3 protein-coding genes and 1 pseudogene are annotated in these 47,935 nt (G+C 72.6%); all 4 read left to right on the forward strand.

What is annotated here, in order from left to right:
* Window positions 1-155 precede the first annotated feature (155 nt).
* Window positions 156-9,821 (forward strand): annotated as a pseudogene (locus IE255_RS37945) (type I polyketide synthase); the annotation flags it as partial.
* Window positions 9,822-10,281: 460 nt separating this feature from the next.
* Complete coding sequence (locus IE255_RS37950) at window positions 10,282-20,577, forward strand: type I polyketide synthase (RefSeq protein ID WP_190054994.1); 10,296 nt, start codon at window positions 10,282-10,284, stop codon at window positions 20,575-20,577.
* 103 nt (window positions 20,578-20,680) lie between these two features.
* Window positions 20,681-30,175 carry a type I polyketide synthase gene (locus tag IE255_RS37955; protein ID WP_190054995.1) on the forward strand — a complete coding sequence of 3,165 codons (9,495 nt, stop codon included), beginning with the start codon at window positions 20,681-20,683 and terminating at the stop codon, window positions 30,173-30,175.
* Between the two features lie 45 nt (window positions 30,176-30,220).
* Window positions 30,221-47,935 (forward strand): type I polyketide synthase (locus tag IE255_RS37960; protein WP_373309679.1); only part of this gene is annotated, 17,715 nt, incomplete at its 3' end.

A 47,935-nucleotide genomic window follows, 5' to 3' on the forward strand; every position in this document is an offset into this window, starting at 1 on the left:
TGGGGGCGTTGCGGGCGCGTCCGGAGTTGACGCCGTTGTTGTTGCGTGGGTTGGTGCGGATGCCGAGTCGGCGGGTGGCGGAGTCGGGTGCGGACCAGTCCGAGTCCTTCGCGCGTACGCTCCTCGCACTCCCCGAAACCGAACAACGTGACCTCGTGCTGGATCTCGTTCGTGCGGAGGCTGCCGCGGTGCTCGGCCATGCCTCGGGCGACGCCGTGCAGCCCCAGCGGGTTTTCACCGAGCTGGGTTTCGACTCGCTCACGGCCATCGAACTCCGCAACCGGATGAGCGCGGCCTCCGGGCTGCGCCTGCCGGCCACCCTCGTGTTCGACTATCCGACACCGGTCGCGATGGCTGATCACATCCGCACCGAGATCGTCGGCGACCAGGCGGCGACAGTCGTGCCGTCGGCCCCCGCGGCCGTCGACACGGCGGACGACCCGGTCGTCATCGTCGGTATGAGCTGCCGGTTCCCCGGCGGCGCCGAATCGCCGGACAAGCTCTGGGACCTGGTGGCCACCGGTGGCGAGGGAATCACCGAGCTGCCCACGGACCGCAACTGGGACGTGGAGGCGCTCTACGACCCCGACCCGGACCGTCCGGGCACGTCGTTCACCCGCGAGGGCGGATTCCTGCACGATGCCGCCGAGTTCGACCCCGGCTTCTTCGGGATCTCGCCGCGTGAGGCGCTGGCGATGGACCCGCAGCAGCGGCTTCTGCTCGAAGGGTCCTGGGAGGCGATCGAGTCCGCGGGTATCGACCCGGCCTCGCTGCGCGGCAGCAGCACCGGCGTCTTCGCCGGCCTGATGTACCACGACTACGTGGCGCAACTGGCCACCGTCCCCGAAGGAGTCGAGGGATACCTCGCGACAGGCACCTCGGGCAGTGTCGTCTCCGGCCGCGTCTCCTACACGCTGGGCCTTGAGGGTCCCGCGGTGACGGTGGACACGGCCTGCTCGTCGTCCCTGGTCGCCCTGCACCTCGCGGCGCAGGCGCTGCGGTCGGGCGAGTGCTCGATGGCGCTGGCCGGCGGCGCGAGCGTCATGGCCACGCCCGGCAGCTTCATCGAGTTCTCGCGTCAGCGTGGTCTCGCCGCTGACGGACGCTGCAAGTCGTTCGCGGCCGGGGCCGACGGCACCGGCTGGGGCGAGGGCGTCGGCATGCTGCTCCTGGAGCGGCTCTCCGACGCGCGGCGCAACGGCCACCGCGTCCTCGCTGTCGTACGCGGCTCCGCGGTGAACCAGGACGGCGCGTCGAATGGTCTGACGGCGCCGAACGGTCCGTCCCAGCAGCGTGTGATCCGGGCGGCGTTGGCGAGTGCGGGGCTGTCGGCGTCGCAGGTGGACGCGGTGGAGGCGCACGGTACGGGTACGACGCTGGGCGACCCCATCGAGGCGCAGGCGCTGCTGGCGACCTACGGCCAGGAGCGTGCGGAGGACCGGCCGCTGCTGCTGGGCTCGGTCAAGTCGAACATCGGTCACACGCAGGCGGCTGCCGGCGTGGCGGGTGTGATCAAGATGGTGCAGGCGATGCGGCACGGGCTGGTGCCCGAGACCCTGCATGTGGACGAGCCGACGCCGCAGGTGGACTGGTCGGCGGGATCGGTGGAGCTGGTCACCGAGCAGCGTGCCTGGCCGGAGACGGGTCAGCCGCGCCGCGCGGGTGTCTCGTCCTTTGGTATCAGCGGCACGAACGCGCATGTGATCGTGGAGCAGGCTCCGGAGGTCGAGGAGCCGGAAGCGGTTGTGCCTCCGGTGACGTTGCCGGTGGTGCCCTGGGTGGTGTCGGCGAAGTCTGAGGCGGGGCTGTCGGGGCAGGTGGAGCGGCTGCGGTCGTTTGTCGCCGAGCGCCCTGAGCTGTCGCCGGTGGATGTGGGTTTCTCACTGGTGACGTCGCGTGCGGTGCTGGAGCACCGGGCGGTGCTGATCGGTGAGCGGGTCGTTGAGGGTTCGGTGTCGCCCGGCAGGACGGGCGTGCTGTTCTCGGGCCAGGGCTCGCAGCGGGCCGGTATGGGGCGTGAACTGCACGCGGCTTTCCCGGTGTTCGCGGAGGCGTTCGACCAGGTGTGCGCGGAGCTGGACCGTCATCTGGACCAGCCTCTTCGCGAGGTCGTCTTCGAGGGTGGTGAGCTGCTGGACCAGACGCAGTTCACGCAGGCCGGGCTGTTCGCGCTGGAAGTGGCGCTGTTTGAGCTGGTGACGTCGTGGGGTGTGAAGCCGGACTATCTGCTGGGTCACTCGATCGGTGAGCTGTCGGCCGCGTACGTCGCCGGCGTGCTGTCGCTCGAAGACGCTGCCGCGCTGGTGGCCGCGCGGGGTCGTCTGATGCAGGCGCTCCCGACGGACGGTGCGATGGTGTCGCTGCAGGCGGCGGAGGACGAGGTGCTGCCGCTGCTGGTCGAGGGCGTGTCCATCGCCGCGCTCAACGGCCCGCGCTCCACGGTGATTTCCGGCGACGAGGACGCGGTTCTTGAGATTGCCGCGCACTTCGAGGGCGAGGGGCGCAAGACCAAGCGGCTGCGGGTCAGTCACGCCTTCCACTCGCCGCGTATGGACGCGATGCTCGACGACTTCCGCGAGGTCGCGCAGGGGCTGACCTTCAACGCCCCGCAGCTGGCCATCGTCTCGGTCGTGACGGGCGAGGTCCTGTCGGCCGAGGAGGCGCAGGACCCGGAGTACTGGGTCCGCCACGTCCGCGAAGCGGTCCGTTTCCTGGACGGCATCCGCACCCTTGAGGCGGAAGGCGTGACCGCGTTCCTGGAGCTGGGCCCGGACGGCGTGCTCTCCGCCATGGCCCAGGACTGCATCACCGGCGAGAGCACCTTCGTACCCGCCCTCCGCAAGAGCCGCGACGAGCCCGACGCACTCCTCACCGCCCTCGCCGAACTCCACGTACGCGGCAAGGCGGTCGACTGGTCGGCGTACTTCGCCGGCACCGGCGCCAGTCGCGTGGAACTGCCCACCTACGCCTTCCAGCGCGAGCGCTTCTGGCCGAATGGCGGCACGTTGCTGATGGGCGGTGCCAGGGCGGCTGCGGCTTCCCCGTCGTCGGACCTGGACGGTGCGTTCTGGGCCGCGGTGGAGCAGGAGGACGTGGATGCCTTTGCCGCGGCTCTGGGCTCGGACGAGCTGGAGTCGTTGGGCGCGGCGCTGCCCGTGCTCTCTTCCTGGCGGCGCAGGTCGAGCGACTTGTCGACCGTGGACTCGTGGCGTTACGAGGTGACGTGGCAGCCGGTCTCCGGTGCCGACCGTGCCGGGTTGGAAGGGGCCTGGCTGGTGGTGTCGCCGTCGGCGTGTGTGGATCACCCGGTGGTTGCGGGGATGCGTGCGCGTGGTGCGGAGGTCGTGGAGTGGCTGGTCGAGGGCGGTGAGGTGAGCCGTGAGGCGCTGGCCGCACGAATCGCCGAGCAGGGTGCCGACTTCGTCGGCGTCGTGTCGCTGCTGGCCCTGGGTCAGGATGACCCGACGTCGGGCACCTTGGCTCTGGTGCAGGCGCTGGGTGATGCGGAGTTGTCCGTGCCGTTGTGGTGCGTGACGCGGGGTGCGGTCTCGGTGGGCCGCTCTGATGGTGTGGTGGATGCGGTGCAGGCCCAGGTGTGGGGTCTGGGTCGGGTTGCCGCTCTGGAGCACCCGGGCCGTTGGGGTGGGTTGATCGATCTGCCCGAGACGTTGGACGAGCGGGCGGTGAGCCGTGTCTGCGCCGCCCTGGCGGGCATGGGCACAGGCACCGGTTCTGCTGGTGAGGATCAGCTCGCCGTACGTGCCTCGGGTGTGTACGGGCGTCGCTTGGTGCACGCGCCGGGCAGCAGTCGTACGGGCACGGGTGGTTGGTCGCCGCGGGGCACGGTGCTGGTGACGGGCGGGACGGGTGCGCTGGGTGCGCATGTGGCCCGTTGGGCGGCCGGTCATGGTGCGGAGCGGTTGGTGTTGACGAGCCGTCGTGGGCTGGAGTCTCCGGGTGCGGTCGAGTTGGTGGCCGAGCTGGAGGCGTTGGGTGCGACGGTGGAGGTCGCTGCGTGTGACGTGAGCGACCGGGAAGCGCTGGCCGGGCTGGTGGAAGGACTCCGCCAGGCCGGTACGCCGGTCCGCTCCGTCGTCCACACCGCCGGTGTGGCCGCTTCGCACCCGCTGGACACACTGGACGACGACGCCTTGGCGGCCGTCCTGTCCGCCAAGGTGACCGGCGCGACGAATCTCGACGCCATCTTCACAGCGGACACCTCGACCACCTCCGACACCTCCGAACCGCACGACAAGCTCGACGCATTCGTCCTGTTCTCCTCGATCGCCGGCGTATGGGGCAGCGGAGGCCAGGCTGCCTACGCTGCGGCCAACGCCCACCTCGACGCCCTCGCCCAGGACCGGCGGGCCCGCGGCCTGACCGCGACGTCCATCAGCTGGGGCCCGTGGGCCGACGGCGGCATGGCGGCGGGCGAGGCCGAGGCGGAGCTGTTGCGCCGGGGGCTGCCCGCCATGGTTCCGGAGCGGGGCGTCGCGGCCCTGCAGCAGGCGCTCGCCGAGGGCGACACGCACGTCACCGTGGCCGATGTCGACTGGACGCGGTTCGCGCCCGCGTTCACCGCGCTGCGCCCGAGCCCGCTGCTCACGGGCCTGCCCGAGGTGCGGGACCTCCAGGAGGAGGAGACCGCGGCGGCGGACGACGGGGCCTCGGCCCTGCGGGACCGGCTGGCCGCGGCCACCGCAGCGGAGCGGACCCGGGCACTGCTCGAACTGGTGCGGAACCAGGCGGCGGTCGTCCTCGCGCACGGCAGTGCGAGCTCGGTCACCGCGGCGAGCACCTTCCGGGAGCTCGGTTTCGACTCACTGACCGCGGTGGAGCTCCGTAACCGCCTGGCCAAAGAGACCGGACTCAAGCTCCCCGCGACCATGGTGTTCGACCACCCGACTCCGATGGTCCTGGCCGAGTACCTGCGGGCCGAGCTGTTCGGCGGGGAGGCCGAGCACGCCGGCGCCCTCGAGGCGATGACGGCGGCGACGGCGACGGTGGTGACCGACCCCGACGACCCGATCGCGATCGTGGGCATGAGCTGCCGATTCCCGGGCGGTGTCCGCACGCCGGAAGAGCTGTGGGAACTGCTGGCGGCCGGCACGGACGGGGTGACCGGATTCCCGGTGGACCGGGGCTGGGACCTCGATTCGCTGTACGACCCGGACCCCGACCACGCGGGCACCTCGTATGTGACCGAGGGCGGATTCCTGCGCGACGTGGGGGACTTCGACCCCGTCTTCTTCGGGATCTCGCCGCGAGAGGCCACCGGCATGGACCCGCAGCAGCGGCTGCTCCTCGAGACCTCCTGGGAGGCGTTCGAGCGGGCGGGCATCGATCCGGAATCACTGCGCGGCAGCCGGACCGGAGTCTTCACCGGCACCAACGGCCAGGACTACTCGGCCCTGCTGTTCATGTCCGCCGACAGTGCCGAGGGCCACATGGGCACCGGCAACGGAGCAAGCGCCGTGTCGGGCAGGGTCTCGTACACGTTCGGCCTCGAAGGACCCGCGATCACTGTGGACACGGCGTGCTCGTCGTCCCTGGTGGCGCTGCACCTGGCGATCCAGGCGCTACGGTCGGGCGAGTGCTCGCTGGCCCTGGCCGGAGGTGCCACCGTGATGTCGACGCCCGGCGCGTTCATCGAGTTCTCGCGCCAGCGCGGTCTGGCGCAGGACGGGCGCGTCAAGGCGTTCGCCGACGCGGCGGACGGCACGGCCTGGGGCGAGGGGGTCGGCATGCTGCTGGTGGAGCGTCTGTCGGACGCCCGCCGCAACGGTCACGAGGTCCTCGCCGTCGTGCGCGGCAGCGCGGTGAACCAGGACGGCGCGTCCAACGGTCTGACCGCCCCCAACGGGCCCGCGCAACAGCGCGTCATCCGCCAGGCCCTCGCCTCGGCCGGTCTGTCGGCGTCGCAGGTCGACGTGGTGGAGGCGCACGGTACGGGCACCAGGCTCGGCGACCCCATCGAGGCCCAGGCGCTGATCGCGACGTACGGCCGGGATCGGACGCGGGAACAGCCGTTGCTGCTCGGCTCGGTGAAGTCCAACATCGGTCACACGCAGGCCGCGGCCGGTGTCGCCGGTGTCATCAAGATGGTCATGGCGATGCGCCACGGCGTGCTGCCGCAGACCTTGCACGTCGACGAGCCGTCCACGCAGGTGGACTGGTCGGCGGGGGCCGTCGAGCTCCTGAGGGAGCGGGTGGCGTGGCCGGAGACGGGCGGACCGCGGCGCGCGGCGGTGTCGTCGTTCGGCATCAGCGGCACCAACGCCCACACGATCATCGAGCAGGCTCCCGCGCCCGAGGTCGACGCGGAGCCGCGGCCGGTCCCCCCGACCGCCTCGTCGTCCCCGGTCCTGCCGTGGATGCTGTCCGCGAAGTCGGCACGCGCCCTCGCGGCGCAGGCCGGCCTCCTGCGGTCGCACCTGCTGCGCCGGCCCGGACTCGACGTGTCGGACGTGGCGTTCTCGCTCGCCACGAGCCGTGCCGCGCTGGCCCACCGGGCCGTCGTCGTCGGGAAGGACAGGGACGCACTGCTGCGCGGCGTCGAGGCACTGGCCGAGGACGGCACGGACCCGAACGTGATCGTGGACTCGGTCACGTCCGGACAGCTCGCGGTGCTGTTCTCGGGCCAGGGGTCGCAACGGGCCGGTATGGGCCGGGAGTTGTACGAGATCTATCCCGTCTTCGCGGATGCGTTCGACGCGGTCTGCGCGGAGCTGGACCGGCACTTGGACCGGCCGCTGCGCGAGGTCGTCTTCGAGGGTGGCGAGCTGCTGGATCAGACACGGTTCACGCAGGCGGGTCTGTTCGCGCTCGAAGTCGCGCTCTTCCGTCTCGTGGAGGCATGGGGCGTGCGGCCCGACTACCTGCTCGGGCATTCCATCGGTGAGCTGTCGGCCGCGTACGTCGCCGGGGTGCTGTCCCTCGAAGACGCTGCCGCTCTCGTGGCCGCCCGAGGTCGTCTGATGCAGGCACTCCCGACGGACGGGGCGATGGTGTCCCTCCAGGCCGCGGAGAGCGAGGTCCTGCCGCTGCTGACGGACGACGTGTCCATCGCCGCGCTCAACGGCCCGCAGTCCACGGTGGTTTCGGGTGATGAGGCGGAGGTCTTGCGGATCGCCGCGCACTTCGAGGGTGAGGGCCGTAAGACCAAGCGACTGCGGGTGAGCCATGCATTCCACTCCCCGCGCATGGACGCGATGCTCGACGACTTCCGCAAGGTCGCGGAGGGGCTGACCTTCAACGCCCCCCAGTTGGCCATCGTCTCGGACGTGACGGGCGAGGTCCTGTCGGCGGAGGAGATCCAGGACCCGGAGTACTGGGTCCGCCACGTCCGCGAAGCGGTCCGTTTCCTGGACGGCATCCGCACCCTGGAGACGGAAGGTGTGACGACGTTCCTGGAGCTGGGCCCGGACGGTGTGCTGTCCGCGATGGCGCAGGACTGCGTCGCCTCCGACTCCGGCGAGATCACCTTCGTACCCGTCCTCCGCAAGAACCGCGACGAGCCGGACGCGCTCCTCACCGCCCTCTCAGAGCTCCACGTACGCGGCACGGCAGTCGACTGGACGGCGTACCACGCCGGCACCGGCGCCCGCCGGGTCGACCTGCCCACCTACGCCTTCCAGCGGCAGCGCTACTGGCCGAAGCCGGGCGGTCCCGCCGCCCCGGAGACGGATGCCGTGTCCTCCATGGACGCACGGTTCTGGGCCGCGGTGGAGCAGGAGGACCTGTCAGGCCTCGTCGACGGCGCCGGACTCACCGCGGACCAGCCGCTGGGCGAGGTGCTGCCACTGCTGTCGTCGTGGCGCCGCCAGTCCCGCGAGCAGTCCACGGTCGACGCCTGGCGCTACCGGGTCGCGTGGAAGGCGGTCGCGGACGACACCGGAGCGCCGCTGTCCGGCACCTGGCTGGTCGTGGCGGCCGACGAGCACCTCGGCCACCCGGTCGTCGCCGGGATCGAGGCGCACGGCGCCGTCGCCACCCGCCTGTCCGTGGACCCGGGCACGCGTGACCGGGCCGGACTGGCCGAGCAGCTGGCCGGAGCCGGCGAGGCCGCGGGCCCCGAGGGCATTGCGGGCGTCGTCTCCCTGCTGGCCCTCGGCCAGGAACCCATGGCGGCCACCCTGGACCTGGTGCAGGCACTGGGCGATGCGGGTGTACGGGCGCCCCTGTGGTGCCTGACCCGTGGAGCCGTGACCACGGGCCGCTCGGACGCGGCGCCGGAACCGGCACAGGCCCAGCTGTGGGGCCTCGGCCGGGTCGCGGGTCTGGAACAGCCGCAGAGCTGGGGCGGGTTGATCGACCTGCCCGCGACGCCGGACGAGCGGGCGGTGGACCGAGTCCTCGCCCTCATCGGCGGCGGCAGCGGAGAGGACCAGGCCGCGGTGCGCCCCGCCGGAGTGTTCGTGCCCCGGCTCCTGCGGGCGTCGGCGAACACCACGGGCGGCGAGTGGGCCCCGCGCGGCACGGTGCTCGTCACCGACGCCACGACGCCGTTCGGCTCGTACGTCGCGCACTGGCTGGCCGGCACCGCAGTCGACCGGGTGGTCCTGATGACGCCCGAAGGACAGGAACCGACCGAGGCGGCGGTGACGGCGCTCGGCGAGCGCGCGGTCGTCGCGCCCTGCGACGTGACCGACCGCGCCGCGCTCGACGCGCTGGTCCGGCGGCTCGCCGACGAGGGCGGCCCCGTGCGGGCGGTGCTGCACACCGTCGGAGGCAACCACCTCGCCCCGCTCGACACCATCCGCATGGACGAGGCCGACGCACGGCTGGCCGCCAAGGTGGTCGGCGCGGCCCATCTCGACGCAGTCCTCGCCGACACGGAACTGGACGCCTTCGTCCTGTTCTCCACCATCGCCGGTGTCTGGGGCGGTGGCGGCCAGGGCGTGTACGCGGCGGCCGGCGCCTACCTGGACGCACTGGCGCTGAACCGCCGGGCGCGCGGCCTCACCGCGACATCGGTGGCCTGGGGCCCGTGGGCCGACGGCGACACAGCGGAAGGCACCGTGCGGGACAGCGAAGCCGGGCAGGCCGAGGAGGCGGAGCTGCTGCGCAGGCGGGGCCTGCCCCCGATGGCGCCGGAGCTGGCCCTCGCCGCGCTGCGCCAGGCGGTCGCCGATACCGACCCGCTGCTCACCGTCGCCGACGTGGACTGGGCGCGGTTCGCTCCGTCGTTCACGGCTCTGCGGCCCAGCACGCTCCTGGCGGAAGTCCCCGAGGCCGCGGACGTCCTGGCGGGCGGCGCCGAGCCGGCGGACGTCGACGACGACGCCGTCGACGAGCTGCGCCGACGACTCGAGGCCCTGTCCGAGCGGGAGCGGGAGGCCGAACTGGTGCGGCTGGTGAGCACCCACGCGGCGGCGGTCCTCGGCCACCCGGTGGACGAGATCGGAGCCGACCGGGTCTTCCGGGAGCTCGGATTCGACTCCCTGACGGCCGTGGAACTCCGCAACCGGCTGACGCGGGCCACCGGGCTCCGGCTGCCGGCAGGCCTGGCCTTCGACCGTCCGACGGCGGCAGCGGCGGCCGCGTTCCTGCACACGGAACTCCGATTCGACTCGGAGGCGTCGGACGCTTCGGGCGCATCGCTCCTCGCGGAACTGGACAAGCTGGAGGCCGCCATGTCAGGAAAGGAGCCCGACAACCTGACGCGGACAAGGGTCACGATGCGACTCCAGGCATTCCTCGCCAAGTGGTCGGACGGGCGTGCCGAGAGCGAACCGGCCGATGTGAGCCAGAAGCTGGAATCGGCATCGGACGATGAGATCTTCGATTTCATCAACCAGGAGCTCGGTCGCTCGAATTGACGGCTCCGCACCCGCCCCGCCCACCGGCGGGGCGGGGCGGCCGGCCACGCGGCGGCTGCCGAGCGGACCGCCGCCGCGCTCCCGCCCCCTGCGGACCCGTGACCCGGAACAGCCAGAACGGGCGGCGTGGTCCGGCTCCCGGGCGCCGCGCCGACCGCCGACCCCTGGGCCGACAGGGGCGGTTGGCTAGGGGGACGGGCCGAACCCATAGGGGTTGTGCGGCCAAGGGGGGTCGAATAGCTTCGCATTGCGAGTTGATCTGCTGGAATGCCGATGCGATTACAGGAGCGTGTCGGCCTTCGAGGGTGCGCAATGTGAAGGCTATGGGTTAAGGGTTGTGTGGCCTCGGCCAATTCATGCCGAGGAATTACTCCCCCACTAGTGGGGACGTCGAACGACTTTCCACCCGGTTCCCGGTCCTCCATCGCTATTAAGTGCTGTCTGCTCAGGGTGGGATTGAATGGCGAACGAAGAGACGCTGCGGGATTACCTCAAGTGGGTCACCGCGGATCTGCACCAGACCCGTCAGCGTCTGGCGGAGCTCGAGGCGGCCGACCTCGAGCCCATCGCGATCGTCGGCATGAGCTGCCGCTACCCGGGCGGCGTGCGCAGCCCCGAAGACCTCTGGCAGCTGACCACTTCGGGCGTCGACGCCATCTCGTCGTTCCCGCTCGACCGAGGCTGGGAGAGCCTCGGCGACGCCACTGACTCCGCGGGCCCCGCGTTCGCCATGGAGGGCGGCTTCCTCGACGGCGTCGGCGGCTTCGACCCGGCGTTCTTCGGGATCTCGCCGCGCGAGGCGCTGGCGATGGACCCGCAGCAGCGCCTGCTGCTCGAAACGTCCTGGGAGGCCTTCGAGCGCGCCGGGATCACGGTCGACACGCTGAAGGGCAGCCGCACCGGCGTCTTCGCCGGCACAACGGGACAGGACTACTCGACGCTGCTCCAGCCGCCCCCGGAAGGCACCGGCGGCTATGTCCTGACCGGCACGTCCGCGAGCGTCGTCTCCGGCCGCATCGCCTACACGCTCGGCCTCGAAGGGCCCGCCGTGACGGTCGACACGGCCTGCTCCACCTCTCTTGTGACGCTGCATCTCGCCGTGCAGGCCCTGCGGTCCGGCGAGTGCTCCCTGGCGCTCGCCGGCGGCGCGACCGTCATGTCCACCCCCGCGGCGTTCTACGGCTTCAGCGACCAGGGCGGGCTCGCCGCCGACGGCCGCTGCAAGTCGTTCGCCTCGACGGCCGACGGCACGTCCTGGTCCGAGGGCGTGGGCGTGCTGCTCCTGGAGCGCCTCTCCGACGCCCGCCGCAACGGCCGCGAAGTCCTCGCGGTCGTACGTGGCTCCGCGGTGAACCAGGACGGCGCGTCCAACGGCCTGACCGCCCCCAACGGCCCCTCCCAGCAGCGCGTCATCCTGCAAGCCCTCGCCAACGCCCGCCTCTCGGCCCAGGACGTCGACGCGGTGGAGGCACACGGCACGGGCACACGTCTCGGCGACCCCATCGAGGCCGAGGCCCTCATGGCCACGTACGGCCAGGGCAGGCCCGCCGAACGGCCCCTGCTCCTGGGCGCGTTGAAGTCGAACATCGGTCACACCCAGGCCGCCGCGGGCGTCGCCGGTGTGATCAAAATGGTTCAGGCGGTACGCCACGGAGTGCTGCCCGGGACCCTGCACGTGGACGAGCCGTCCTCCCACGTCGACTGGTCCGCCGGTGCGGTGGAGCTGGTCACCGAGCAGCGTGCCTGGCCGGAGACGGGCGAGCCGCGCCGCGCGGGCGTCTCGTCGTTCGGCATGAGCGGCACGAACGCGCATGTGATCGTGGAGCAGGCGCCGGAGGCGGAGCCCGTAGCGGCGGAAACGTCCGGTGGGTCCGTTCCCATCGTGGGTGCGGGTGTGCCGTTCCTGCTGTCGGGCAAGTCGGAGGACGCTCTGCGGGCGCAGGCGGACCGGTTGCGGCTGGCCGTCGAGGACGGTGGCGTGCTGCGGGAACTGCCTGCTGTGGGGCGGGCGTTGGCGCTGGGCCGGTCACGTTTCGAGCACCGCGCGGTGGTGCTGGCGAGTGAGCTGGAGGAGCTGCGGTCGGGTCTGGAAACAGTCGCGCTGGGCGGCTCTGCCGCGAGTGTGATGCGGGGCGTGGCGGGTTCCTCGGCTCGTCCGGTGTTCGTGTTCCCCGGTCAGGGGGCGCAGTGGCAGGGCATGGCGGCCGGGCTGCTGGAGTCGTCGCCGGCGTTCGCGGGGCGGATGGCGGAGTGTGCGGCGGCTCTGGAGCCGTTCACCGACTGGCGTCTGCTGGACGTCGTACGTGGTGAGCCGGGTGCGCCCGGCTTCGACCGGGTGGATGTGGTCCAGCCCGTCCTGTGGGCCGTGATGGTGTCGCTTGCGGAGCTGTGGCGAGCATGTGGCGTGGAGCCCGCGGCAGTGATCGGTCACTCCCAGGGGGAGATAGCGGCGGCGGTGGTCGCGGGTGGTCTGTCGCTGGAGGACGGTGCGCGGGTGGTGGCGCTCAGGTCGCGTGCCCTGCTGGCCCTGTCGGGTGGCGGTGGCATGGTCTCGGTGTCGTTGCCGGTGGCGGAGGTGCGTGAGCGTCTGGCGGCCTGGGAGGGTCGTATCTCGGTGGCTGCGGTGAACGGGCCGTCCTCGGTGGTGGTGTCCGGTGAGCCGGAGGCGCTGGAGGAGCTGGTGGCCTCCTGCACCGAGCAGGACATCCGGGCGAAGAAGATCGCCGTGGACTATGCCTCGCACTCGGCCCAGGTGGAGCTGATCGAGGCGGAGTTGGCCGACCTCCTCGCGGGTGTGACGCCGACGTCCGGCCAGGTGCCGTTCTACTCCACACTCACCGGCACTCTGCTGGACGACACGACCGGCCTGGATGCCGGTTACTGGTACCGCAATCTGCGTTCCACGGTGGAGTTCGAGCAGGCGGTGCGCGCGGCGGCCGGGGACGGTCTTGGCGTGTTCATCGAGGTGAGCCCGCACCCTGTGCTCAACCTCGGCTTGCAGGAGACCTTCGACGCGGCCGGCAGCGAGGCAGTGGCGTTGGGTACTCTGCGGCGCGACGAGGACGAGGCACATCGCTTCATGACCTCGCTGGCCGAGGCTCACGTCCACGGCGTCGGACTGGACTGGCAGGCCGTCTTCGCCGGACAGCCCACGACCCACGTGGACCTGCCCACCTACCCCTTCCAGCACCAGCAGTTCTGGCCGGAGGCCCGAGAGGTCTCCGTGGCGGGGACGGCGGACCCCGTGGACGCCGAGTTCTGGGACGTGGTGGAGCGCGGCGATCTGGAAGCGCTTGCCGAGACCCTCGAACTCGGCGGTGCCACCCGGGACTCGCTCGGCGAAGTGCTCCCGGTGCTGTCGTCGTGGCGACGGCAGCGGCGGGACGAGTCGACGCTCGACGCGTGGCGCTACCGCGTGACGTGGAAGCCCGTCACGGCGGCCGCGCCTGTCCTGTCCGGCAGTTGGCTGCTCGTCGTCCCCGCCGCCGAGGCCGACCACGAGACGGTGCGCGAGACCGTGCGCGGGCTGACGCGGCACGGCGCCGACGTCTCGGTGTTCACCGTCTCCGGCACAGAGGCGGACCGCGGGATCCTCGCCGCCCGGCTGGCCGACGAGCCGGAGCCGGCCGGAGTCGTTTCTCTGCTGGCGCTGCTCCAGGGACCGGACCCGGAGCATCCGGTGATGCCGGCGGGCCTCGCGGCCAATGTCGAGCTGGTCAAGGCCCTGGGCGACGCGGGACGCCCGGCCCCGCTGTGGTGCCTGACCCGGAGCGCGGTCTCGGTGGGCCGCTCGGACGGTCCTGTCCGCACGGAGCAGGCCATGAACTGGGGCTTCGGCCGTGTCGTCGCCCTCGAACACCCGGAGCGCTGGGGCGGATTGATCGACCTGCCCGAGATCCTCGACGACCGCGCGTGGACCCGGATCTGCGGCGTGCTCAGCGGCGGCGAGGACGCCGAGGACCAGGTCGCGGTGCGCGCGTCCGGCGTCTTCGGGCGCCGCCTCCAGCGTGCCAGGTCCGGCCAGGGCTCCACCGGGGCCCGGTGGACGCCGCGCGGCACCGTACTGATCACCGGCGGCACCGGCGCCCTGGGATCGTTCATCGCACACCGCCTGGTCGACCAGGGCGCCGAGCACGTCGTGCTCACCAGCCGCAGGGGCGCCCACGCCCCCGGCGCGCGGGAACTGGAGGAGCGGCTGACCGCACTCGGTGCCAGGGTCACCCTCGCCGCGTGCGACGTGGCGGACCGCGACGTACTGGCCGCGACGGTCCAGGGGCTGCGCGACGCGGGCGACCGCATCACGGCGGTCGTGCACGCCGCCGGTGTCGGCCAGCTCAGCGTGATCGACGAGACGAGCCGCGCGGAGTACGCCGATGTCCTCCGGGCGAAGGTCCTTGGTGCCGCCCACCTCCACGAGGTCTTCGGCGACGAGCAGTTGGACGCCTTCATCCTGTTCTCGTCGATCTCCGGCATCTGGGGCAGCGGTGGCCAGGGAGCCTACGGCGCGGCCAACGCCTACCTCGACGCGCTCGCGCAGCAGCGCCGCGCCGTCGGCCTGGCCGCCACCGCGATGTCCTGGGGCGCGTGGGGCGGCGCCGGCATGGCCAAGGGGTCGGCCGAGGAGATCCTGAGCAGACGCGGACTGCCCGTGATGGACCCCGAGCTCGCCATCGACGCGATGCAGGACGCGGTGGGGCACGACGAGACCATGCTGACGGTCGCGGACGTACGCTGGGAGCGGTTCGTGCCGACGTTCACCGTGGCCCGGCCCAGCCCGCTCCTCGCGGACCTGCCGGAAGTGCGCCGGATCCTCGACGACGCGGCGGCCGTCGAAGCCGCCGAGACGGGCGACCTCTCCGCGTTCCAGCGCAGCCTCGCCGAACTGCCGGAGAACGAGCGTCCCGCCGCGGTCCTCGACCTCGTACGCACCGAGGCCGCTGCCGTGCTCGGCCTGGCCGACGCCGCGACCCTGGAGGCGAACCGGGCCTTCCGCGAGCTCGGCTTCGACTCCCTGACCGCCGTGGAGGTGCGTAACCGCCTGAAGGCCGCCACCGGCCTGCGGCTCTCCACGACCCTGGTCTTCGACTACCCGACCGCCACCGTCCTGGCCGAACACCTGCTCGCCGAGTCCCTCGGGCACGGGGACGACACCGCCGTGACCGCCCCGGCCGGCGCCGCCGCCGACGACGACCCGATCGTCATCGTCGGCATGGGCTGCCGCTTCCCGGGTGACGTACGCACGCCGGAACAGCTGTGGGACCTCGCCGCCACCGGCACCGACGCCATCTCCGGGTTCCCCGCCGACCGCGGCTGGGAGCGTGCCTTCGCCGACGACGGCAGCGGCCCCGGCTTCACGCCGATGGGCGGCTTCCTCAACGGTGCGGCCGCCTTCGACGCGGGGTTCTTCGGGATCAGCCCGCGTGAGGCGCTGGCGATGGACCCGCAGCAGCGGCTCCTCCTCGAGACCTCCTGGGAGGCCTTCGAGCGCTCCGGGATCGTCCCCGCGGCCGTGCGCGGCAGCAGCACGGGTGTCTTCATCGGCGCCTCGTCGCAGGGGTACGCCAGCGACGTCCACCAGCCGCCGGAGGGCGTCGAGGGCTACCTCCTCACCGGCACGGCCACCGCCGTGATCTCCGGCCGCATCGCCTACGCGCTCGGCCTCGAAGGGCCGGCCGTCACCATCGACACCGCGTGCTCGTCGTCGCTGGTCGCCCTGCACCTGGCCGCGCAGGCCCTGCGCCAGGGCGAGTGCTCCATGGCGCTGGCCGGCGGCGCCGCGATCATGGCGACGCCGGCGGTCTTCGCCGAGTTCAGCCGCCAGGGCGGCCTGTCGTCCGACGGCCGTTGCAAGGCGTTCGCGGAAGCCGCCGACGGCACCGGCTGGGGCGAGGGCGTCGGCGTACTGCTCCTGGAGCGGCTGTCCGACGCCGAGCGCAACGGCCACCGGGTGCTGGCCGTCGTCAGAGGCAGCGCCATCAACCAGGACGGCGCCAGCAACGGCATCAGCGCCCCCAACGGACCCTCGCAGCAGCGCGTCATCCGCCAGGCCCTGGTCAACGCGGGCCTCACCGCCGACCAGGTGGACGCGGTCGAGGCGCACGGCACCGGCACCACGCTGGGCGACCCCATCGAGGCGCAGGCCGTCCTCACGACGTACGGCAGGGACCGGGACGGCCGACTGCCGTTGCTGCTCGGCTCGTTGAAGTCGAACATCGGCCACACCCAGGCCGCCGCGGGCGTCGCCGGAATCATTAAGATGGTCATGGCGCTCGGGCACGGAGTGCTCCCGAGGACCCTGCACGTGGACGAGCCTTCCACCCACGTGGACTGGACGGAAGGCGCCGTTGAACTCCTGACCGAGCGGCGGGACTGGCCGGAAACCGGCCACCCCCGCAGATGCGGCATCTCCTCGTTCGGCGTGAGCGGCACGAACGCCCACGTCATCCTGGAACAAGCTCCGGAGCACGCCCCCGCCGCCGTCGCACCGCCCGCGCCCCGAACGCAGAGCGGGCCCGCGGCACTGCCGTGGGTGCTGTCCGCACGGGACGAGGAAGCGCTGCGCGACCAGGCGGAGCGCTTGCGCACGACGGTCGTCGCCGACCCCGGCCTCGATTCGCTGGACGTCGCGTACTCGCTGGCCACCACCCGATCCGTCCACGAACACCGCGCCGTGGTGGTCGCGACCGACCGCGACGCCTTCCTCGACGGGCTCGTCGCCCTCGCCGAGCAGGGCACCGCCGCAGGACTGGTACGGGAAGCGGGAGCGCGCGGCCGGGTAGGCGTGTTGTTCTCGGGGCAAGGTTCGCAACGGGCGGGCATGGGCCGGGAGTTGTACGAGGCCTATCCAGTGTTCGCGGATGCGTTCGATGCGGTGTGCGCGGAGTTGGATCGGTATCTGGACCGGCCTCTTCGCGAGGTGGTTTTCGACGGTGGTGAGCTGCTGGATCAGACGCAGTTCACGCAGGCCGGGCTGTTCGCGCTGGAAGTGGCGCTGTTCGAGCTGGTGACGTCGTGGGGTGTGAAGCCGGACTTCCTGCTCGGGCACTCGATCGGTGAGTTGTCGGCTGCGTACGTGGCTGGGGTGCTGTCGCTGGAAGACGCTGCCGCGCTGGTGGCGGCCCGGGGTCGTCTGATGCAGGCGCTCCCGACGGACGGTGAGATGGTGTCGTTGCAGGCGGCGGAGGACGAGGTGCTGCCGCTGCTGACGGACGGCGTGTCCATCGCCGCGCTCAACGGCCCGCGCGCGACGGTCATCTCGGGCGACGAGGACGCGGTGCTCGCTATTGCCGCGCACTTCGAGGGCGAGGGTCGTAAGACCAAGCGGCTGCGGGTCAGCCACGCCTTCCACTCGCCGCGTATGGACGCGATGCTCGACGACTTCCGCAAGGTCGCGCAGGGGCTGACCTTCAATGCGCCGCAGTTGGCCATCGTGTGCGACGTGACGGGCGAGGTCCTCTCGGCCGAGGAGGTTCAGAACCCGGAGTACTGGGTCCGCCACGTCCGCGAGGCGGTCCGTTTCCTGGACGGCATCCGCACCCTGGAGGCCGCGGGTGTGACCGCGTTCCTGGAGCTGGGCCCGGACGGCGTGCTCTCCGCCATGGCGCAGGACTGCGTCACCTCCGGCTCCGCCGAGAGCACCTTCGTACCCGCCCTCCGCAAGAACCGCGACGAGCCCGACGCACTCCTCACCGCCCTCGCCGAACTCCACGTACGCGGCAAGGCGGTCGACTGGTCGGCGTACTTCTCCGAAGCCGGCGCCGGTGCCCGCCGCGTCGACCTGCCCACCTACGCCTTCCAGCACGGTCACTACTGGCTCGAAGGCGGTGCGGCGGCGGGCGACGTCCGGGCAGCGGGGCTCGGGACGGCCGATCACCCGCTGCTGGGTGCCGCGGTCGAGCTCGGCCACTCCGACGAGCACGTCTTCACCGGCCGGCTGTCGCTGGACAGCCACCCCTGGCTCGCCGACCACACGGTGATGGGCACGGTGCTGATGCCCGGCACCGCGTTCGTCGAACTGGCCGTCAAGGCCGGTGACGACGTGGGCTGCGACCACCTCGAAGAGCTGACCATCGAGGCACCGCTCATCTTGTCCCCCGAAGGGGCCGTCGGCCTCCAGCTGTGGGTGGGGCCCGCCGACGAGGCAGGCCGCCGGGCCGTGGAGATCCACTCCCGCGACCTCGGCCGAGCGGGGGCGGCCTGGACGCGCCACGCGAGCGGCACCCTCACGTCGGGCGGCGACCGGCCGGCCGCGGGCGACCTCACGGTCTGGCCGCCGGAAGGCGCCACCGAAGTGCCCGTCGACGGGCTCTACGACTACCTCACGGCCATCGGCTACGGCTACGGCCCGGTGTTCCAGGGCCTGCGCGGGGCATGGCGGCTCGGCGAGGAGGTCTTCGCCGAAGTCGCCCTGCCCGACGGCACGGAGACCGCGGCGGCACGGTTCGGACTGCACCCCGCGCTCCTCGACTCGGCGCTCCACGCGATGGGCTTGAGCACGTCGCACGACGCCGACGGCGACGGCGGGGGCCGCAACCGTCTGCCGTTCGCCTGGAACGGCGTGACACTGTACGCGGCGGGCGCCGACGCCCTGCGCGTGCGGATCACCCCCAAGGACTCCCAGGACTCGACGGGTACCAACGGCACCACGAGTGCCAAGGGCCCGGAGGGGGTCTCGCTGACCCTCGCGGACCCGAAGGGCACGCCCGTCGCGGTCATCGAGTCTCTGGTGCTGCGCACCGTCACATCGGCACAGCTCGACGGGGCGCGGCAGTCCACGCACCACGACTCGCTGTTCCGCCTCGGCTGGTCACCCGCCGCCGTCGACCGCACCTTCCCCGACGCCCGTTGGGCCGTGCTCGGCGCGGACCACCTCGGTCTCGCGGCATCCGGTGTCGGCGTCGACGCCTTCGCCGGCCTCGACGACCTGGCTGCCGCGCCCACTCCGCCGCCCGCCGTCCTGCTCGCCTTCGCCCCGTCCGCCACGGACTCGGCGGCCTCCGAGGCCGTTCATGAACGTACGGCCGAGGCCTTGGAAACCGTCCAGGCATGGCTGGCCGACGAGCGGTTCACCGACGTCCTGATGGTCGTCGCGACGCGGGGCGCGGTGGCGGTCGCCGGCGAGGACGTGACCGATCTGGCGCAGGCGGCCGTGTGGGGGCTGCTGCGCTCCGCGCAGTCCGAGGCCCCGGGCAGGTTCGTGCTCGTCGACATCGACGACGCGGACGTGTCCGCGCAGAGCCTCGTGACGGCCGTCGCCTGCGGTGAGCCGCAACTCGCCGTCCGCGCAGGCGAGATACTCGCCCCGCGCCTGGACCGGGTCGCGGTCGCCGAGCCGGACGCCGAGTCGGTGGCCGACCCCGACGCCGCCGACCGGGAAGACGCAGACCGGGACGACGCGGACCGGCTGGACACCGGCCAGGGAGGCACCGTCGATCAGCCGGGCACCGTGCTGATCACCGGCGCCAGCGGTTTCCTCGGCGGTCTGGTGGCCCGCCGCCTCGCCGAGCGAGGCGCGCGCCACCTGCTGCTGGTCAGCCGCCGCGGCGGCGACGCGCCGAACGCGGCGCAACTCGCCGAGGAGCTGGCCGAGTCGGGTGCGGAGGTCACCTTCGCCGCCTGCGACACGTCGGACCGTTCCGCGCTCGCCGCGGTGCTCGCGGAGATCCCCGCGGCGCACCCGCTGACGACGGTGGTGCACGCCGCGGGCATCGTGGACGACGGCGTCCTCGCGTCCCTGACCCCGCAGCGGCTCGCGGACGTGCTCCGTCCCAAGGTCGACGCGGCCTGGCACCTGCACGAGCTGACCAAGGAACTCGCGCTACGCGAGTTCGTACTGTTCTCCTCGGCCGCCGGCACCTTCGGCGGCCCGGGACAGGCCAACTACGCGGCCGCCAACGCCTTCCTCGACGGGCTGGCCCAGCACCGGAGCGCCCAGGGCCTCCCCGCCGTCTCCCTCGCCTGGGGCCCCTGGGCGGAGAGCGGCATGGCGGGCCGGATGGACGAGGCCGACATCGCCCGCATGGCCCGCTCGGGGCTCGCGCCCCTCACACAGGAACAGGGCATCGAGCTGTTCGACACGGGCCGGGCGGCGGGGCACGCGGTGCTCATGCCGACGCGGCTCACCGCGGGCTCCCCGCAGGTGCGTCCCGACGCGATCCCGCCGCTGCTGCGGGGGCTGATCCGCGGGCCGGTCCGGCCGGCGGCGGCGGGCAAGAGCGGTCCGACGGGCGCGTCGGCCGCGGACCTCAAGCAGCGCCTGGCCGCCGCGGACGCCGCGGAACGGGACAGGATCCTGCTCGACATCCTGCGCACCGCCATAGCCGACGTGCTCGGGCACGGCTCTCCCGCGGCCGTGGAAGTCACCCGCGGTTTCCTCGAGATCGGCTTCGACTCGCTCACGGCGGTGGAGCTGCGCAACCGGCTCAACGCCGAGACCGGCCTGCGGCTCCCCTCGACGCTGGTCTTCGACCACCCGTCCCCGGAGGCGCTGGCAGCCCACCTGCGGGACGAGCTCGTTGAGGACGGGGCGACCTCGGGGCTGGCCCTCCTCGCCGAACTCGACCGGCTGGAAAGGGCGTTGGGCGCAGTCGCGTCGGACGACGCCGACCGGGCCGTGGTCACCGACCGGCTGCGGGGGCTCATGTCCGCGTGGAACGGCGGTGGAACCGAGGCCGAGGCACCGGGCGGCCAGGACCTCGAATCGGCCACGGCCGACGAGATCTTCGACCTGCTGGACGAGGAGCTCGAAACGTCCTGAGGGGTTCCGGGTTCCCTCCGTTTCCGCCTCCGCCCGCCCCGAACACCCCCGACCGCTCGAACATCCCGATCACGTCGATCACCTCTTCAAGGAGTGACACCCCATGGCGAACGAGGAGAAGTTCCTCGCCTACCTCAAGCGGGCCACGGCGGACCTGCGCGAGACTCGCCATCGGCTGCGCGAGATGGAGGACCGGGAGCGCGAGCCCATCGCGATCGTGGGCATGAGCTGCCGCTACCCCGGTGGGGTCAACAGCCCCGAGCAGCTGTGGGAGCTGGTCGCCGCGGGCGGGGACGGGATCACCCCGTTCCCCATCGACCGCGGCTGGGACGTGGAAGGGCTCTTCAGCACCGACCCGGGCGAGTCCGGCACGTCGTATGTGCACGAAGGCGGCTTCCTGCACGAGGCCGGCGCCTTCGACCCGGGCTTCTTCGGGATTTCGCCGCGCGAGGCGCTGGCGATGGACCCGCAGCAGCGGCTGCTCCTCGAAGTGTCCTGGGAGGCCTTCGAGCGCGCCGGCATCGACCCGACCTCGCTCAAGGGGAGCCGGACGGGAGTGTTCGCGGGCCTGATGTACCACGACTACATCAGCCAGCTGCAGTCCGTACCGGACGGCGTGGAAGGCTACTTGGGCACGGGCAACTCGGGCAGCGTCCTCTCCGGCCGCGTCTCCTACACGCTGGGCCTCGAAGGGCCTGCGGTGACGGTGGACACGGCGTGCTCGTCGTCGCTGGTCGCCCTCCACTTCGCGGTGCAGGCGCTGCGGTCGGGCGAATGCTCGATGGCGCTGGCCGGCGGTGTGACGGTCATGGCGACTCCCGGCACGTTCGTGGACTTCAGCCGCCAGCGCGGCCTGTCGTTCGACGGCCGCTGCAAGTCCTTCGCCGCGAGCGCGGACGGCACGGGCTGGGCCGAGGGCGCGGGCGTGCTCGTGGTGGAACGCCTCTCCGACGCACGCCGCCTGGGACACCAAGTGCTGGCCGTCGTCAAGGGTTCCGCGGTCAACCAGGACGGCGCGAGCAGCGGCCTGACGGCGCCGAACGGCCCGTCCCAGCAGCGTGTCATCCGCCAGGCCCTGGCCGGCGCGAGGCTCGCCCCCGAACAGATCGACGCGGTTGAGGCGCACGGTACCGGTACGACGCTGGGTGACCCGATCGAGGCGCAGGCGCTCATCGCGACCTACGGTCAGGACCGTCCGGAGGGCCGGCCGCTGTGGCTCGGTTCGCTGAAGTCGAACGTCGGTCACACGCAGGCGGCGGCCGGTGTGGCCGGTGTCATCAAGATGGTCATGGCGATGCGGGAGGGTGTGCTGCCGCGGACCCTGCACGTGGACGAGCCGACGCCCCAGGTCGACTGGTCGGCGGGTGCCGTCGAGCTGCTGACCGAGTCCATGGCGTGGCCGGAGACAGGCGAGCCGCGCCGTGCGGGTGTCTCGTCGTTCGGTGTGAGCGGTACGAACGCCCATGTGGTGCTGGAGCAGGCGCCGGCGGCGGAGGAGCCGGAAGCGGTTGTGGCTCCGGTGGCGCTTCCGGTGGTGCCGTGGGTGGTCTCGGCGAAGTCGGAGGCGGGGCTGTCGGGGCAGGTGGAGCGGCTTAGGTCGTTCGTTGCCGAGAAGCCTGAGCTGTCGCCCGTGGATGTGGGCTTCTCGCTGGTGACGTCGCGTGCGGTGTTGGAGCACCGGGCGGTGCTGATCGGTGAGCGGACGGTTCAGGGCTCGGTGTCGCCGGGTCGGGTGGGTGTGCTGTTCTCGGGTCAGGGCTCGCAGCGGGTCGGTATGGGGCGTGAACTCCACGCGGCCTTCCCGGTGTTCGCGGAGGCGTTCGACCAGGTGTGCGCGGAGTTGGACCGGCATCTGGACCAGCCTCTGCGCGAGGTGGTCTTCGAGGGCGGTGAGCTGCTGGATCAGACGCAGTTCACGCAGGCGGGTCTGTTCGCGCTGGAAGTGGCGCTGTTCGAGCTGGTGACGTCGTGGGGCGTGAAGCCGGACTTCCTGCTCGGGCACTCCATTGGTGAGTTGTCGGCTGCGTACGTGGCTGGAGTGCTGTCGCTGGAAGACGCTGCCGCTCTTGTGGCCGCGAGGGGTCGCCTGATGCAGGCGCTGCCGACGGACGGTGCGATGGTGTCGTTGCAGGCGACCGAGGACGAGGTGCTGCCGCTGCTGGTCGAGGGCGTGTCCATCGCCGCGCTCAACGGCCCGCGTTCCACGGTGATTTCGGGCGACGAGGACGCGGTGCTCGTTATTGCCGCGCACTTCGAGGGCGAGGGCCGTAAGACCAAGCGGCTGCGGGTCAGTCACGCCTTCCACTCGCCGCGTATGGACGCGATGCTCGACGACTTCCGCGCGGTCGCGCAGGGGCTGACCTTCAACACCCCGCAGCTGTCGATCATTTCGGACGTGACGGGCGAGGTCCTGTCGGCGGAGGAGGTCCAGGACCCGGAGTACTGGGTCCGCCACGTCCGTGAGGCGGTCCGTTTCCTGGACGGCATCCGCACCCTTGAGGCGGAAGGCGTGACGGCGTTCCTGGAGCTGGGTCCGGACGGTGTGCTCTCAGCGATGGGGCAGGACTGCGTCACCGGCGAGATCACCTTCGTACCCGCCCTCCGTAAAAACCGCGACGAGCCCGACGCACTCCTCACCGCCCTCGCCGAACTCCACGTACACGGCACAGCAGTCGACTGGACCGCGTACTACGCCGGCACCGGCGCCCGCCGGGTCGACCTGCCCACCTACGCCTTCCAGCACCAGCAGTTCTGGCCCCAGCGGCAGGCCCCCGCTGCGGTCGTCGCCTCGGCCGATCCGGTGGACGCCCGGTTCTGGGAGGCCGTCGAGCAGGGAGACCTGGCGGCGCTGGTCGGCACGCTCGGCTTCGAGGACGAGACGCGGGCGGCGCTCGGCGACCTGCTGCCCGTGCTGTCCGCGTGGCGGCGGCAGCGGCGGGACGCGTCGAAGGTCGACGGCTGGCGCTACCGCATTACCTGGAAGCCGCTGACGCTTCAGACGGACACCGGAATCGGCGGGCCCTGGCTGCTGGTCGTGCCCGACGCCGGGGCCGACGAGACGGCGGCGGCCGTCGGTCGGGCGCTCTCCGCAGGTGGCGCCGAGGTCGTGAGGGTGTCCGTCGCGGCGGGCGGTGCCGACCGGGGTGAGCTCGCCCGGGCGCTGCGCCAAGCGCTGCCCGAGGGCCGGCCGGTCGGCGGCATCGTGTCGCTGACCGCGCTCGACGAGGCACCCGACCACACCCACCCGACGCTCCCTGGCGGTGTCGCCGCCCTGCTGGCCCTGATGCAGGTCCTGGTGGAGCAGGGCGTGAACGCTCCGCTGTGGTGTGTGACGCGCGGCGCCGTGTCCGTCGGCAGGTCCGAATCGGTCTCCGGGGCGGTGCAGGCGCAGACCTGGGGCCTGGGCCGGGTCTTCGGCCTGGAGCACCCCGACCGCTGGGGCGGGTTGATCGACCTTCCCGGGGAGCTGGAGGCGCTGGACGCACGTGCCTGGTCGAGGCTGCCGGGCGTCCTCGCGGACCCGGCCGGCGAGGACCAGGTGGCGCTGCGTTCGGGCGGCGTGTTCGGACGCCGTCTGGTCCGGGCCCCGGAGGGTGACGAGCAGACGTCCGAGCCCTGGCGCCCGCACGGCACGGCCCTGATCACCGGAGGAGTGGGTGCACTCGGCGCCCACACCGCGCGGTGGCTCGCCCGCGCCGGCGTGGAGCATCTCGTGCTCACCAGCCGGCGCGGCGCCGAGACGGCAGGTGCCGCCGAACTCGAGGCCGAACTGACCGCGTCGGGCGCCCGGGTGACGATCGCGGCCTGCGACGTCGCCGACGGCGAGGCGCTGGCCGAACTCGTCGCCCGCGTTCAGAAGGCGGACGGCAGACCCATCCGCACGGTGGTCCACGCCGCGGGCGTCACCACACAGGCGGGGCTCGCCGACGCGGATCCGGCCGCCTTCGCCGACGCCCTCGCCGCCAAGGCGATCGGCGCCGCCAACCTCGACGCGCTCTTCGGCGCCGACACCCGCGACTCGCTGGACGCCTTCGTCCTCTTCGCCTCCGGCGCCGGTGTGTGGGGCGGCGCGGGACAGGGGGCCTACGCCACCGGCAACGCCTACCTCGACGGCCTCGCGGAGCACCGGCGGGCCCGCGGCCTGACGGCCACCTCGATCTCCTGGGGCGGCTGGTCCGGAGGCGGCATGGCCGTGGGCACGGCACAGGAGATGCTCGCCCGCCGCGGACTCGGTGGAATGGACCCGGAACTCGCGGTCGGCGCCCTGGTCCAGGCGGTCGGCGCGGGGGTGACCTGCCTGACCGTCGCGGACGTCGACTGGGCGTTGTTCGCACCCGCCTTCACCATGGCGCGCCCCAGGCCCCTCATCGATGACATCCCCGAAGCCGCCGAAGCCCTGCGGGCGCCGGAGAGCGACGGCGCGAGCGGACGGGACGTCGCGGAGGCACTGCGCGAGCGGCTCGCCGCCCTGCCGACGGCCGAGCGCGACCGGACGCTGCTCGACCTGGTCAGGGCGGAGGCCGCGGCCGTGCTCGGCCACCCGTCGCCCGACGCCGTCGCCCCGGACCGGGCCTTCAGCGAGCTGGGCTTCGACTCGCTCACCGCCGTCGAACTCCGCAACCGCCTGAACGCCGCCACCGGCCTGACCCTGCCCACCACCCTCGTCTTCGACCACCCCACATCGGACGACATCGCCCGGCACCTCCTCGCACCTCGGCTCGGCGCCGCCGACCCGACCGCGGAAGCGGCAGGGGAGACGGCGGACCGACGGTCGGCGCACGCCGACGAGCCCATCGCCATCGTCTCCATGGGCTGCCGGTACCCGGGCGGCGTCCGGACGCCGGAGGACCTGTGGCGCCTGGTGGCATCGGGCGGCGACGGGATGAGCGAGTTCCCGCACGACCGTGGCTGGGACATGGACCGGCTGTACCGCGGCGACCATGGGCAGCCCGTCACCACCCAGGCCCACGAGGGCGGATTCGTCCACGACGTCGCGGAGTTCGACGCCGCCCTCTTCGGCATCTCGCCCCGCGAGGCCCTGGGCATGGACCCGCAGCAGCGGCTGCTCCTGGAGACCGCCTGGGAGACCTTCGAGCGCGCCGGGATCAGCCCGGCATCGGTACGCGGAAGCCGCACCGGCGTGTTCACCGGCACCAACGGCCAGGACTACGCGACAGTTCTGCTCGGCTCGCCCGACGCCGGGGCGGGTTCCCTCGCCACGAGCAACGCGGCCAGCGTCGTGTCGGGCCGCCTCTCGTACACGTTCGGCCTGGAAGGCCCGGCGATGACGGTGGACACGGCGTGCTCGTCGTCCCTGGTCGCTGTGCACCTCGCGGTGCAGGCGCTGCGGTCGGGGGAGTGCGCCATGGCCCTGGCGGGTGGCGCCACCGTGATGTCGACCCCCGCGGCGTTCATGGAGTTCAGCAGGCAGGGCGCGCTGGCCACGGACGGTCGGTGCAAGTCCTTCGCGGAGGCGGCGGACGGCACGGGCTGGGGTGAGGGCGTGGGTCTGCTGCTCCTGGAGCGCCTGTCGGATGCCCGCCGCAACGGCCACCAGGTGCTGGGGATCGTGCGCGGTTCCGCCGTCAACCAGGACGGCGCGTCCAACGGTCTGACCGCCCCCAACGGCCCGTCCCAGCAGCGCGTCATCCGCCAGGCCCTCGAAGGAGCGGGCCTCTCGCCCGCACAGATCGACGTCGTGGAAGGCCACGGCACCGGCACGACCCTCGGCGACCCCATCGAGGCACAGGCGCTCATCGCGACCTACGGCCAGGACCGCCCGGAGGACCGCCCCCTGCGGCTGGGTTCGTTGAAGTCGAACATCGGCCACACGCAGGCCGCCGCCGGCGTCGCCGGCGTCATCAAGATGGTCATGGCGATGCGCGAAGGCGTACTGCCGCGGACCCTGCACGTCGACGAGCCGTCCTCCCACGTGGACTGGTCGGCGGGCGCCGTCGAGCTCCTCACGGACTCGGTCGACTGGCCGGAGACGGGCGAACCGCGGCGCGCCGCGGTGTCGTCGTTCGGCGTCAGCGGCACGAACGCGCATGTGGTGCTGGAGCAGGCTCCGGAGGCGGAGGAGCCGGCCGCGGCCGCGACCCCGGTGGCGCTTCCGGTGGTGCCGTGGGTGGTGTCGGGGCGTTCCTCGGGGGCCTTGTCGGCGCAGGTGGAGCGGCTGCGGTCGTTCGTCGCGGAGCGCCCTGGAGGCACTGAGCCGTCGCCGGTGGATGTGGGCTTCTCGCTGGTGACGTCGCGTGCGGTGTTGGAGCACCGTGCGGTGCTGATCGGTGAGCGGACCGTTCAGGGCTCGGTGTCGCCGGGTCGGGTGGGGGTGCTGTTCTCGGGTCAGGGCTCGCAACGGGCGGGCATGGGCCGGGAGCTGTACGAGGCGTACCCGGTCTTTGCGGACGCGTTCGACGCGGTGTGCGCGGAGCTGGACCGTCACTTGGACCGGCCGCTGCGCGAGATCGTCTTCGACGGCGGCGACCTGCTGGATCAGACGCAGTTCACGCAGGCGGGCCTGTTCGCGCTCGAAGTCGCGCTCTTCCGTCTGGTCGAGGCGTGGGGTGTGAAGCCCGACTATCTGCTGGGTCACTCGGTTGGTGAGTTGTCGGCTGCGTACGTGGCTGGCGTGCTGTCGCTGGAGGACGCCGCCGCGCTGGTGGCGGCGCGGGGCCGTCTGATGCAGGCGCTCCCGGCGGGCGGCGCGATGGTGTCGTTGCAGGCGACGGAGGACGAGGTCCTCCCGCTGCTGGTCGACGGTGTGTCGATTGCCGCCCTCAACGGGCCGTCCGCCACCGTGATCTCGGGTGATGAGACGGAGGTCCTGCGGATCGCCGCGCACTTCGAGAGTGAGGACCGCAAAGCCAAGCGGCTGCGGGTCGGTCACGCCTTCCACTCGCCGCGTATGGACGCGATGCTCGACGACTTCCGCAAGGTCGCGGAGCGACTGACCTTCAGCGCGCCGCAGTTGGCCATCGTGTCCGACGTGACGGGCGAGGTCCTGTCCGCGGAGGAGGTCCAGGACCCGGAGTACTGGGTCCGCCACGTCCGCGAAGCGGTCCGTTTCCTGGACGGCATCCGCACCCTGGAATCGGAAGGCGTGACGGCGTTCCTGGAGCTGGGCCCGGACGGTGTGCTGTCCGCGATGGCGCAGGACTGCGTCACCTCCGACTCCGGCGAGAGCACCTTCGTACCCGCCCTCCGCAAGAACCGTGAGGAGCCGGAGAGCCTGCTCACCGCCCTCGCCGAACTCCACGTACGCGGTAAGGCGGTCGACTGGTCGGCGTACTTCGCCGGCACGGGTGCCCGTCGCGTGGATCTGCCCACGTACGCCTTCCAGCACGATCGCTACTGGCCGAGCGCCGCGCCCGTAGCGGTGGCCGTCCCGGCGGACGGTGGGCAGGACCCGGTGGACGCCGAGTTCTGGGGCGTGATCGAGCGTGGCGACGTGGACGAGCTGGCCAGGACCCTCGACCTCGCGGACAGCGGAGAGTCCTCTCTGGCGAGCGTGCTCCCCGCGCTCTCCAGCTGGCACCGCAAGCGCAGCGAGGACTCGGCCGTCGCCGGATGGCGGTACCGCGTGACGTGGCAGCCGCTCGCGGATGCGGGCCCCCAGGGCACCCCGGGCACCTCCGGCGCGACGGCCGTGCAGAACACCCCGCTGCTGAACGGGACGTGGGTGCTCGCGGTGCCCGAGGCGGATACCGCCGGCACCGTCCTGACCGACTGCGCGACGGCGCTCGGCGAGCACGGCGCGAACGTGATCGTGCTGCCCGTGGACGGCGGCGGGGACACCGTCAAGGACCTCGCCGAGCGGCTCGGCGCAGCGGTCGCCGAGCCGGGGAAGCTCTCCGGAGTGCTGTCGCTGCTCAGCTTCGACGAGCGGCCGCACCCCGTGCACGGTGCGCTGCCCGTCGGTTCGTTCGCCGTTCTGGCCCTGCTGCGCGCGATGACCGAGCTGGGTCTCGAGGCGCCCCTGTGGTGTGCCACGCGGACCGCCGTCTCGGTACGCCGCTCCGACGTCCTCGCGCGGCCGGCGCAGGCCCAGACGTGGGGGCTCGGGCGGGTCGCCTCGCTGGAGCACCCGAAGCTGTGGGGCGGTCTGGTCGACCTGCCGGAGCGGGTGGACGCGACCGCGCTGAACCGCCTGGTGTCCGTTCTCGCGCGTACCGACCACGAGGACCAGGTGGCCGTGCGCGAGACCGGTGTGCTCACCCGGCGCGTAGTGCCCGCTCCGCTCGACGGGCCGGTGCCCGCCAAGCCCTGGAAGCCGTCGGGCACGGCGATCATCACCGGAGGCACCGGCGCGCTCGGCGGCCATGTCGCGCGGTGGCTCGCCGGCAACGGAGCCGAGCACGTCGTCCTCACCAGCCGCAGCGGTGGCAAGGCCGCAGGCGTTGACGAACTGGCCGCGGACATCGAGAAGTCGGGCGCCAGGGTCACCGTCGCGGCGTGCGACGTGACCGACCGCGCCGCGGTCGCCGCGCTCCTGGCGAAGCTCGCCGCGGACGGCGACGTGGTGCGCACCGTCGTGCACGCCGCCGGAGTCGGCGTGCTCGCGCCCCTGGCGGTGACGGACGACGTCCTCTTCGCGGACATCGCGTCCGCGAAGGTCGCCGGGGCCAGGCACCTGGACGAGCTGCTCGACCGGGAGAGTCTCGACGCGGTCGTCTACTTCTCGTCCGTCTCGGCGATCTGGGGCGTCGGCGACCACGGCGCCTACGCGGCGGCCAACGCCTACACGGACGCCCTCGCCGAGCAGCGCAGGGCCGAGGGCGTGCCCGCCCTGTCGGTGGCGTGGGGCCCATGGGCCGGCGGCGGCATGGTCAGCGACGACGCGAAGATCCTCCTCGACCGCCAGGGCGTGCGCCTCATCCAGCCGGAGACGGGCATGACCGCGCTGCGGCAGGCCCTGGAGAACGACGACACGTCCGTGGTGGTGGCCGACGTCGACTGGGAGCGCTTCGCGCCCGTCTTCACCATGGCCCGCGAACGCCCCCTGATCGGCGACATTCCGCAGGTGAGGGCGGCGGTCGCGGCCCCGGACGCGAGCCGGACCGAGGAGACGGGCGAGGCACACACGCTCCGCGCCGAACTGACCGTGCTGGCCGAGGCCGACCGGGAACGGCTGCTCCTCGACCTGGTGCGGGAGCACGCGGCGACGGTGCTCGGGCATGCGACGCCGGACGGCGTCGAACCGGCCCGGGCTTTCCGCGAACTCGGCTTCGACTCGCTCACCGCGGTCGAACTGCGCAACCGGCTCGACGCCGCGACCGGCCTGCGGCTGCCCGCGACCTCCGTGTTCGACCATCCGACGCCGGCCGCGCTCGCCCGCCACCTGCAGACGGAGATCCTGCGGGACACGGAGGGCGATCTGCCGCCCGGCGCCGAACTCGACCGCCTCGAACAGGTCCTCGCCGCCCGCGCACATGACGACATCGGGCGCGTACGGGTGGTCATGCGCCTGGAGTCCCTCCTGTCCAGGCTCAACGAGAGCCACGGGCCGGCGGAGCGGACGGACGCCGCGGACAGGCTCGAGTCCGCGACGAACGAGGAGCTGTTCGACCTGATCGACAACGACCTCGGGATCTCTTGACGTGACAAGCACGAACTTTCCTGCACGACTCACGGGAGCGATGTACTGATGGCGGATGAAGAGAAGCTGCGCGATTACCTGGCACGGGTGGTCGCCGAGCTCCAGCAGACGCGCCAGCGGCTTCGCCATGCCGAGTCGGAGGAGTCGGAGCCGGTCGCCATCGTCTCGATGAGCTGCCGCTACCCCGGTGACGTGCGCTCCCCGGAGCAGCTGTGGGAACTGGTGGCGTCCGGTGGCGACGCCGTCGCGGAGTTCCCCACGGACCGCGGCTGGGACCTCGAGAAGCTGTACGACCCCGACCCGGAACACGTGGGCACCTCCTACGCGAACCAGGGCGGATTCCTCTACGACGCCGCCGAGTTCGACCCGGGCCTCTTCGGGATCAGCCCGCGTGAGGCGCTGGCGATGGACCCGCAGCAGCGGCTCCTCCTGGAGACCACCTGGGAGGTGCTGGAACGTGCCGGCATCGACCCGCTCTCCGTGCGCGGCACCCGCACCGGCGTCTTCATCGGAGCCTCCACCCAGGGCTACGGCATCGGCGCCGGGGCCGCCCCCGGCTCGGACGCGCACGCCCTGACCGGCGACGCGGCATCCGTCCTCTCCGGACGCGTCTCCTACACGCTGGGCCTCGAGGGTCCCGCGGTGACGGTCGACACCGCGTGCTCGTCGTCGCTGGTCGCCGTGCACTGGGCGATCCAGGCCCTGCGCTCGGGCGAGTGCACCCAGGCCGTCGCCGGCGGCGTCACCGTCATGTCCAACCCCGGCGTCTTCGTGGAGTTCTCCCGTCAGCGTGGCCTCGCCATGGACGGCCGCTGCAAGGCGTACGCGGAGGCGGCGGACGGCACGGGCTGGGGCGAGGGCGTGGGGCTGCTGCTCCTGGAGCGCCTCTCGGACGCCCGCCGCAACGGCCACGAGGTTCTCGCGGTCATCCGCGGTTCCGCCGTCAACCAGGACGGCGCGTCCAACGGCCTGACCGCCCCCAACGGCCCGTCCCAGCAGCGCGTCATCAGCCAGGCGCTGTCCGGGGCCCGGCTCTCCCCGACGCAGGTCGACGTCGTCGAGGGGCACGGCACGGGTACGACGCTGGGCGACCCCATCGAGGCGCAGGCACTGCTGGCCACCTACGGCCAGGAGCGCCCCGAGGGCCGGCCGCTGCTGCTCGGCTCGATCAAGTCGAACATCGGTCACACGCAGTCCGCCGCCGGTGTCGCGGGCGTCATCAAGATGGTCATGGCGATGCGCCACGGTGTGGTGCCCCAGACGCTGCACGTGGACGAGCCGTCCTCCCACGTGGACTGGTCGGCAGGGGCCGTTGAGCTGGTCAGCGAGCCGGTGACCTGGCCGCAGACGGGCGAGCCGCGCCGTGCGGGCGTCTCGTCCTTCGGGATCAGCGGCACGAACGCCCACGTGATCGTCGAGCAGGCACCGGAGGCGGAGGAGCCGGAGACGGCCGGGGATCCGGCGGCGCTGCCGGCGGTGCCCTGGGTGGTCTCGGGACGCTCCGAGGCGGCACTGGCGGCGCAGGTGGAGCGGCTGCGGTCGTTCGTTGCTGAGCGCCCTGAGCTGTCGCCGGTGGATGTGGGCTTCTCGCTGGCGACGACGCGCGCGGCGCTGGAGCACCGGGCGGTGCTGATCGGCGGCGAGCGGGTGGCCGAGGGATCGGTGTCGCCCGGCAGGACGGGTGTGCTGTTCTCGGGTCAGGGCTCGCAACGGGCGGGCATGGGCCGGGAGTTGTACGAGGCGTACCCGGCCTTTGCGGACGCGTTCGATGCGGTGTGCGCGGAGCTGGACCGGCATCTGGACCGGCCTCTTCGCGAGGTGGTTTTCGACGGCGGGGCCCTGCTGGATCAGACGCAGTTCACGCAGGCGGGTCTGTTCACGCTTGAGGTGGCGCTGTTCGAGCTGGTGACGTCTTGGGGTGTGAAGCCGGACTACCTGCTGGGTCACTCCATCGGTGAACTGTCGGCCGCGTACGTGGCTGGGGTGCTGTCCCTCGAAGACGCTGCCGCTCTTGTAGCCGCGCGGGGTCGTCTGATGCAGGCGCTTCCGGCGGACGGTGCGATGGTGTCGTTGCAGGCGGCGGAGGACGAGGTGCTGCCGCTGCTGGTCGAGGGCGTGTCCATCGCCGCGCTCAACGGCCCGCGTTCCACGGTGATTTCGGGCGACGAGGCAGAGGTCCTGCGGATCGCCGCGCACTTCGAGGGCGAGGGCCGTAAGACCAAGCGGCTGCGGGTCAGTCACGCCTTCCACTCTCCGCGTATGGACGCGATGCTCGACGAGTTCCGGGCGGTCGCGCAGGGGCTGACCTTCAACGCCCCGCAGCTGTCGATCATTTCGGATGTGACGGGCGAGGTCCTGTCGGCGGAGGAGGTCCAGGACCCGGAGTACTGGGTCCGCCACGTCCGCGAAGCTGTGCGGTTCCTGGACGGCATCCGCACCCTTGAGGCGGAAGGCGTGACGGCGTTCCTGGAGCTGGGCCCGGACGGTGTGCTCTCCGCGATGGCGCAGGACTGCGTCACCGGCGAGCTCACCTTCGCACCCGCCCTCCGCAAGAACCGCGAGGAGCCGGAGAGCCTGCTCACCGCCCTCGCCGAACTCCACGTACGCGGCAGGGCAGTCGACTGGACGGCGTACTACGCCGGCACCGGCGCCCACCGAGTCGACCTGCCCACCTACGCCTTCCAGCACGAGCACTACTGGCCGGAGGCCGGTTCGCCGTTCATGGCGGACGCGTCCGCCTCGCTCGCCTCCTCGGTGGACGGTGCGTTCTGGGCAGCCGTGGAGCAGGAGGACGTGGACGCCTTCGCGGCGGCTCTGGGCTCGGACCAGCTGGAGTCGCTGGGCGCGGCGCTGCCGGTCCTGTCGTCGTGGCGTCGGCAGTCCCGTGAGGTGGCGGTCGCCGACGCGTGGCGCTACCGGGTCACGTGGCAGCCGGTCTCCGGTGCCGACCGTGCCGGGCTGGAAGGGGCCTGGCTGGTGGTGTCGCCGTCGGCGTGTGCGGATCACCCGGTGGTTGCGGGGATGCGTGCGCGTGGTGCGGAGGTCGTGGAGTGGCTGGTCGAGGGAGGTGAGGCGAGCCGTGAGGCGCTGGCCGCGCGGCTCGCGGAGGACGTCGCCGACTTCGCCGGTGTGGTGTCGTTGCTGGCCCTGGGCCGGGAGGGTGGGGCGCTGGGCACGCTGGCTCTGGTGCAGGCGCTGGGTGATGCGGAGTTGTCCGTGCCGTTGTGGTGCGTGACGCGGGGTGCGGTGTCGGTGGGCCGCTCTGATGGTGCGGTGGATGCGGTGCAGGCGCAGGTGTGGGGTCTGGGTCGGGTTGCCGCGCTGGAGCATCCGGGCCGTTGGGGTGGGTTGATCGATCTGCCCGAGACGCTGGACGAGCGGGCGGTGAGCCGTGTCTGCGCCGCCCTGGCGGGCACGGGCACGGGTTCTGCCGGTGAGGACCAGGTCGCCGTACGTGCCTCGGGTGTGTATGGGCGGCGCTTGGTGCACGCGCCGGGCAGCAGTCGTGCGGGGTCGGGTGGTTGGTCGCCGCGGGGCACGGTTTTGGTGACGGGTGGGACGGGTGCGCTGGGTGCGCATGTGGCTCGTTGGGCGGCTGGTCATGGTGCTGAGCGGTTGGTGTTGACGAGCCGTCGTGGTCTGCAGGCTCCGGGTGCGGTCGAGTTGGTGGCCGAGCTGGAGGCGTTGGGCGCGGCGGTCGAGGTGGCCGCGTGTGACGTGAGCGACCGGGCGGCGCTGGAAGCTCTGGTGGAAGGACTCCGCCAAGCCGGTACGCCGGTCCGCTCCGTCGTCCACACCGCCGGCCTGGGACAGATGACGCCGCTGTCCGACATGAGCGCCGAGGAGTTCACCGAGGTGCTGCGGGCGAAGGTGGAAGGCGCCACGCACCTCGACGCTCTCTTCGGCGGCCCGGACAGCAGCGGGCATCTGGCCGACGATGGCGAAGGCCTGGACGCCTTCGTGCTGTTCTCGTCCATCTCCGCCGTCTGGGGCAGCGGCGGTCACGCCGCCTACGCCGCGGCCAACGCCCACCTCGACGCCCTCGCCCAGGACCGGCGGACTCGTGGCCTGACCGCGACCTCCGTGAGCTGGGGGCCGTGGGGCGAGGGCGGCATGATCGAGGACGTCGGCGAGGCCGAGCTGCGCAGGCGCGGACTGCCCACCCTGGCACCGGGATCGGCGATCACCGCGCTCCACCAGGCGCTGACGGAGGACGACACCCATGTCGCCGTCGCCGACGTCGACTGGGAGCGGTTCGCGCCCGCGTTCACCGCGCTGCGCCCGAGCCCGCTCCTCACGGGCCTGCCCGAGGTACGCGACCTCGCCGAGAGTTCCGAAGGCGCCGCCGGAGGCGGGCACGGCGACCAGGACTCCGCGCTGCGGCGACAGCTCGCCGGCCTCTCCACCGCCGAGCGCGACGCCGAACTGCTCGAACTGGTGCGCCGCGACACCGCGGCCGTCCTCGGGCACCGCAGCGCCGACGCGGTCCCGGCCGACCGGGCGTTCCAGCAACTGGGCTTCGACTCGCTCACGGCGGTCGAGCTGCGCAACCGGCTGGCCAAGGAGTCCGGTCTCTCCCTGCCCGCCACCCTGATCTTCGACTACCCGACCCCGGCGGTACTCGCCGGACATCTCAGGACCGAGGTGTTCGGCGACGGCGTCGTCGCGGCGGACAGCGCGCCGGTGGCCGTGGACCGCACTGACGACCCGATCGTCATCGTGGGTATGAGCTGCCGTTTCCCCGGCGGCGCGGAGTCCCCGGAAGCGCTGTGGGAGCTGCTCACGGCCGGTGCCGACGGCATATCGGGCTTCCCGGAGAACCGCGGCTGGGACCTGGGTTCGTTGTACGACCCGGACCCCGACGGCGTCGGCACCTCCTACGTCGCGGAGGGCTGCTTCCTGCACGACGCGGCGGACTTCGACCCGGCGTTCTTCGGGATCTCGCCGCGCGAGGCGCTGGCCATGGACCCGCAGCAGCGGCTGCTCCTGGAAACCTCCTGGGAGGTCTTCGAGCGGGCGGGCATCGACCCGACGTCACTCAAGGGCGACCGTGTCGGCGTGTTCACCGGCACCAACGGCCAGGACTACGGCTACGTGCTGGGCGGCGCGGGCGACGAGGTCGTGGGCTACGGCGCCACGGGCAGCTCGGCCAGCGTCCTGTCCGGCCGCGTCTCATACACGCTGGGCCTTGAGGGCCCGGCGGTGACGGTCGACACCGCGTGCTCGTCGTCCCTGGTCGCCCTGCACCTCGCGGCGCAGGCTCTGCGCGACGGCGAGTGCTCGATGGCGCTGGCGGGTGGCGTCACCGTGATGTCGATGCCGGGCACGTTCGTGGAGTTCTCCCGGCAGGGCGGCCTGGCTCCCGACGGCCGCTGCAAGGCGTTCGCCGAGGCGGCGGACGGCACGGCCTGGGGCGAGGGCGTGGGCGTACTGCTGGTCGAGCGCCTCTCGGACGCCCGCCGCAACGGCCACGAGGTGCTCGCGGTCGTCCGCGGTTCGGCGATCAACCAGGACGGCGCGTCCAACGGCCTGACCGCCCCCAACGGACCGTCCCAGCAGCGCGTCATCCGCCAGGCCCTCGCCGGAGCCGGCCTGTCGGCGGCGGACATCGACGCGGTGGAGGCGCACGGCACGGGCACGACGCTGGGCGACCCCATCGAGGCGCAGGCGCTGCTCGCGACGTACGGCCAGGAGCGCCCCGAGGGGCGTCCGCTGTGGCTCGGTTCGGTGAAGTCGAACATCGGTCACACGCAGGCCGCCGCGGGCGTCGCCGGGATCATCAAGATGGTCATGGCGATGCGGGCGGGAGTCCTGCCCCAAACCCTGCACGTCGACGAGCCGTCCACCCATGTGGACTGGTCGGCCGGGGCCGTCGAGCTCCTGACGGAGTCGATGGCGTGGCCGGAGACCGGCGCACCGCGCCGTGCGGGTGTCTCGTCGTTCGGTATCAGCGGCACGAACGCGCACGTGATCGTGGAACAGGCGCCGGAGACGGAAGCGCCGGAGCCGACCGAGGCTCCGGTGACGTTGCCGGTGGTGCCGTGGGCGGTGTCGGCTAAGTCGGAGGACGCTCTGGCGGGGCAGGTGGAGCGGCTGCGGTCGTTCGTCGCCGAGCGCCCTGAGCTGTCGCCGGTGGATGTCGGTTTCTCGCTGGCGACGACGCGTGCGGTGCTGGAACACCGGGCGGTGCTGATCGGTGAGCGAGTCGTTGAGGGTTCGGTGTCGCCCGGCAGGACGGCTGTGCTGTTCTCGGGCCAGGGCTCGCAACGAGCCCGCATGGGCCGGGAGTTGTACGAGACGTATCCCGTCTTCGCGGACGCGTTCGACGCGGTGTGCGCGGAGCTGGACCGGCACCTGGACCGGCCTCTGCGCGAGGTCGTCTTCGAGGGCGCTGAGCTGCTGGATCAGACGCAGTTCACCCAGGCGGGTCTGTTCGCGCTCGAGGTCGCGCTGTTTGAGCTGGTGACGTCGTGGGGTGTGAAGCCGGACTATCTGCTGGGCCACTCGATCGGTGAGCTGTCGGCCGCGTACGTCGCCGGCGTGCTGTCGCTCGAAGACGCTGCCGCGCTGGTGGCCGCGCGGGGTCGTCTGATGCAGGCGCTTCCGGCCGGTGGAGCGATGGTGTCGTTGCAGGCGGCGGAGGACGAGGTCCTGCCGCTGCTGGTCGAGGGCGTGTCCATCGCCGCGCTCAACGGCCCGCGCTCCACGGTCATCTCAGGCGACGAGGACGCGGTGCTCGCCATCGCCGCGCACTTCGAGGGCGAGGGGCGCAAGACCAAGCGTCTGCGGGTCAGCCATGCCTTCCACTCCCCGCGCATGGACGCGATGCTCGACGACTTCCGCGAGGTCGCACAGGGGCTGACCTTCAACGCCCCGCGACTGTCGATCATTTCGGACGTGACGGGCGAGGTCCTGTCGGCCGAGGAGGTTCAGAACCCGGAGTACTGGGTCCGCCACGTCCGCGAAGCGGTCCGTTTCCTGGACGGCATCCGCACCCTGGAGGCCGCGGGTGTGACGGCGTTCCTGGAGCTAGGCCCGGACGGCGTGCTCTCCGCCATGGCGCAGGACTGCCTCCCTTCCGACTCCGGCGAGATCACCTTCGTACCCGCCCTCCGCAAGAACCGCGACGAGCCGGAGAGCCTGCTCACCGCCCTCGCCGAACTCCACGTACACGGCGAGGCAGTCGACTGGACCGCGTACTACACCGGCGCCGGCGCCCGCCGAGTCGACCTCCCCACTTACGCCTTCCAGCGCGACCACTTCTGGCCCGCCGCGGCGGTGTGGGCCGGTGACGCGACCGCGTTCGGGCTGCGGTCGGTGGGGCACCCGATGCTCGGTGCGGTGATGACGCTCGCCGAGGCGGACGGGCTGGTCATGACGGGGCGGCTGTCGCTGCAGTCGCATCCCTGGCTCGGTGATCACGTCGTCCTCGGCTCGGTCCTCCTGCCGGGCACGGCCTACGTGGAGCTGGCTCTGCAGGCCGGCGAGCGCCTCGGATGCGGTGTCCTCGAAGAGCTGACACTGCAGGCGCCCCTGGTGCTGCCCGAACGCGGCGGAGTCGCGGTTCAGGTGACGGTCGGTGCGGAGGACGCGGACGGGCGACGTTCCGTCGCCCTTCACTCGCGGCCCGCCGAAGGGGACGACGAGGCGCCGTGGCGGCAGCACGCGGCAGGCATGCTGGCGTCGGCCGATGCCGTCGCCGGTGCGACCGCCGCCGATGCAGCCGCCGGCGGAGAGCCGGCCGTGTGGCCACCGCGGGACGCCGTCCCCGTTGCCGTCGAGGGGCACTACGAGAACCTGGCGGAGCGTGGCTACGGCTACGGGCCGGTGTTCCAGGGGCTGCGCGCGGCATGGCGGCGCGGCGAGGAGATCTTCGCCGAGGTCGCGCTGCCCGACGGCGCGGACGCCGACCGGTTCGGGCTCCACCCCGCGCTGCTCGACTCCGCCCTGCACGCCCTGGGCCTGCACGGTGCGGAGAACACAGGCGAGGAGAACGTCGGCGAGGCCGGCGGTGTCGGTCTGCCCTTCGCCTGGTCCGGAGTGTCGCTGTACGCGGTGGGTGCCGCCGCGCTGCGGGTGCGGATCATCCCCACCGCGTCGGGCGTCGGCCTGGAGGTCGCCGACGGCACCGGGGCACCCGTGGCCCGCGTGGACTCCCTGGTGCTGCGCCCGGTGTCCGCCGAACAGTTGGCGGCGCCCGGCACCGAGCCGGACCAGCTGTTCCACCTCGCATGGTCGCCGCTGGCCGTGTCGCCGCCGCCCGCGGAGGAGCCCGGCCGGCGGTGGGCGGTGCTCGGCGACGCGGACCGGGCGGTGCCCCACGGTGCCGAACCGGCCCGGGATCTGGCCTCCGTGGCCCCGGACGTCGACGCCGTCGTCGTCCTGCACGCCTCCGAGGCGGCGGTCGATCTGGCGAGCGGTGTGCGCCGCGGCGTCCAGGAGCTGCTCGTGCTGATCCAGGAGTGGCTGGCCGACACGCGTTTCACCGACGACACCCCGCTCGTCGTCGCGACCCGCGGCGCCGTCGCGGCGAGCGGCGAGGACGAAGTGTCCGACCTGGCGGGTGCCGCCGCCTGGGGTCTGATCCGCTCGGCGCAATCCGAGAACCCCGGCCGTCTGGTCCTGGTCGACCTCGACGCACACGACGACTCCTACGCCGTGCTGACCACGGCGCTGGCCACGGGCGAGCCCCAACTGGCCCTGCGGGCAGGCGACGTCCTCGTGCCGCGGCTCGACCGCGTGACGTCCGACGGTGCCCTGGTGCCCCCGGCCGGCGACGGACCGTGGCGGCTCGACATCACGGAGAAGGGCACTCTGGAGAACCTCGCCCTGACCCCGTGCCCCGACGCCGCCGGGCCGCTCGCCCCCGGAGCGGTCCGGGTCGGCGTGCGCGCCGCGGGCGTCAACTTCCGCGACGTACTGATCGCGCTCGGCGTGTACCCCGGCGACGCCACCATGGGTATCGAGGGCGCCGGTGTCGTCCTCGAGGTCGGCCCCGGCGTCACCGGACTCGCGGCCGGCGACCGCGTCATGGGTCTCTTCTCCGGCGGGTTCGGCCCGGTGGCGGTGACCGACCGCCGCACCCTGGCGCGGATCCCGGACAGCTGGTCGTTCACCGAAGCGGCCTCGGCCCCGGTCGTCTTCATGACCGCCTACTACGCGCTGGTCGACCTGGCGGGACTGCGGCCCGGTGAGTCCGTCCTCGTGCACGCCGCGGCCGGCGGCGTCGGCATGGCCGCCGTGCAGCTCGCCCGGCACCTGGGGGCCGAGGTCTACGGCACGGCGAGCACCGGCAAGTGGGACGTGCTGCGTTCCCTCGGGCTCGACGACGCGCACATCGCCTCGTCCCGCACCCTCGACTTCGAGAGCCGGTTCCTCGACGCCACCGAACGACGCGGCGTCGACGTCGTCCTGGACTCCCTCGCCCGGGAGTTCGTGGACGCCTCGCTGCGGCTGCTGCCGCGCGGCGGCCGGTTCATGGAGATGGGCAAGACCGACATCCGTGACGCACACGCGGTGGCCGAGTCGTTCCCCGGCGTCGCCTACCAGGCGTTCGACCTGATCGAGGCCGGACCCGAGCGGATCGGCCAACTGCTGACCGAGGTCCTCGCGCTCTTCGAGAGCGGCGCGCTCAAGCCGCTCCCGATCCGTACGTGGGACGTGCGCCACGCCCCGGAGGCGTTCCGTTTCCTCGCCAAGGCCCGTCACGTCGGCAAGGTCGTCCTGACCGTGCCCGAGCCCGCGGAGCGGCACGGGACGGTGCTCGTCACCGGTGCCACCGGCGCGCTCGGCGCCCTGGTGGCACGCCACCTCGTGGCCGAGCACGGCGTACGCGGCCTGGTGCTGGTGGGCCGGCGCGGCGCGGCCGCGCCCGGCATGCGGGAACTGGCGGACGAACTGACGTCGGCCGGCGCCGACGTGGTGCTCGCCGCCTGCGACGTCGCCGACCGTGATGCGCTCTCGGCGGTCCTCGCCGCGATCCCCGAGGAGCGGCCGCTGACCGGCGTGGTGCACGCCGCCGGGGTGCTCGACGACGGAGTGGTCGCGTCGATGACGCCCGAGCGGCTCGACTCGGTACTGCGTCCCAAGGTCGACGGCGCGGCCCACCTGCACGAACTGACCGCAGACCGCGACCTGTTCCTGTTCGTCACCTTCTCCTCCACGGCCGGTGTCCTCGGCGGCCCCGGCCAGGCCAACTACGCGGCCGCCAACGCCTTCCTCGACGGCCTGGCCCAGCAGCGCACGGCCCGCGGGCTGGCCGCCACCTCACTGGCCTGGGGCCCGTGGGCCTCGGCGGACGGCATGCTCGGCCGGCTCGGCACGGCCGACGTGGAGCGCATGATCCGCTCCGGCATCCTGCCGCTCACCGACGAGCAGGGCCTCGCCCTCTTCGACGCGGCCCTGGACGGCGCACGGGCCGCCGTGCTGCCCGTCGCCCTGGAACTCACCGCCCTCCAGGCGCAGGCCACCGCGGGCGTGCTGCCCGGACTGTTCCGCGGGCTCGTCCGCGCCCCCGGCCGGCGCAGGGCCCTGGCCGCCGCGGCGGGCGCCTCGACGCTCGGACAGCGACTCGCCGGGCTCGCCCCGGAGGAGCGCGACCGCGAGATGCTGGAACTCGTCCGCACCCAGGCGGCCGCCGTGCTCGGCCACGCCGGTCCCGAAACGGTGGGCGCGGAGAAGCAGTTCAAGGAACTGGGCGTCGACTCGCTGACCGCCGTCGAGCTGCGCAACCGCCTGAACGCGACCCTGAGCGTCCCGGGCCTGCGACTGCCCGCGACCCTCGTCTTCGACTACCCCACCCCCGCCGCGCTCGCGGCCTTCCTCCTGACCGAGGTCCTGGGCGTCGTCCCGGAGACCACGAGCACGCCGCCCGACGCGGTCGCCGCCGACGGCGATCCCATCGTTATCGTCGGCATGAGCTGCCGGTACCCCGGCGACGTACGCTCGCCCGACGAGCTGTGGCGGCTGCTGCTCGACAACGGCGACGCGATCACCGCGTTCCCCGAGGACCGCGGCTGGCACGCCGCCCGGCTGAACCCCGCCGAATCGGCGGACACCGGCATGACCGTCGTGCGCGAGGGCGGCTTCCTGTCCGGAGCGGGCGACTTCGACCCGGGCTTCTTCGGGATCTCGCCGCGTGAGGCCCTGGGCATGGACCCGCAGCAGCGGCTGCTCCTCGAAACCGCCTGGGAGGCCTTCGAGCACGCGGGCATCGACCCGGCCACCGTGCGGGGGAGCGCGACCGGAGTGTTCGCGGGCGCGTCCTCGTCCGCGTACGGAGCCGGGGCCCAGCTGCCCGAGGGCTTGGAGGGCAACGCCCTGACCGGCAGCGCGACCAGCGTCGTGTCGGGCCGGGTGGCCTACACGTTCGGCCTGGAAGGCCCGGCCGTCACGGTGGACACCGCGTGCTCCTCCTCGCTGGTCGCCCTGCACCTCGCGGTACAGGCACTCCGCTCGGGCGAGTGCACGATGGCCCTGGCCGGCGGCGTCACCGTCATGGCCGACCCGGGCATCTTCATCGAGTTCGGCCGCCAGCGCGGTCTGGCACCCGACGGCCGTTGCAAACCGTTCGCGGACGCCGCCGACGGCACGGGCTGGTCCGAGGGCGTCGGCATGGTCCTGGTGGAGCGTCTCTCGGACGCCCGCCGCAACGGCCACGAGGTTCTCGCGGTCATCCGCGGTTCCGCCGTCAACCAGGACGGCGCGTCCAACGGCCTGACCGCCCCCAACGGCCCCTCCCAGCAGCGCGTCATCCGACAGGCCCTCGCCAACGCGGGCGTCACCGCCGACGAGGTCGACGCCGTGGACGCGCACGGCACGGGCACCCGCCTCGGCGACCCGATCGAGGCGCAGGCCCTGATCGCGACGTACGGGCAGGAGCGCCCGGAGGGCCGGCCGCTGCTGCTCGGCTCGATCAAGTCGAACATCGGCCACACGCAGGCGGCCGCCGGTGTCGCGGGTGTGATCAAGATGGTGCAGGCGATGCGCCACGGCCTGCTTCCGCGCACCTTGCACGTGGACGAGCCGTCCTCCCACGTGGACTGGTCCGAGGGCACGGTCGAGCTCCTGACCGAGCAGGCCGCCTGGCCGGAGACCGGCGAACCGCGCCGCGCGGCGGTGTCGTCGTTCGGCATCAGCGGCACGAACGCGCACGTGGTCCTGGAGCAGGCGCCGGAGGCCGAGCGGCCGGAGCCGGCTGCGGCTCCCGTGGCGCTGCCGGTCGTGCCGTACGCGGTATCGGCGAAGTCGGAGGACGCTCTGGCGGGGCAGGTGGAGCGGCTGCGGTCGTTCCTCGCCGAGCGCCCTGAGCTGTCGCCGGTGGATGTGGGCTTCTCGCTGGTGACGACGCGTGCGGTGCTGGAGCACCGGGCGGTGCTGATCGGTGAGCGGGTCGTTGAGGGTTCGGTGTCGCCCGGCAGGACGGGTGTGCTGTTCTCGGGGCAGGGCTCGCAGCGGGTCGGTATGGGGCGTGAACTGCACGCGGCTTTCCCGGTGTTCGCCGAGGCGTTCGACCAGGTGTGCGCGGAGCTGGACCGTCATCTGGACCAGCCTCTTCGCGAGGTGGTTTTCGACGGCGGTGAGCTGCTGGATCAGACGCAGTTCACCCAGGCGGGTCTGTTTGCGCTTGAGGTGGCGCTGTTTGAGCTGGTGACGTCGTGGGGCGTGAAGCCGGACTATCTGCTGGGCCACTCGATCGGTGAGTTGTCGGCTGCGTACGTGGCTGGAGTGCTGTCGCTGGAAGACGCTGCCGCTCTTGTTGCCGCGCGGGGTCGTCTGATGCAGGCGCTGCCGACGGACGGTGCGATGGTGTCGTTGCAGGCGACCGAGGACGAGGTGCTGCCGCTGCTGGTCGAGGGCGTGTCCATCGCCGCGCTCAACGGCCCGCGTTCCACGGTGATTTCGGGCGACGAGGCAGAGGTCCTGCGGATCGCCGCCCACTTCGAGGGCGAGGGCCGTAAGACCAAGCGGCTGCGGGTCAGTCACGCCTTCCACTCCCCGCGTATGGACGCGATGCTCGACGACTTCCGCGAGGTCGCACAGGGACTGACCTTCAACGCCCCGCAGCTGTCGATCATTTCGGACGTCACGGGTGCGGTCCTGTCCGCTGAGGAGGTCCAGGACCCGGAGTACTGGGTCCGCCACGTCCGCGAAGCGGTCCGTTTCCTGGACGGCATCCGCACCCTGGAATCGGAAGGCGTGACGGCGTTCCTGGAGCTGGGCCCGGACGGTGTGCTGTCCGCGATGGCGCAGGACTGCGTCACCTCCGACTCCGGCGAGATCACCTTCGCACCCGCCCTCCGCAAGAACCGCGACGAGCCCGACGCACTCCTCACCGCCCTCGCTGAACTCCACGTACACGGCACAGCAGTCGACTGGACGGCGTACTACGCCGGCACCGGCGCCCATCGAGTCGACCTCCCCACCTACGCCTTCCAGCACGACCGCTACTGGCTCTCCGCTCCGGCCGCTCCCGTGGGCGACATCACGGCGGCGGGTCTGGGCGGTGCCGGACATCCGCTGCTGGCGGCCGGGGTGCGGCTGGCCGGTTCGGACGGGTTCCTGTTCACCGGGCGCCTCTCGGTCGAGAAGCACCCGTGGCTCGGCGACCATCTGGTGTACGGCACGGTCGTCGTGCCGAGCACGGTCTTCGTCGAGCTGGCGCTGCACGCGGGGGAGCGGTTCGGCTGCGAGTCGCTGGCCACGCTGACCGTACGGGCCCCGCTGGTGCTTCCGGAGCGGACGGGCGTCGCCGTCCAGCTGACCGTCGCGGCGGCGGATGCGGACGGGCGCCGCGCGGTGGAGGTGTACGCGCGCTCCGAGGCCGACGGTCCCGAGGCGGAGTGGAACCTGCACGCCACCGGGGAACTGGCCCCTGTCCAGGAGCAGTTGGCGGACGAGACGGACTTCGCCGTCTGGCCGCCGCGGGACGCCGCCGAGGTGTCGGCGCAGAGTGTGTACGACGACCTCGCCGACGAGGGCTACGACCACGGCACCGCGTTCCGCGGGCTGCGGTCGCTGTGGCGGCGCGGTGACGAGCTGTACGCCGAGGTCGCGCTGCCCGAGGGCACGGACGTCGACGGCTTCGGCCTGCACCCGGCGCTCCTCGACGCCGCCCTGCACGCGGCCGTGGGCGGCGTGCCGTCCGCGTGGTCCGGAGTGTCGTTGGCGGCGGTGGGAGCGACCGCGCTGCGCGTACGGGTCCGTCCCGCACGCGAGGGCGTCTCGGTGGCCGTGGCCGATGAGACCGGAGGACTGGTCGCGGTGGCGGACCGTGTGACGCTCGCCCCGGTCCCGCCAGAGCTGCTGCGGAGCGAGACCGGCGGCAAGGACGCCCTGTTCACCCTGGAGTGGTCGCCGCAGACGGCACCGGCGCCCGTGAAGGAGGGAGCAGGGAACTGGGCGCTGCTGGGGGAGTCGGCCGCGTTCGCAGCGCTCGGCGTCCCCACGTACGAGGACCTCGCCTCCCTGGACCGAGTGCCGGACGTCGTCTGCTACGCCCCCGCCCCCGGCACGGGCGACGGCCTGGCCGCCTCCGTGCGTGACACCGCGCATGCCGTCCTCGCGACGGTGCAGGAGTGGCTGGCCGACGAGCGGTACGGCGACGCGCTCCTGGTCGTCGTAACCCGGGGCGCGGTCGCCGCGGGCGACGGCGACGGCCCGGTCGACCTCGCGGGCGCCGCCGCCTGGGGTCTCGTGCGGTCCGCCCAGTCCGAGAACCCGGGCCGGCTGCTCCTCGTCGACCTGGACGACACCGCGGAGTCGCACGCCACCCCCGCCGACGCCCTCACCGGCATCCTCGCCGAGATCCTGGCCGGCGGGGAACCGCAGGTGGCGGTCCGCGAGGGCCGCGTCCTCGTCCCGCGTCTCGCCCGGCCCGCGCCCCAAGACGCCCCCGAGGAGCCCGAGTCGGCGTCCGAGCGGCACGGCACCGTCCTGGTGACCGGCGCGACCGGCGCCCTCGGTGCCCTGGTCGCGCGGCACCTCGTCGCCCGGCACGGCGTACGCAGCCTGGTGCTGACCAGCCGCAGCGGCGCCAAGGCGCCGGGTGCGGCGGAGCTCGCCGCCGAGCTGACCCGGGCCGGCGCCGAGGTGGTCCTGGCGGCCTGTGACGTCGCGGACCGGGACGCACTGGCCGCGGTGCTCGGCTCGATTCCCGAGGAGCGGCCGCTGACCGGAGTGGTGCACGCCGCCGGTGTCGTCGACGACGGCGTCGTGTCCTCGCTGACCGCCGACCGACTCGATGTCGTGCTGCGGCCCAAGGTCGACGCCGCGGTGCATCTGCACGAGCTCACCGAGCACCTCGACCTGTCGATGTTCGTCCTGTTCTCCTCCGTCGCCGGAACGTTCGGCTCGCTGGGGCAGGGCAACTACGCGGCCGCCAACGCGTTCCTCGACGCGCTGGCCCAGCACCGCGCGGGCCGGGGCCTCGCGGCCACGTCACTGGCCTGGGGTCCGTGGGGCATCGCGGACGGCATGGTCGGGCGGCTGCACGACGGCGACACGAGCCGGATGTCCCGGTCCGGAGTGGTTCCGCTGACCTCCGACGAAGGTCTGGAGCTGTTCGACGCGGCGCTCGCCCTCGACCGCCCGGCGCTGCTCCCCGTCCACCTGGACCTGGCCGTCCTGCGCGCCCAGGCCGGTGTCGGCGCGCTCGCGGGCGTGTTCCGCGGACTCGTCCGCACGAGCTCGCGGCGCAGGGCAGGAGCGCTCGCCGGATCGGTGAAGCTGCTGCAGCGCCTCGCGGGCCTCTCCCGCGCGGAACGCGGCAAGGCCCTGCTCGACCTGGTGCGCGGTCAGGCGGCCGCGGTCCTCGGCCACAGCGGCGTCGAAGGGGTGGGCGTCGCCCGGCCGTTCAAGGACCTCGGCTTCGACTCGCTGACCGCCGTCGAACTGCGCAACCGGCTCGACCGGGCCACGGGCCTGCGACTGCCCGCGACCCTGATCTTCGACTACCCCACGCCCGAGGCGCTCGCGGACTACGTACTCGGCGAGGTCCTGGGTACGCAGCCGGAGGCCCCGGCGGCCGTTCCGGTGACACGGCTCGCGGACGACGAGCCGATCGCGATCGTCGGTATGAGCTGCCGTTACGCGGGCGGAGTGGCGAACGCCGACGACCTCTGGCGCCTCGTGACCACCGGGGCCGACGGCATCTCGGCCTTCCCCACCGACCGCGGCTGGGACCTGGACGGCCTCTACTCGGAGGTGGCTGACGGCGGTACGTCGGCGACGCTGGAGGGCGGATTCCTCTACGGCGCGGCCGAGTTCGATCCGGCGTTCTTCGGGATCTCGCCGCGCGAGGCCGTCGCCATGGACCCGCAGCAGCGGCTGCTCCTGGAGACCTCCTGGGAGGCCTTCGAGCACGCGGGCATCGACCCCGAGTCCGTACGCGGCCACCACATCGGCGTCTTCGCCGGTACCGCCTCGTCCAGCTACGGGGTCGGGATGCGACTGCCCGAGGGTGCCGAGGGGCATCTGCTGACCGGCAACGCGACCAGCGTCATCTCCGGCCGTGTCTCGTACACGTTCGGCTTCGAGGGTCCCGCGGTGACCGTGGACACGGCGTGCTCGTCGTCCCTGGTCGCCCTGCATCTGGCGACGCAGGCGCTGCGGTCGGGCGAGTGCACCATGGCGCTGGCCGGCGGTGTCACCGTCCTGACGAACCCCAGCATCTTCGCGGAGTTCTCGCGGCAGCGGGGCCTCGCGGCGGACGGGCGCTGCAAGGCGTTCGCGGACGCGGCGGACGGCACGGGCTGGTCCGAGGGTGTCGGCATGGTGCTGGTGGAGCGCCTCTCGGACGCGCGGCGCAACGGTCACCGGGTCCTCGCGGTGGTGCGGGGCAGCGCGGTGAACCAGGACGGCGCCTCCAACGGTCTCACCGCTCCCAACGGTCCCTCCCAACAGCGTGTGATCCGGGCGGCGTTGGCGAGTGCGGGGCTGTCGGCGTCGCAGGTGGACGCGGTGGAGGCGCACGGTACGGGTACGACGCTGGGTGACCCGATCGAGGCGCAGGCGCTGATCGCCACGTACGGGCAGAACCGGCCGGAGGACCGGCCGCTGCGGCTGGGCTCGGTCAAGTCGAACATCGGCCACTCGCAGTCCGCGGCGGGCGTCGCGGGTGTGATCAAGATGGTGCAGGCGATGCGCCATGGAGTGCTCCCGCGGACGCTGCACGTCGACAAGCCCTCCACCCATGTGGACTGGTCGACAGGGACGGTCGAGCTTCTGACGGAGCAGACGTCCTGGCCGGAGACGGGCGAGCCGCGCCGCGCGGGTGTCTCCTCGTTCGGCATCAGCGGCACGAACGCGCACGTGATCCTGGAGCAGGCCCCGGCCACCGAGGCCGCCGCACCGGGCGACACCACGCCCCCCTTCGGGGACGCGGTGCTGCCGTTCGTCGTGTCGGGCCGGTCGTCCGAGGCGCTGCGCGCCCAAGCGGAAAGAATCCGGGCGGCGTTGGACGACGCCCCGGGCGTCTCGCTCAAGAACCTCAGCAACGCCCTGGCGGTGCGCCGGTCGCGTTTCGAGCACCGTGCGGTGGTGCTGGCGGGTGGTCTGGAGGAGCTGCGGTCGGGTCTGGAGACGGTCGCGCTGGGCGGCGGCTCCGCCGTCGGTGTGGTGCGCGGTGTCGCGGGTTCCTCGGCTCGTCCGGTGTTCGTGTTCCCCGGTCAGGGGGCGCAGTGGCAGGGCATGGCGGCCGGGCTGCTGGAGTCCTCGCCGGTGTTCGCGGGGCGGATGGCGGAGTGCGCGGCGGCTCTGGAG

It is taken from the genome of Streptomyces lomondensis (genome assembly GCF_014651035.1).
Lineage (GTDB): Bacteria > Actinomycetota > Actinomycetes > Streptomycetales > Streptomycetaceae > Streptomyces > Streptomyces lomondensis.

Coding starts and splice junctions, on each gene's coding strand:
- IE255_RS37955 (WP_190054995.1), top strand. CDS start 20,681: ATGGCGAACGAGGAGAAGTTCCTCGCCTACCTCAAGCGGGCCACGGCG.
- IE255_RS37950 (WP_190054994.1), top strand. CDS start 10,282: ATGGCGAACGAAGAGACGCTGCGGGATTACCTCAAGTGGGTCACCGCG.